Consider the following 44,936-nt stretch of genomic DNA (forward strand, 5'->3'; position numbering starts at 1 on the left):
ATTGTTAGATTCCTCCTCAGTCAATTTGGGATTTTCGATTTGGGATTTTCGATTTTGAGATTGCTCATCAGTTGCGGAAACTTCTGATTCGACCGTGGGATTTTCTAAGGTTAAATCTCCTGAAAATTGCGATCGGATGCGGCGAGTAGCTTCCAGTCCGTCCATTTCCGGCATTTGCACATCCATCAGCACCACATCATAAGGCTGGCGGCGCAAAGCTTCGAGCACTTCGAGACCGTTTCCCGCCACATCCGCACGATACCCCATCCGCTGCAAAATTTGCAAAGCCACCTTCTGATTCACCAAATGATCGTCAGCCAACAGAATCCGCAGGGGTAACTTCTCGGCCAGGAGAGGTATGCTTTGCAAGAAAGGCCCGCTGGTGCGCTGCCCTCTAAATTCTGTTGTCTTTTCCCCAAAAATATTGATTAAAACATTGTAAAGCTGAGATTGTTTGATCGGTTTATTCAAAAAAGCAGCAAACTCCGCCTCAATAGCTGCGGAGTTAATTTCTTGCCTGCCGATCGAAGTTAGCATGACTAACGGCAACTTTTGGCAATCAGGATATCGGCGAATTTCGGCAGCTAAAGCCAACCCGTCCATTTCCGGCATTTGCATATCCAAAACTGCCAAGTCAAACACCTCTTTAGCAGCGAGCCAATCTAAAGCCAAACGAGCCGAAGCTGAAGCCCTAGGCACCATTCCCCAAGATTGAGCTTGGAGAGTCAAAATTTGGCGGTTGGTAGCATTGTCATCGACAATTAAGACTCGCTTGCCAGCTAATTCAGGTTGAGAATTGCTCAAGTTAGCTGGCAAGGAACTGTTGCAGCCAGAAACGATCGTGCTGAAATAAAAAGTAGAGCCAACGGATTTGGCATTTTGGCCGCTCGGCTTGTTGCTGAGTACAGATTTGCTAGAGCTATATTTTTCGGCAATTTCGCAAGATTCTCCCCATCCCAAATCAAAAACTGCCGATTTAAAATCTGCGGGAGGATTACCCGCCAGATTACCCATACTTTCCACCCACATCCTGCCGCCCATCATTTCGGCCAAACGCTTGCTAATTGCCAAACCCAATCCGGTACCGCCGTACTGCCGGCTCGTTGAAGAATCTACCTGGCTGAAAGATTTAAATAGCCGATCCATGCGATCGAGCGGAATGCCGATACCGGTATCTTTAACCGCAAATTGTATTTCGTATATTTGGTTAATTGCTAGCGGTTCGGCATTAATTGCTGGCGGTTCTTTAGCGTTGGCTGTCGGCACTGAAATCTTTTTGGCAGTCACCGAAACCACCACTTCTCCAGCTTCGGTAAATTTAACAGCATTGCTGAGCAAGTTGATTAAAATTTGCCTCAAGCGGGTGCTGTCGCCGATCGCCGTTGCTGGTACTGCACGATCGATCAAGTAACCCACTTCCAGTTTTTTTTGTGCCGCCTTGGCAGCTACCAAGTCTAGAGATTCCTCAATGCAAGTGCGGATGTCAAAGGGATGTTCCTCCAAGTCCAATTTGCCCGACTCAATTTTCGAGAAATCTAGAATATCGTTGATCAGCGTCAGCAAGGCATCGCCGCTGCTGCGGATAGTTTCTACAAAATCGCGCTGTTCCCGAGTTAAGCGGGTATCCAGGAGCAAACCGGTCATGCCGATGACTCCATTCATCGGAGTGCGAATTTCGTGGCTCATGGTGGCTAAAAATTCGCTTTTGGCTCTAGTAGCCGCCAGTGCTTGATCGCGAGCTTTTGCCAAATCTATGTCTGTTTGCTGGCGTTCGAGTTCGCTTCCCACCCACTGAGCCATCAGTTTCACCAACTCTCTGTCTACAACTCGGAACGGTTCTGTCACAGGAGTCGGAGAAAAGAAGCACAGAGTGCCGTAAACTTGACCTGACACAGTGACGGGAATGCCCATGTAAGCTTCGATTTTGAAGGCTGGATCGTCCGTGTTGAAGGACAAACCCGAAAATCTCACCGACTCAAAGTAGATCGGTTCTTTTGCCATCGCCGTAGCCACGCAGAAGGTTTTTTCCAGCTCATAGATTTGTTCTTTGACGATCGACCCGTCGGGACACTCAACAGCCATTATTTGATAGTTGTCGCCTTGAATGCAGGACAAAATTCCTGTGGACAGGCCTAAATGCCGGCATCCCATTGCCAGCAGTTCTTGGAGGCGCAAATCAAAGGTAGAGAGGTGGTTGAGCGGGTCTGTACGGGGAGCCGAAGTCACTTGGTACAAAGCTTTAATTGCAGCTTCGCTTTCTCGCAGTTCTTGTTCTGTTTGCTTGCGCACGCTGATGTCGCGGGAAATGCCGATAATTTCTTGCACGGCGCCGGTTTGGGGATCGCGGATTGTGCGGCTGGTGGTTTCAAACCAAATGTATTGGCCATCTTTGTGGCGGATGCGGTAGCTGACGGTGTAAGTAACTGGGAGTGCCAGGACTTTCGAGTGAGCTTTGGCGATGGTTTCTAAATCGTCGGGGTGAAAATAATCGTTGGGGACGGCGCCGACGAGTTCCGAAGGTTCGTATCCCAGCAAAGCGCGGCTGGCGGGCGAGACGTAAATAAATATGCCTTCGGGGTCGTGTCTGGTGATCATGTCGGTTGAGTTTTCAGCCATCAACCGATAGCGGTCCTCGCTTTCATCACGTTCCACTTGAGAATTGCTCAATGCTTCTAGCATTCGGTTGATGGTGTCGGCTAAGCTTGCGAGTTCATCTCCTCCGGCCATATGAACCCGCAAGTCTCGGTCACCGTTGGCTGCGATGTTGCTGACGCTGGTGCTCAAGGAAGCCAATCTTGCCAAGACTAATTTTTCTAGCAACAGCAGGGCGATCGCGCTAAATATTAAACCTACTCCCAGTGTTGATAAGGTAAACAGCTGCAAGGTAGCCTGACCTTGGCGGTAGATGATGCGCTCTGTCTCTACTCGCACCACCAGCGCTTGCTTGCCGTGGATGTCGCGAATCATGGCGTATCCTGCGACTAAGGTGTCGCTGAGCGGCTCCACTAAAATTTCTACTGATTTGAGGTTGGAAATTTTGAGTTTGATATTTTCCCAATCCTGTTTAGAGCGAGCCATCGCCTTGGCGCGGTGCCCGGAGTAGTTCCCGGCTCCCACTTTAAAATCTAAACTCGGCAATGTAAAATCTACTGACAGGTGAGTCCGTTCTGAAAGTAAAGCGATTTCGCTGCTGTCGAGGTAGCGTCCCAGGATCAGCGTCCCGCGCGGCGGGCCTTCGGCGTTGCTGTTGAATATCGGCCTTGAAGCAATCAGCAGCGTGGCTTCTGGCAAGGTGAGGACGGCTGTTTTGGCCGCGGGGCGAGATCCTCCTAATGTCGAGGAGTCTAGCAGCTCGTCGGTCAAGTGCTGTTTTAAGCTTTCCGGAATCGGGATTTCGGTTTGGGATGTCAGGTCGAAACCTTTGCTGAATATCGTGTTACCGCTGGAGTCCAGCAGCACTAATAAGTTTAGTCTCAAGTAAACAAATGTCGAATCGACGAAATTTGACTTGACAAAGTTTTCGTCCCGTGTATTGACAAAAGAATAAGTATCGTCCCACTCGGCGTAATCTTGGGCGCTGATGTTTAAACTCAACAAGTCCTCATCTAATGCGTCCAAAGCCCGCCCAACATCCTGGCGGACGTACTGTGCCTCCAGGTTGTGAAAATCGTGCAGCAAAATGGTTGATGCAGTGGCATAGAGAACCATAATCAGGCTGATCAGCGCTGCACCGATGATTAATAGTGTTTTTTTTCGGAGTTGCATAGCGTCGCCCTCCTCACGGTGCTACTAGGCAACTAGCCCGGAGAGGTTTGAGACGTAGGTTGTTTAGCATTGGCGATCGCAGGGTCTGCGTGTTTTGACTGTTCTGGGCTGACGAAAGCAAAACCCTTGGTATTTCCAAGGTATTCGGTATTTTGCCCCCTACAGTCAGTGTAGTATTTTCACGGCTTGAGTTTCCTATTATCCACAACCTATGACCTACAAGTTATGACAGGACGATCGACCTTTTCAAAAGAAACGGGCGATCGAACTCAAAACCGTTCGCGTTTAATACTGACGCTGCCAGGGCGGCGGGCGGTTGGGGGAACAGGTGTGCTGAGTTGAGAACCCTAACTATTACTATACCTAAAAAATATTTAGGAGACAGCGGACTGGCGCGTCGAGTTTGGCCCGCCAAAAGGTTCTCATTCCCAGAGCTTTTTTGATTTTTGTCGTTCTATAGCAATCCTTGCAATAGTTGTGGAATGAGTCGAACAGCAAATTTAGCGTCGAAGCTTGAACCAGGTTGATAACTGACGAAAAAATTGCTAATTCAGAGCCAATTAATATCCGCCGACTTGGACTTTACATCCGGAAATAAAATATAAAATCAAAAAATGATGCTTTTCACTTTTCTATTTTGAAGGAATCAAAACTGCTAACTAAGATGTATAAATTCACAGTTGGCACCATCCTCAATAAATCCGTAGGAGCGGGTTTACCCATAACCTTAAACAGTACCAACAAATTAAATAAACCCGTTCCCACTTCCGAGACAATCATTTACTAACATTAGTGCCCGATCTCAGTATAAACTCAGATCGGGCACTATTTGCAATCCGATCGCAACTTGAGTCTTTTTTATCGGATGACGGCTAAAGCACCGGCGCCTGCTGCTGCTGCTGCCGAAGTAAGAGCGGTGAAAAACAGCCACCACGAGGCAACTTCTGCTGCTTTGCGGGTTTCTTCGGCTTGTTTTTCGGCTTGCACTTTGATGCTTTCGAGGCGAAGCTGCGCCTCTTGCTGCAAGCGTTCTGCTCTTTGCAAGACGCTGTTGCGGCTTCTTTCAATTTGGTCGATCAAGCGGTTGGCATCTGCTTCGGAAATGTCCTCCCGGGAACTGATGAGTGCTACTAAAGTATCGCGGTTGAAATGACCCAGCCGATCGCGCAAAGCGTCAAATCCGGCTTGCGGGTCGTCAAATAACTTCCGCACGTCCCGCGTAATGCCTTCGTAGTTTAGTTCTGGGCGATCGAGCGAATTGAGGTAATCCCGAACTTTTCCGAGAATCCCGTCAATTACCGACTGAATACGCTCCTGTATTTTCTGAATTTGCAGTGCGAACTCGTCGCGCACCGACAAAATCCCATCGACAATGCGATTGGCTTCTGCTTCAGAAATATCCGGGCGCTGAGACAGCAGAGAAACAACTGTAGCTCGATCGATGTGTGACAGGCGCTCGCCCAAACTGTAAGCGCCGACTTTCGGGTCGTGTAGCAGCAGTTGCAAGTCGCGCTTGATCGCTTCGGGATTTAATTCATCCTTGCCCGTATTGCGCAAATAATCTTCTAAAACAGCCTGAAAATCCTGCACTTGGGTTTGCACCCGCTTTGCCAAACGGCGCGGCGCTTTCACAATCGAGCCAAGAGTATCCTGCACTTGGTCGATAATTTGATTGACTTGTTCCTCGGTCAAATCTTGTCTCTGAGAAAGCAGTTTTACCAAAGTATCGCGATCGACTTGAGACAGGCGGCCGCGCAGCGCTAAAGCTCCTTCTTTGGGATTTTCCAGCAGTTTTGTCAAATCCCGCTTAATCCCTTCTGGATTGAGTTCTGATTTGCCAGTATTGCGCAGGTAATCTGCAAGGGCGGTGGTGCTTTGGTCGTACTGATCCTTAGCTTTTTGGGCCAACTTTTGCGGCGCCTGCAGCGCGCTGTGCCAAGTTTCTTCGGCGCTGTCGATCAGCTGATTTACTTGGTCTTCGCTGAGGTCTTTCCGCTGAGATAGCAATTTTACCAAAGTATCGCGATCGAACTTAGAAGCTCTAGATCTCAGCGCCCACATTCCCGCTTCCGGGTTGTCCAGCAGCGTTTTCAAATCGCGCTTGATGCCTTCGGGATTGAGTTCTTCTTTGCCCGTAGAGTTCAAGTATTCTTGTACTCTTTGCCACTGGTTGTCTACTCGGACTTGCGCTGCTTCTTGCAGACCTTTAGCATCTGCTAAAACTACATCTCGCGTCCTTTCCAACTCTTGAACAATATGTTCTACTTCCTGAAATCCGAAATTGTCGCGGCCTCTGAGAATTTCCACGAAACGGTCGTGGGTGTAAGGAGCAAGCCGATCGCGCAACTGTTCGTAACTAGCGTCGGAATCCTCTAATATTTTTTTGAAATCGCTCCCGATACCTGCAGCTGTCAGTTCCTCTTTCGCCGTCAGCTTCAAATAAGTTTCCACCCGCCACTGCAAATCGCGAGCTTTTTCTTGCTCCTCGGCAAAGCTCACGGTTTGTAAAACTCGCTGTCTAATTGCTTCTAATTCCTGGGAAATTTCTTTAATTTTGTCTTGGGTAAAAACGCCTCTACTGGCCAGGATTTCCGCAAAATTCGCCTGTCTTAGTTTTTCTAATTCGCGGCGCACAGTTCCCGGATCTGCCGTAGGATCGTAGAGCACGTCACGAAATTCGCGCTCGATCGCTTGCGGGTTCATCTGCCACGAATAAGTATTGAGCAAGTAGTTTTCTACGTCAGCCCGAATTGGGCTGTAAGTTTGTGGTTCGCCTTTTACTTGAGCAGTAATTTTATCAGTTTGCAGGCTAACTTTGTCTTTAGCTGCTTTGAGCTGACCGACTACTTTCTCCACATCCAAGTCGGAAATATCCGTGCGACCCAATACTATTCCCATTAAAGCATTGACTGCCATTGTCGTTGCTTGGGACATCATGGTCGGGCTTTGTCCGGAATTTTGACCGCCCAGATTGCCGAGGACTTTTTCTACCCTACTTGTTAGTGTATCTGAGACCAAATCTCCTGGTTTGGCAGATTTGAGATAGTCTACTAATTGGGCGATCCCGTCTGATTGCTGCCCTTGTTTTCCTACTTGTTTCCAAGCATCTTGGAGTTGGTCTACAATGCGGTTTACGTCGCGTTTTGATAAGTCAGATCGCGAACTTACTAAATCTACCAGAGTTTGCCGATCGAGATTCGGCAAATTTTCGCCAGCAATTGCTTTGAGTTGGGGATCGTTGAGCAATTTTTCAAATTCGCTGCGCATCCCTTTGATGTCTAATTCCGGCGGTTTGAGGCTTTGGATGTAATCTTCGACGTTTTCGCGCAAGCTTGTGGGGTCGATCGCGCTACCGAGTTCGTGGCTAACTGCTGCTGCTGCTGCTTTGGCTGTGGCGACGACTTGATTGCTGGCTGCTTTGGCGCCGATGGCCGAGGCTGCGGTGCCGAGAATCGCTTGAAAGCCTGATGTCGCGGTGTTAACGACGGAACCGATCAGGGAACCGACGGTGGTGGAGCTCACCCAGACGAGCATTGAGAAATAGGTTGCCCACACCACTAAACCGAGGATCGCACCTAAACCGGGACTGGTAATGAAGCTGAGCTTAACTGCCAGCAAGCAAGCAAAGAATATGGCGATGGTGACGGTGATTAGCGTCCAAGTACCTACCTTTCGGCCGATGTGGCGGACTGGCGAGCTGCCGCTATCCGACTGGTGGTCGCCGTCGTCATGGGATTGTCCCATGTAGGAAAGGCCTGCAGCTACTGATAAATTTGTTAGCAAGAGTTGGAAAGCGCAGGCGAGCACGACTCCAGCTATCAAGGTGATAAAAAAGTGTGACCCGAAGCCTGACCCGGAATAGAGGGGTGCTGCGCCTTCTACTGTGTTTGTAGTAGTCCCCTGTCCTCCCACTTGGGCCAGCCAGAACCCCATGTTATACAGTTGTGGATTTATTGGCAAATTTTGATACATAGTATATTCCTCGTTAAGGGGTGGGTGCGCGCGATCTTTGGCGCGAGTTAACCAATGTATAGTTTTAGACTCATGCCCCCAATGGCAAGCATCCCCTTATTGACGAGCTAAAGCATCCCCCTACAGTTGGAAGTGTAGAAATATGTCTGCGGCAGGCTGTCACTTTAGGGATATTTGTGCTATGTAACTTGGCAGTTGTTAAGTTATTAGTTCTTAGTTATGAGTAAAATGCACTGCGGCGCACCCGAGATTGATAGTAGTAAGGGTAAGTCGGATTAAAATAATCGCAGAGGAAAATCTTTGGTAGAGGGATATAAACAGTCTGTACAGAAGCGCGACAAATTGTTTAAAATTCATCTACCAATGCCATAGCACATTAGCCTTCAAGGAATTCGATCGTGGAACGAGAAAGTCATGCAATTATTATTGGCGGCAGTTTAGCAGGACTGTTGGCCTCTAGAGTATTAGCAAAACACTTCGATCGAGTAAGTATTGTTGAAGGGGATTTTTTGCCAGAAAAACCCGCACCTCGCCCCGGTATTCCTCAATCCCGTCACCTTCACGTCCTTTTAAATCGGGGAAAAATCATCCTAGAAGAGTTTTTTCCCGGCTTGGAAAACGAACTGGTAGCTGCTGGTGCTCCTAGTGTAGATTCGAGGTCGATCAGGTGGTTGACTCCGGCGGGTTGGGCCCCGCACTTTAGCCCGGATCTAAATGATTTAATTATGTTCAGTCGGGATTTTCTTGATTGGCACATTCGCCGTCGCTTGGCTGAAAATACGAACGTGCATTTCCTCGAAGGAGGGAAAGTAACCGGATTGCTGACGAATGCCTCGCGCGCGGAGGTTGCTGGCGTGTCGGTGCGTTTTCGCGATCGCCACAACCCGGCTAACATCCATGAAGAGAATTTGTATGCAGATTTAGTAGTCGATGCTGGTGGCAAAGTTTCCAAAACACCTCAATGGTTGAAAAGTTTGGGCTATGAACCTCCGCCAGAAACCACTATCAATGCTTTTGTCGGCTATGCCAGCCGCATCTATGAAGGCAGCGGTAAATTGTCAGACACTGCGCCAGTATTTGTGTCAACAGCACCGCCATTTCGCACCCGCGGCGGTGGAATTTTTCCGATCGAAGGCAATCGCTGGCTGGCAATTATCCTCGGGGGCGATCGCGATTATCCCCCCGAAGACGAAGCAGGTTTTCTAGAATTTGCCCGCACTTTGCCAACCCCGACAATTTATGATGCAATTAAAGACGCAGAAGCAATAACACCTGTTTATAGTTATCGAGGTACAGAAAACCGTTTGCGCCACTACGAACGCCTCGCTCGTTACCCTGAAAACTTAATAATTATCGGTCATGCAGTTTGCGCTTTTAACCCGATATACGCACAGGGTATGACGGTTGCTGCACTAGATGCTCAGATGCTAGATAAATGTTTGCAAAAGCAAAGAGAGCGGTATCCAGAAGGCGATTTAACAGGCTTGGCGCGACAATTTCAACAAAAATTAGCAAAATTACACACTACTCCTTGGACGTTTGCCATCAGTCAGGATTCCCGCTATCCGGGAAGTGAAGGTGCAAAACTAAACCTCCCTACGCGACTGACAATTGATTACATGGATCTGGTGTTAAAAGTGATGGTATCAGATGCTAAAGTTTGTCAAGCATTTTTGCAAGTTATGCACATGAATGAGTCGCCGGCTGTACTTTTTCATCCCAGTATTGCGGTTAAGGCGATCGGGCAATTAGTCACCGTCCCGCATTCGGCAAAAGGCAGAACGCAGAATTAATAGAAAGAGTTTACACGGAATCAGCTTATTTTTTCCAATTCTATAGTCCTGGACGCATGGGGGCAAAGAAACCGGGTTTTTTTACGAAAAGACGCGTCGCAGCCCGCACACGAGCGTAAAAAACCCGGTTTCGAGGAGTCGGAGTGCGTCCAGGAGGGCTGATATTATGTCCGCTAGAACCTGCACCATCAAATTGGTTTGTAGTGAGGAATGAAGTCCTCACTACTTGCCTTGTAACGGTTATTTTAGCGGACACGATCTCAGACAATTCGGAAATCGCTAACAGCAATTAAGCTGGCATTGACTCCAGTTAACGAAGCAATTACTTCTCCACTTCCTTTCAACTTAATCAGCGCGCTGTTATTGTCCTGACTTATGTCTAACTGGTCAAAACTCAGACCCCCCGACAATCCTATGAAATCCTGACCTTTGGCAAAATCAGAAATCGTATCAAATCCGGTGACGACTCCTAAGACAAAAGTGTCGCTGCCCAAACCTCCGATGAGGCTGTCGTTCCCTAACTCTCCCGACAAGAAATCATCGCCAACGCAGCCGAGTAAGGTATCATTATCTTCACCGCCGTAAATTGTATCGTTTCCTTCGCAGCCGTCGATTAAGTCCTTATTCTCGTTGCCGCTTAGGAAGTCATCTCCTGCACCGCCGCACAAAGTATCGTCTCCGAGTTCTCCGAAGAGAGTATCATTGCCTTGGCTGCCTAGAATTAAATCCTCAGCTTTTCCGCCGGATAGGATATCGTTTCCTTTGCCACCGTCGATAAAATCATTACCTCGATTGCCCAAGATTAAGTCATTATCTTCTTGGCCGGCAATTGAATCGTTGCCATCATTCCCAAAGATCAGGTCTTCACCAAAACCACCAAGAAGGATGTCGTTTCCTTTGCCGCCAAATAACAGGTCGTCTCCCTTGTTGCCGTCAATAAAATCATTGTCTTGATTGCCGTTGAAGATATCTTTAAATTCGCCACCAAATAGGTTGTCGTTGCCAGTTAAAGCATCAAAGATATTGGGACTGTTGCTGCCAAAATAGGCGTCATTTCTGGGAGTGCCAATTAGAAGACCGGGACTACCATTGATAATATTATCAATTTGTTGGTTGGGTTTGTTGAGATTGGGATACTCAATTTGAGCGCAAAGGCAATCTGTATCGGGAATGTTAACAGGTGTCGGCGTGGGTACGGGTTCCGGTGTCGGCGTGGGTACGGGTGGAAATGTCGGCGTGGGTACGGGTGTCGGTGTCGGTCTGGGTACGGGTGGAGGTGTCGGCCTGGGTATGGGTGCAGGTGTCGGCGTGGGTACAGGTGCAGTTGGTGTGGCTGTGACTGTGGCCGTAATTGGGAAATCAAAGGGATTTTCGTCAGTATCATTATTGACAAATTGCAGCGTACCTGTTTTATTTCCTGCTGCTGTCGTATCTACTTGAAGAAGCAAATTAGCACTCGCGCCGGCGGCAACAGTTGCAGGTAAGTTTCCGACACTGCTAAATCCGGTTGGTAAGGTAAGGTTGCTGAGGCTTAAAACTCCTGTACCGAGATTTTTAACGGTAAAGGTTTTGTTGAGAGTCCCGCCAACTATCACGCTACCAAAGTCGATCGCACTTGCAGTACCATCTACTATATCTGTTGTCCCGTCTAGGACTTGAATTTCTGGTAAGGGTGCGGTTGTGACTGTGGCCGTAATTGGGAAATCAAAGGGATTTTCGTCACTATCATTATTGACAAATTGCAGCGTACCTGTTTTATTTCCTGCTGCTGTGGTATCTACTTGAAGAAGCAAATTAGCACTCGCGCCGGCGGCAACAGTTGCAGGTAAGTTTCCGACACTGCTAAATCCGGTTGGTAAGGTAAGGTTGCTGAGGTTTAAAACTCCTGTACCGAGATTTTTAACGGTAAAGGTTTTGTTGAGAGTCCCGCCAATCGTTGCACTGCCAAAGTCGATCGCACTTGCAGTACCATCTACTATATCTGTTGTCCCATCTAAAACTTGAATTTCTGGTATCGGAACGTCGTCATCGGTATTAGTCACCACGACATCGGCTGGATCAACTCCGCTGTAATTAGGGTCCGTACTGGTAGCGGCGGCGGTAACAATGTTATAGGTTTTATCCCCATCTACTAGATTGTCATCAACTCCCGTTGCGGTGACTGTTTGTGCAACATTCCAATTAGCGGAGGTGAAAGTGACTGAAGTTGGGGAAACTGTTCCTTCGGCCGTGTTATCGCTGGTTAAACCTACAGTCACATCAGCCGTGGGTTGACTGTCGAGTTGAACTGTAAATGTGGCTTTACCACCAGCCTCAGTAGTAGTTAATCCTGTGGTCGGTGCGATCGTAATACCAGCAGTACCCTGGTCAGTAATCGTCACACTTTGGTTAGTGGTAGTGCCTAATCCTATCCCCGTTGACGGGTTGCTAATTGTTAAAGTAGCTATTTCCGCACCTTCGACAATATTATCATCATTAACTGTGAGGGTTACTTGCCCCGTATTACTTCCATCTGGGATAGTTATTTGAGTGGGAACAGTACCAGTAAAATCCGCCGCACTAGCAGTACCAGTTAATGCTAAATCAATAGTTTGATTGCCGACGACATTACCTTCTGCAGTAGCGGTAAAGGTAATAGCTGTTTTCCCGGCTTCGCTGGCAGTAGTTGTGCTGGCAGTGAGGTTAACTTTCGGTGCTGGAATGGTAATATTAAAAGTAGCTTTGTCCGAAAGGTCAACACCACCATTCAACGTGCCGCCGTTATCTTGCAGTTGTACTTCAACCGTGGCAGTTCCCGGTTGGCCGTTGGGGGTATAGGTGAGCGTGCCATCATTTGCTACAGTTGGTCCTGTGGTAAATAAGCCGCTACCGCTGGTAATATTAACTTTGTAATTGTTAACAGCTTGAGTTGCTTCATTGGCGGGGCCTAAATTAATTGTGTTTGCCCAACTTGTAACGGTTTGAGCCGTATTTGTCCAAGAAGTTAGGGTTTGGTTGCCTAAGTTAGTGAAACTGGGTTTGTCATTGACTGGATTAACGGTAATGGTAAAGTTTGTTACTGCGGAAGTATCAACTCCATTGTCAAGAATGCCGCCACTGTCTTTAACAACAACATCAAAGGTGGATGTACCATTCGCCTCAGGGGCGGGAGTATAGGTGAGGTTGCCACTGGCATCTATGGCGGGTAATGTCGCAAATAAGCTGGGGGTGCCGATGTTGCTGACGGTGTAGGTAGCGGTTTGGGCGGATTCGTCGGCTGCGCCGGGGTTGAAGGTGGCCCAACTCGTTACTGTTTGCGCCCCGCTGTCTTCGTTGACGGAGGTTGGGTTGGTGGCGGTGAAACTGGGAATATCGTTGACGGGGGTAACGGTGATGGCTACGGTGTCGGTGGCCGTGCTGAAGGCAGTTATGCCGCCGTTGTTAGTGGTGTCAGCGGTGCTGCCGTTGACGCCAGATAAGCTATCCCAGGCGCGGAAGGTGATGGCGTCAGTAAGGGTGCCATTGTAGTTGGCGGTTGGTTGGAAGTAGAGGCGGGTATCGGGATTGGCGGCGAGTAGGCGAGCGTTGGTATTGGATACGGCAACCAAGGCGTTCCAGTTTGTGCCGCCGTTAGTGCTGTAGAACCAAGTGCCGTTGGTGGTGTCGGCGGCGGTGATGGCGATGCCTGCCACTGCGCCAGTGTCGGGGTCGGTGATGTTTGTACCTATAGCAGCCAGGTTGGAAATGAGTGTGCCGACAGCGCCAGTAGGTGCAAGCGCATCTTCTAGGAGGGGGAGGGTGAGGGCGCTATCGGCAAGAACGGGTGCGGTATTGGCGATGATGGTGCCGTAAACATCGTTATTGTCTTGGCTGTTGCCGACACCGTTGGCAGGGGTGGTGGCAGCGGGGGTGCTTGCTTGGTTGGGAGCGTTGTTGGTGGTGAAGGTGGATCCAAATGTGGTGACAGTGGGTGGGGTACCTGGCATACCCTGGGGATTGCCATTAGTGTTAATGGTGGAAGAAGTCATGGCAAAAATTGCCCCACCTTTGCCTTGACCGGGGTTTGTGCTTGCGCCTGTGCCGCCTTCCGCTTCGTTGCCAGTAAAAGTGGCGTTGTTGAGGGTTAAAGTGCCTTGGCGGATAAAGACAGCACCCCCCAAGCCCGCACCACCGCCGCCCAAGCCGATGCCGCCGCCGTCGTCGCCGTTGCCACCGCCAAAGCCGCCCAAGCCGTCGGCGCCGCCGCCGCCGCCGCCAAAGCCACCGTCGCCGCCGCTCAAGCCGCCGCCGCCGCCGCCGCCAAAGCCGCCGCTGCCGGCGGTGCCGCCGCCGCCGCCGCCGCCGCCAAATTCACCGTCCTTGCCGGTGCCATAGCTACCGCCGAAGCCGCCGCCCAAGCCACCAAAGATACCCCCCTTACCACCGACGCCGGTGTCACTGTTACTGCCGGTGCCACCACCACCGCCATTTTTACCAATTACACCATTCCCCCCGATGGCAGAGTTGTTTGTGAACTTCACATTACTCAGCGTCACCGTCCCGTCAGAAATGAACAGTCCGCCCCCCATACCGGCAGCCCCGCCACCGCCACCGTAGCCATTTCCGCCTTGCGCCCGTCCCCCCGTAATGGTGAGGTTAGATAAAGTGACACTTCCCGACTCGATAAAGAAGGGGCGAACATCCCCGCTATCATTTATATTGTTATCATTGACATCCCCAATGACAAAAAACCCACCGCCATTAATTACAATATTGCTTTTAATGGGGATGGCGGGATCTGCGGTAAACCGGACATTATTTGCCACGGTAATAATGTCATCGCCGGCTGCGGTATTTGCTTGATCGATTGCCCAGCTTAGGGTGTTAGGTTCCAGCCCTGTGCCGTCATCGGTGGGGACGGTGACATTAAAAGTTGCCAAGCTAAACTCATAGTTTTGCATTGCCTGAGCATTAAAGGGATTTGTGGCTTCTATGCTGCCGGTTTGTATTTCTAAATCCCAATCGGCCCCTAATTTTGTACTCCCGGTTTTGTCGTTACTTGCGGTAATATCCGCCCCTGTGATTTCGCTGAGTTTTTGAATAAAATAGCTCCCCCCTGCCCCCATTTTGAAGGGGGGTTCTGAGTCTTCTTTCCCCCCTTTTGAAGGGATGAGGGCGGGCTCTCCCCCTACATTACAGCCATACCATAAAATGTCGGCATTTTTACTCAAATTTGCTTGCCATTGCTGCAATAAAGTTGAGTAGCTTTCTAAGTTTTCGCTGTTAAGGTAAGTTGCACCAAGTTTTAAACTGCCCTGACTGCCGTGTGAAAGAATATGAACAGCGCTAAGATTAGAAGTGCCGGCCAGTATTTCTGTAATTTGCTCAACGCCATCGCGGGTTCCATCCAGCACCACAACTTGCGTGTCTGCGGGAATGTCCGCTACGAGTTGCTGGTAATTCTGTACAGTCGGATCGACGATAATAATTTGCTTGGCTGCGATATTCATAGATTCAGTCCTGGTTTTAGTGGGAAATTAAGTGAAAAAAAAGATGATTTTTTCTCTCGGAAATCTGCTAACTCCTGAAGAGTTAAACTGGGTAACTTCTCAAGTTCTAAACGGTGAGTTTGTTGATGGCAAAATTACTGCGGGTGTGGGGGCATCCGGAGGTGAAGGATAACCTGCAATTAAAAGCCGATTTTCCTCTGGTGCCGGAACTCAATAAGGTTGTAATACAAGCTCTCTGAGGCGCTCAACCTTTTAAAATGGCGGTGCGACCAAAGATTATAAGCCCTGCTATTTTTAGTAAATATGAACCGGGGATGAAGTATGGAACACATATTGATACTTCCCTGATGGGTGGTGAAAATTATATGATGCAGACGGATATTTCCATGACGATGTTTTTGAGTCCAGCATCCAGTTACACTGGGGGAGAGTTGGTGATAAAAAGCCCGCATGGTGAGCCATCGGTAAAATTGGATGCTGGAGCCTTGGCTGTCTATCCTTCTACATCTTTGCATGGCGTTGAACTGGTGACGCAAGGTGTTAGGTTTGCGGCAGTTAGTTGAGTGCAAAGCCTGAGCCGCGATGCTCATCAGCGGGAGATTTTGCTTGATTTGGAGACGGCGGGGCAAAGCATTTTTGAAAAACATGGAAAACACCCTGAATTTGATTTTATTTGTAATAATTTTACCACTCTCTTACGCCTGTGGGCTGACGTTTAAAGTTGTTTATGCCCTTTTTATTGCTTCTTAATTTCTGTTTGATGACAATGACACTGGCTTGACTATAACTCGATTATACCCAAAAAGATAAGCTATCAAATAGCTCAAACAAATCGGGCAGTAAAATCGTTTTTATAGGTTTAAAATCGACTATATCGCTCACTTGATGTAACCCTTGTGTTTTCTGCTTTTTATCAAATTCTGGCTCTTTATTATATTGAACATTATCAAAATCATGATTGAAAGGCTCTTCGCCAATAAATTGATAAATTAGCGATATCGTTTTACCAGGCATTATGGTTAATAGCTCATAGTCTACTAGTAGAATAGATGCACTTTGTTCGCTGTAAAAAGCTTTTTTAATGGCGTTATAAGCATAACCCACTAAACGCGAACCTTGACTTAATGTTTCGGTGCGACTGTAAACTGTAGCCCGTTCTGCTGGATTATTAAATAACCTGGAAACATCAAAGGGGTTGCGCCGAATCACTAACTCGATACTGTCCATTATCCAAGGGATATTTCTGACGCAGCAAATCACTTTTGCTTCGGGAAATAGTTCCCGAATTAATGGCAACTTGCTGCACCAAAGGCGATTGGTGTCGAAGATGATTTCTTTGTCAGCTTGCGGGTGGTAATAAGCTGAAAAGATGCTCGCAATCCGAGCCCGTTTTTGTTCTGGGGAAATGAACGCGGAAAACTCATTGTCTTCGCTCATGGCTTCCCACATTCGCTCTACTAAACCCCCCACGAGGCTAGTCATGGCGGCGTGAAACCGGGGGTTTTTTCGCAGGATGGCTGCTAGTAAGGTAGAGCCTGAAAGCAGCAATCCCGAGATAAAGTGGGCTTTCTGGGGCATCCAGTTGGAATATATTTAAGGTTGGTAAGTAGTCTGCATTTGAAGAGAAAAAAGCGATCGCTTTTGCGGTTGCTACTTGCTGTTTCATTGCACACTATTGACTTTCAATAATCTCTGGAGGCAAGACAGTGCCTCCAGCATCTGAGACGGTATCTGCTTTAAGTTGGATGTTGCATAACTTTACGGAATTACCGCCGAGTTTATTGCAAAAGCTATCTTGCGGTAGATGGCAGTCTCTTTCGTTCATTATAGACTGGCGAGTTGGAGAAAAGTGCGATCGAACTCGGCCAAGAATAATGATGACCTCGGTCATTGCTTTGGGCAAAAAAATGTGCTAGGAGAGATTTAGACCAAAATCAGTCCTGGACGCACTCGCAACCCAAGCGTTGGGGAGTTTTCTACGGGGATTCTGGGCTGTAAGAATGTTTTTTGGTCGATCGAATGTGCAATTCTCAATTGCCCGCCAAACAATCTAATTGTTCTTGCATTTGGGCGGTAACTCGATCGAAACAAGCATCAACATAATCGCGATCGCGCGCCGCCTCCGAACCGTACCTCTCAAATACAATCGGTTCGCACACGCGAGTCCGAATTTGCACGGGTAAAGGCAGGTTTGGTAAAGGCCCAATACTCAATCCCCAAGGCAATCCCAAATACACCGGAAATACCACCGGGTCGATGCCCAACAACCACGGCATCCCCCATTCGTGCAATTGCTTTGCTTGTTCGTACAAATCGGCCAAAACTATCAAAGTATCGTGGGCACCGTGGGATATAATTGGTATAATTGGCACTTCTTCTCGCAAGGCTAATTTGATAAATCCCTTGCGTCCTGCAAAGTAGATTCGATCGCGCAAGTGGTGGGGGCGAAAAACATCTTGGGCGCCGCCCGGATAGACGAGAACTGGGGCATTTTTACGCAAAGCTGCGATCGCCATTTTCGGATGCGCTTTGAGGGCACCACACTGAACCGCCATGCTAGCAACATCAGGAGAAACTTGCCAAACCGTCGGGTGCATCAATCCGTAGGCCAAGCGTTCGGTTCCGTACCTGCGGAACCATTCGTAGAGGAACATAAACATATCTGGAGCGGCGAGTCCCCCGTTGTGAGTACCGACAACGAGCATTTTTCCGCTCGCGGGTACGTGGTGCCAGCCGTCGCTTTGTACGCGAAAATAGTAGCGGTACAGCCATTCCCAGATTGGCAACAAAAGCTGAATGAAGTCGGGATTGCGATCGTCTAAAGATAGACCGTCAAAGGGATATTTAGAGGATTTGCCGTCTTTTTTGTTAGTAGTTATTGTCACTGCAAAAATATTTAACGCTTTGGTCATTATATAGCAGAAGTCAGAAAGCTTTAGCTATCTCGGAGAGAAGGAATAAGGGAGCATCTCAGTTTGGCTTTTACTCTCCTTGTGCGTGCCAGCGGGAGGATCGCCATCCCAAAAAAATATTTTTACTATCATTAATATGCTCCGATTCAGAAGGAATATACCGCATTAGTTTCAGCAATTAAAAACGTCGTAACCGTCTAGCGGGGTTGCTATATCAATATAATTAAATCAGAACTGGCGCCAATATTACGTTTCTGATTTGAGCGGGCTGGTTTTGTTCGCAGGTTTTGTGCTGGTTGTCTATTTTGTTGGCTAAACCCGCCCCTTGTATCTTTAAACAGACAGCCTCCCGAACCGCAGCACGCCAAGTAAAGCGTCAGCGAGTAATATCAATTCCGGTAACACCGGAATGATGGGGAGTCGTCCGTTGGGAGTCGTCCGTTGGGGAATGTGGAATTATTGACCTTGACTCGATCGTGCCCATGCAACCGGAAACGATATAAATACCAAGAAACCTTCCAAGTTTCTCACTTAAGAGCCAGAACCAAGGGCACCTGAAGTCAAGGAATTACAAGCCGGCGTTGCGACGACTAGAATCCTTAAGGGAAATGTCTCCCCAGAAACAAAATCCTTTGGAAACAGCTACAGCAACTGTCATTGACCGATCGCGCGGTGGCCCCGGCCACAAAAACACAACCAGGTTTAAAGCCGATGGGTTTCCGTTTTGGAAGATTTTATCAAATTGAGGCCAGCCATCGGGTCAATGCTAGCGATTTGCGCTGTTTGCCGCAATTTTAAGTAAGGTGCGATCGACAGTTGAGTTATGTGAGCCAGCAAGAAGGACTGTATGCGGCTTGCGGCACCCCACTACGACGATGGGGTCGATCGCACCAATCGCCTGTCACTCAGAATCTTGGAGCCTCTCAAGCACCATCTCGCTCTCGAAGCTGCCTTGAGTGAACCTCAAATGCAGCAAAATATTACTCAACTGCAACTACTGGCAGCTAAATAGTTTAACCAACACCTGACAAGATATTGACGGGCAACAAAAGACTTGCATTCCTAGTAAACTGTCAGGCCTTTAAACACTTAACAGTTAACTGTTGACTCGGACACTCGGACACTCCCCCACTCTCCCGGCTCTCCCCATCGGGCCCACTCGTCTTCTCCCCCTCCCCCGCTCTGCCATAACGAGCAATTTATAGGCGTAGCAGCTTAATTGGTCTTGGCTTAACTCTCAGCAAAAATTAAATTATGTAGATAAAACTTGACTTACAGCCATAAAAAATGTTAATTAGAGCTTTTTCCTGGAAGACAAATCGATTTTTTTGCTATATTGACCTGCAATAAAGATAATGGTTTTGATGAGATGAGGAGTTGAACGGATGAAAAACTTGAGTTACTGGAACAAACCTGCTGCATTGCTGGGCGCGATCGCGATCGCAGCCGTCTGTGTGCAAGCGAATGCGATCGGTGTTGCCGCCCCATCCACATCCGCTGGGAGTCAGGATGCTGAAAATAGTTCATTTGAAGATAGCGCCACCTTTCAAATAGCCCAAGCTGGCAACATTTGCCGCAAAGTCACTCCCAAAGAAGGTTTGACCGTTCGCCAGAACCCAGACCCCAAATCCCCTAGAGTTGGCGGTGTAGCAACTAACACTCAGGTAACGCTGTCCCAAAGCGCTACTTCTGTTAAAGCCTCCGACGGCCGCCTCTGGATTCAAATTACCGCTCCGGTAAAAGGGTATGTAGCTAGCGGGTACCCCAACAACGAGGCTAATTTAGGTTCGTGCACGACAGCAAGCACAATTAGTCAAACTTCCCCAAGTCCGCAACCGGCACCTGCAGCGACACCTGCACCTGCAGCGACACCCGCACCGGCACCGAGTCCAAGTCCTGCACCTGCAGCGACACCTGCACCGGCACGGACTCCAAGTCCAGCACCGGCACCGGCACCGACACCAGCACCGGCTCCAGCACCGGCACCGACACCAGCACCGGCTCCAGCACCGGCACCAGCACCGGCACCAGCACCAGCACCAGCACCAGCACCGGCACCAGCACCGGCACCTGCAACGGGCCCCGTAAGTCTGTGCCGCCAAGTAGAACCTCGCGTAGCGCCGAGGGGTCTAGCTATCCGCACTGAGCCTTCAAGGACTGCTGCGGTTAAAGGTGGTGTACCGGCTAACGGTCAAGTAACGCTTGTGCCGAATTTCCAGTTAGTGAGAGATAAGAATGGAGAAGACCGCAATTGGGTTGAGATTTCAGCCCCTGTGGCCGGATTTATCTCGGCTGGAAATTTGATCATGTGCAAGTAAACTTGTGAGTTCGATCGCTCTTTTTGACTAAAAGAGCGATCGACACCGAAAATAGTTTTAAGATTGTCGCGCAGCCAGGAAGGCGGGGCCCAGACTGCTTCCTGGACTTACGGATGAATAACTTATTTCTGTCGGGAAGTAGCGGTAGTGAATCTTTCTGGGCCTCTGTTTTTCGTCGGTTGCGTCAAGTCCTAGCTTCCTTCTTCGCAACGCACGCGGGATGAATGAATTTAAGCAAAAAGCCGATCGACCTTTCTACCTACAGAGGCCGCTTGCCCAATTTTGGTGTCCGCGATTTGGTTGACACTTGGATTGTCGGCCCATCCAGACAATTTCCCACTTATTTTGCCTGAGTCTGAGTTCGATGCGGTACCGCATTCCGGCAACAGAATCGTCAGCTAAACCGACGACGGTTTGGAGAATTACGGCTGTTTCTCGCGTGGGATATTCAACTGAAATTTGGTCGCTTTTTCGGCCTTCAGATTCTCTGTCGCTGCTAAAAAGTTTTGCTGCGATATCTTTGGGGTTGGAGAGGGTAATTTTGCGATCGGCAAGGAACTGTTTAGCGTTAATTGCTTGGTAGTTCGATCGGGCGGCGGGCTGCCCCTTTGCTGCGATGGGAATTTGGATGCAGGCGAAAACAGCTAGGAAAAAGAGCGATCGCTGGAGAGTTGATTTGTTCATTAGGCTTCAGATTGTGCGAGAAACTTTTGTCTTCGAGATGCGAAAGCCGCCAAATCGGCCTCGGTGAATTGAGTTTGCTGCCATGAGGGGCGGGCAAGCAGTCGATCGCACCAAGCTTGAATTTTAGGATAGCCGTCTAGGGACACATCAACCCAAGATAGCAAGGGTACGACGGTGCCGGCAACGCACTCGGCAAAGGTGACACTGTTGCTAGCGAAAAAAGGGCGATCGTCCAGCAAGCCTTCAAAGAATTTCAACACTGTATCGACTTTTTCCTTAGCCTTTGCGATTTCCTGCGGTTGGGAACTTCCCCAGCCCATTTTTTCACTCCTTAGGGGGTAAAGTTGCGGTAGAAGTTCGTTTACCGTGACCAATTCTACCATCCTCACAACTGCCAAATCTTTCGGTTCTTTTGGCAGCATTGCCGGTTCGGGATACTTTGTTTCTAGATAGTCAAGAATTGCTAGAGACTCGACGACAGTGAAGTCATCATCGACCAAAACAGGGATGCGGTGAAAAGGATTGATTGCCCCAAATTCAGGATGCAAGTGATCGCCGTCCAAGTGGATTTCCACTACTTCAAAGTCGAGGTTTTTTTCTATGAGGGCGACCCACACGCGGCGGGAGTTGGGGGAAATGGGAGTGTGATAAAGTTTCATAAATGGTGGGGGTAATTATTGAAAGGTAATATAGCAATCTTCGCATCAGTTTCAATAACTGGTTAACTAGTTACCAGGCTCTGCCTGGGAACCGATGTCACTCTTGCTCTGCCTCGGCCCAGACTATGGAGGCTCTTCCTCCGGATATGTGTTACCAGGCAGAGCCTGGTAACGAGTAAAATCTAAAATCTAAAATCTAAAATCTAAAATCTAAACTTCCTTAGAGGCGTTAACCCACTCTAAGCCCCACTTAAAATCTTTATCCATCTCTGGGTGGTCTCTAAAATATTTCTCATTCTTGCTAACTTCAAAAGTCTTGTCATCAACATTCTTAAACAAGGCAATGGCACATACCATTATACCATCACTAGGATTATCCAATTCCACTTCGATATCTGGCTGATCAATTACCTCTGGCAATTTGATTTTGACAACACCATTAGCCTCAGACCATTTAGCTATGCCCTTATAGATATAAGCGTAAACTAGAATCCGCTTAAATTCAGCAACCTTGTCGCCATTTATCCGTAAAGTCTCACCTTTATCACCCTTACGGTCATCTTCACCCAGATGAATATACGGAGTTATATAGAAATTACCAAACGATTCGCCCAGGGCTTGTATAACGGCCTTTTGTCCATTTTTTAGCTCATACAAGCAACCCAGATCAAGATCAATGGCAGTTTTGCTACCATCTGCTCGAGTTCCTTGACTCCAATTCAATTGAACTATAATTTTACCCAGTCCGCCACTTGGCGTAATTATCGGTATGGGTTTTACAGCCTCTTCCTTTGGTTTATTAAAAACAGGAAAATCTGGCTTTTTATCACTACTTGCTGTAGATGATTCCCCCAAATTATTGTCTACTTCTGACTGTCTAGTTCTCGGTATAGTTATCGAATTTTCATTTGATTTAGTAGGCTGCGGAGTTGACTTATTAGTGGGAGAATCAGCGCTTTTTTCAGACTTAGTTTGCAACACAGTAGACTCTCCGTTTCTCAGAGTAGTGACTGGTGGTGTTTGTGGAGGAGGAAGCTTAACCACAGTTTTCTGCTCGTTCTCAGCTACACTTTTCCGAGCATTCTCAATAATTTTTTTCAAAACCTCAATTTCTATTGGTTGCTCTTCAAGGTCATAGGTGTCACCTTCATGACTTAAGTAATCACGAGCCGCACTCTTATCGAAAGTAGATTCATCAAAACGATTGATTAACTTTTGGATGGTGTTGGTGTCTTTGATCAAAATTCCCACTTCAAACTCTGGGCTACTTTCCTTAGAGGTGAGAAAGTTATGACTTCCCAGCATGGCAAAGTTGTTATCACACACCAAAAACTTTTCATGGGTACCCAATTCCTTCAAATTGAGGCACCCAGGATGTTCCTTTTCGAGTTTACGCAATGTGGGCAATGCCCCATACCAAAATGTATCTATTTGATCTCTAGCCAGATCCTCCAATCTACCCCAACCAATATCAATCCGAACACCTCGCTTTATGAGTTCTTCGCACTTCTCAATCACTACAGCAGTAGCCCAAGAAGTCAGCCAAGGACATACCAGAATCAATCGCTCTTGAACATTTTCCAGCGCATCACTAAGCACTTTTCGACTGTGAGGACGGTTAAACACTAGCCGATCTTCATATTGTTTATCAATGGCTTCATCTACCTGACTTGTGATTGTATTAGGTCTATTTTCTAACAGAGACTTTAAATTGTCCAGCTTTTGCTCTATTCTCTGGTTTTGCTCCAGCAGATTGCCATGACTTTCGCTCAATTTGTCTAATTGTTGCTGCAACTCCCTCAAGCGTTGATTTTGCCAACTCCGTTTGGGCTTCTGTTTCTGAAGATTGTCTTTATTTTCATTAGACATAGACACATAACCTCAAATTTTTTTATACAGCAGTTCCCTAAAGTAGGAGTAGCTAAGCTCCTTCTGAGTATATCAGTCAGCAAAAAAAAATTTAGCTGTCACCTGGTGACAGCTAAATTTTTTATCAAAAAGGCGGACATTATTGCCCGCCATCAAACGATCGACTTAGTAATCGAAGTCGCCGCCGCCCATGCCGCCGCCAGCGCCAGCAGCAGCAGCGCCATCCTTCGGTTCAGGCTTGTCAACGACGATGCACTCAGTTGTCAGCACCATACCAGCAATAGATGCGGCATTTTGCAGAGCAGAACGAGTCACCTTCGCAGGGTCAACGATACCAGCTTCAAACATATCGACAAACTCATTTGTCGCTGCGTTGAAACCGACGTTAAACGGCTTTTCTTTGACGCGCTCAGCAATCACAGCGCCATTCAAACCAGCATTTTCAGCAATCCGCTTCAGAGGAGCAGCCAGAGCCCGTGCCACAATCAAAGCACCGGTCAATTCTTCGCCCTTCAGGCTGCTGTTAGCCCACTCTTCCAATTGAGGAGTCAGGTGAGCCAAAGTTGTACCGCCACCAGGAACAATTCCTTCTTCAACTGCAGCTTTGGTAGCGTTGATCGCATCTTCCAAACGCAGTTTGCGATCCTTCATTTCTGTTTCGGTAGCCGCGCCGACTTTGATGACTGCGACGCCGCCAGCCAATTTGGCCAAACGTTCTTGCAGCTTCTCTTTGTCGTAGGAAGACTCGGTTTCGTCCATTTGACGGCGAATTTGTTCGCAGCGGGACTTGACGGCGGCTTCGTTACCTTCGGCAACAATTGTGGTGCTGTCTTTGGTGATGGTGATGCGGCGGGCTTTGCCGATCATGTCGAGCTTGGTATTTTCCAGTTTCAAACCGGCGTCTTCGGTGATTAGTTGACCGCCGGTCAATACGGCGATATCTTCTAACATGGCTTTGCGCCGATCGCCAAAACCGGGTGCTTTAACAGCAGTCACGTTCAACACACCGCGCAGTTTGTTGACAACGAGGGTAGCTAGAGCTTCTTTCTCAATGTCTTCTGCAATGATCAACAGCGGGCGGCCGGAACGAGCTACTTGTTCGAGCACAGGTACTAAATCTTGTACCAGAGCGATTTTCTTGTCTGTCAGCAAGATGAAGGGTTCTTCTAGAATCGCTTCCATCCGCTCAGTATCGGTGACGAAATAGGGAGAAATGTAGCCTTTGTCGAAGCGCATCCCTTCGGTGATTTCCAATTCGGTGGTCATAGACTTCCCTTCCTCGAGGGAAATCACGCCTTCTTTGCCCACCTTGTCCATTGCGTTGGCAATCATTTGACCGACTTCATCGTCGTTACCAGCAGAGATGGAGCCGACTTGAGCGATGGCTTTGGAATCTTCTACTTGTTTGGCGTGTTCGGCAATTTTTTCTACCAAAAACGTCGTTGCTTTGTCAACACCGCGCTTGAGGGCGATCGCATTTGCACCAGCAGCTACGTTCCGCAGGCCTTCTTTGACCATTGCGTGAGCCAAAACCGTAGCAGTTGTGGTACCGTCGCCTGCTGCGTCGTTGGTTTTGGAAGCTGCTTGACGGATCAGGGCAACCCCTGTATTTTCAATGTGGTCTTCTAGTTCGATTTCTTTGGCGATGGTAACACCGTCATTGACGATTTGAGGAGCTCCGAATTTCTTTTCGAGAACCACGTTGCGGCCTTTGGGACCGAGGGTTACTGCCACTGCTTCGGCCAAAATGTCCATACCGCGTTCGAGGGCGCGACGTGCATTTTCGTTGTAGATGATACGCTTAGCCATAGTTTTTGGGGATTTGAGGGTTTGAGATTTTGGATTGGGGATGATAGATTTTAGTCATTTGTCCCGTGTCATTAGTTGTTTGGCGGCGTTCGCTTTAAACTAATGACTGATGACTAAGGACGGATGACTAATGATTAATTAGTTAACGATCGCCAGAATGTCTTTTTCGGCTAGCAAGACGTATTCGTCGGTGCCGAGTTTGATGTCGGTGCCGGCGTATTTCGAGTAGAGAACTTTGTCGCCGACTTTGACTTCCATTTCAGTGCGAGTGCCGTCGTCGTTGCGCTTGCCGGGGCCCACGGCCGCGACTTCGCCTACTTGGGGCTTTTCCTTAGCTGTGTCGGGCAGAAGGATGCCGCCTGCGGTTTTTTCTTCGCTAGCGCTTACTTTCACGAACACGCGCTCGCCTAACGGTTTAACGGTAGAAACACTCAGTGATACTGCTGCCATAAATAAATCTCCAGATTACAGATTGTCGTCAGTCAGTCGTCAGGGGTCACGATGAAAGCAACAGCGGACTACTTACAACTGACATATTAGCACTCTCGACTCCTGAGTGCTAATTTAGCTTTAGTCAGGGGCGATCGCAACTTACTTGTCAGTACGGGTTCCCGAACCGAGAATGAGTAGGAGCGAAGGAGAGGGGGAGGGAGGGAGAGGGGGAGAGGGAGAGAGGGAGAGGGGAAGAGCGGGAGAGGGGAGAGTGCCATTCGCGGCGAAAAAGCCCGGATTTCGACTTGTTATGCGTTTAAAACTTGCCTCTTGCTTGCCCTCAATTTCTGAATAGTAAAAAACCTACCCTTGAGACGGGAGGGAGTGGGGGCTGTGGTGATGACTTTCGATCGCTAACCAATTACTGTTGACGAATGAATAAAATGCTTGAACATAACGATGAATCGTGCAGCCAAGGCTTGAGCGCTTGCGTCAAAAGCCTGGGCATCGCTCAAATCGAGCGGCATATTTTTATCTGTGCCGACCAAACCGTGCCCAAGTGCTGCTCGCGGCAAACCAGTCTGGAGGCTTGGAATTACTTAAAAAAACGCTTGCAAGAATTGGGGTTGGACAAGCCAAGTCCCGCTCGACCAACCTGTGTCTTTCGCACCAAAGCCAATTGCCTGCGAGTGTGCGCGTCGGGTCCGATTATGGTAGTCTATCCAGACGGAGTGTGGTACCGCGACGTTACTCCCCCCGTCATTGAGAGAATTATTCAGGAACATCTCCTAAACTCAAAGGTAGTTCAAGAATACGCTTTCTTGACTCATCCTTTGCCTGTACCTCAAAAGGCCGAGCCAAACATTTAATTAGAGCGCTGTTAAAGTACAGGGTTATAATTAAAGGTTAAGTTTAAGGTTAAGGGTGAGAATTTTAGATTGTTGGGCGCCCGGGCGATCGCACCTGCTACAGATAAAAAAACTGTAGTTAGGTTGTATTGGTAGTCGGGCTTCGCTTGTCCCTGGTGTTGCTCAAAAGGTACGCCCAAAAAAATCGATCGGAGAAAGTGTGAAATTTTGTGCAAAAGTTTCTCAGTGGCAGACACTAAGCAGTTTGCCAAACTAGACTAGAAACAGTTAAATACGTAAGTAGGGAGTCTGCTTAAATTTCTCTATATCAGAAGTATCATTTTAAACTGGGGCATCAACCTGCAATTAAACCGATCGAGATTAAATATTTAACGAAAGGCTCTCCCAGGGAGTCTCCAATCAATCAAGACCCATAGTTACGACGGGCGATGTTCGTCCATTAGACATCTGCAATAATTCTGGTCGGGCAAGCAGGATGCCTGCCATTGACCAGCTTTTCTGAAGATGTCCCTTATAGGTTTTGGCTCCGTTCCTAGTCGCAAGACATTTACAAACGGGCGTCGATAACTGGTTGGGAAGCGGTAACACCCGCCCCGCTTTCCCCTGAAGGCCATCCTTTCACCAGACGGCAGTCCTCCACCCCCAGCCGGGGTGGTGGCGCAGTGACGGAAAAAACACGAGTGAAAAAAAGGAAGCGAGCGGGATACTTTAGCGGGAATAAACATGACAAAAGACAATAATTCAGGAGATCAAAAACGGCTGATGCTGGTTGACGACGACCCGAACTTGATCCTGCTAGTCAAAGATTACTTGGAGTTTCGGGGTTACAACGTCATTACAGCAGAAAACGGCAGAGACGCTCTAGAAAAACTCGAACAAGAAGTGCCGGATTTGATCATCTGCGATGTGATGATGCCGGAAATGGACGGGTACACTTTAGTCAAATACATCAGAGAAGACCCGCGCACGAACTGGATTCCCGTTCTTTTCTTGTCCGCCAAAGGTCAAAGTTCAGACCGGGTAAAAGGCTTGAGCACTGGGGCTGACGTTTATATAGTCAAGCCTTTTGAACCAGAAGAACTGGTAGCGCAAGTAGAATCTTCTCTGAAAGCAGCATCCCGCTTGATTGGCCACTCAAATCCAGGTATTGAGAGCGGCCCAAAAATTAAGGCGCGCCGCAATGTCGAATTGACTCCCACTGAGTTAAAGGTGGTACAGTTGCTAGCGCAGGGTATGGCAAACCGCCAGATCGCAGACGTGATGAATGTCAGCCAGCGCACTATAGAGAGCCACGTCAGCAATATGCTGGGCAAAACAGGTCTGCACAACCGGACAGAGTTAGCTCGCTGGGCCCTTGAAAGCAAAAAGGCTTGAGCTGACTTACTCTGCGCCTTGAAATCAGGGGAGCAAAAGCGAGTGCTGTGCGCGAAGGTATGCCTGAAGAGGCGGTAAGGCCCGCTCGGCGGTAGTTTGAAGCCCCATAAACCTTGACACGGCAGCCGGTATTGAGTTAAAGGGCGTCTGGTTTGTGAGAGCCAGTCATCGAATGCAAGCAGGGTTAAAAGAGCCCTCTGGCGGTAGGGGCGAAAATATGAAATACTGGGGGGATGGGGTTTTCTGAAGTCTAATCTATTGCCTCGGTTAGCTCCATGTTGCTAAAATGTGATATTTAGATTAACTTCTTTCTACAATTATTAGGTCTAAGTTTCTATGACAAACTTAATGAACCGCCTTTCTATTTTTGTGGACGGGAACAATATGTTCTACGCTCAACAAAAGAACGGTTGGTTTTTTGATCCTCGCAGGGTGCTCGAATATTTCAAAACTTCGCAGCCGAATGTCATCTTGATTAATGCTTTCTGGTATACGGGCCTGAAAGACCCCCAAGATCAAAGGGGATTTCGAGATGCCTTGATAAGTCTGGGTTACACGGTTCGCACTAAGATTCTTAAGGAATATTACGACGATGCTTCGGGCAGATATTCTCAAAAGGCTAATTTAGACATTGAGATTGTGGTTGATATGTTTAATACGGTGGATCAGTACGACCAAGTTGTACTTTTTAGCGGGGATGGGGACTTTGAGCGGGCGATCGAGCTGCTGCGCTCGAAAAATACTCATATTACTGTGGTATCAACCGAAGGAATGATTGCTAGAGAGTTACGAAATGCTACAGATAGGTATATAGACCTAAATGAAATTAGGGAACATATCGAGAAAATGGATTATTAGTCAGTAGTTATTAGTCATTAGTCATTAGTCATTAGTCATTAGTCAGCAGTGAACAGTCAGTAGTTATGGGTTATGGTTTATTAATTATTCGTTATTGGCGCGAAACACGGGACTGGTGACTGGGGACTAATTGCCCAGAACAGCGGACAAGTAAAAATCAGGAAAACACTTTTTTAGATCTATGAAAACTCAACCAAGTCAAGACCGGATTATTATTTTTGATACGACTTTGCGGGACGGAGAACAATCTCCGGGTGCATCTCTGAATGGGGATGAAAAGCTGACGATCGCTCGCCAGTTAGCGAGATTGGGCGTGGATGTGATAGAAGCGGGTTTCCCTTTCACCAGCCCGGGAGATTTCGAGGCCGTCCAAAAAATAGCCCGCTCGGTGGGCACGGCAGATGGGCCGACAATTTGCGGTTTAGCAAGGGCAAGAAAGCCGGATATTAAAACAGCAGCAGAGGCTCTGAAACCAGCAGCAAATGCGCGAATTCATACGTTTCTGGCTACGTCTGATATTCACTTGGAGCATAAGCTGAAAAAGACGCGGGCTGAGGTTCTGGAAATTGTGCCGGAAATGGTGGCTTACGCTAAGTCTTTTGTGGATGATGTGGAGTTTTCGCCGGAAGATGCTTGTCGTTCGGAACCGGAGTTTTTGTATCAGGTCCTGGAAAGGGCGATCGCAGCCGGTGCGACTACTGTTAATATTCCCGATACTGTAGGCTACACGACTCCGAGCGAGTTTGGGGCTTTGATTCGGGGAATTAAGGAAAATGTGCCAAATATCGATCGCGCAATTATTTCGGTTCACGGTCACAATGACTTAGGATTGGCTGTTGCTAACTTTTTGGAAGCTGTGAAAAATGGCGCCAGACAGTTAGAATGCACGATTAACGGGATTGGCGAACGGGCGGGAAATGCAGCTCTGGAAGAGTTGGTAATGGCGCTTTACGTGCGGCGCCAATATTATAATCCGTTCTTGGGCAGGGCTGCGGATTCTGAGGAACCGCTGACAAATATTGACTCGCGCCAAATTTACAAAACATCGCGCTTGGTTTCCAATTTGACGGGGATGTTGGTGCAGCCAAATAAGGCGATTGTCGGCGCAAATGCTTTCGCTCACGAGTCGGGAATTCATCAAGACGGAGTGCTCAAAAATAAGCGGACATACGAGATTATGGACGCTGAGTCGATCGGCTTAACTGAAAATCAAATCGTGCTCGGTAAATTGTCGGGGCGCCACGCTTTCCACACTCGCTTGAAAGAGTTGGGTTTTCAAATGGCAGACGATGAGCTAAATAAGGCTTTTGTCAAGTTCAAAGATTTAGCGGACAAGAAAAAAGAGATTACTGATTGGGATTTAGAGGCGATCGCCAACAACGAAGTCCACCAAGCACCGGAACTTTTCCGGTTAGAATTGGTGCAAGTTTCCTGCGGCGACAAATCTCGCCCGACAGCAACTGTCACTGTGCGGAATCCGGCGGGCGAAGAATTGACCGATGCTGCGATCGGCACCGGGCCTGTGGATGCGGTTTACAGGGCAATTAACCGAGTTGTCAATGTCCCGAACGAGTTGATCGAGTTTTCTGTACAGTCGGTGACAGCGGGAATAGATGCGATCGGCGAAGTAACAATTCGCTTGCGCCACGAAGGCAAAGTATTTTCCGGTCACTCGGCAAATACCGACATTATCGTAGCCTCTGCAGAAGCTTACATCAGCGCTTTAAATCGGCTGTATCAGGCATTGCAGCATAGTGCTGAAAAATCCTCGGAACAGCCAACTCCGATCGGAAATCAAGTTGTTGCAGAAGCACAGCGCTGATAAATTTACTATCAGCCATTTTTCTTGAAACCAACCGCAGACGAACGCACATAACAGCAGATATATCTAAATAAATCTGCGTTAATCCGCGTTCATCTGCGGTTAAAAATTAAAAGCTTTTTTAGCAACAACAAACCGTAAAAAATGCAAGACGAAACTTTTAAAAAAGAGCGGGAATTCCACGATGCTTGGGCATCTACGATCGATATTGACGGCATTCGAGTCAATGATTACTTTGAAGCTTGCACCGCCCCAGAAAATAGATTTATTCTCAAACAGATGGGCGATATTACAGGCAAACGCCTCTTAGATTTAGGCTGCGGCGCGGGAGAAAACAGCGTTTATTTTGCTAAAAAAGGCGCGCATTGTGTGGCGGCGGACTATTCTCCTGGCATGGTAGAAGTTGCTCTGAAATTGGCAGAGAAAAACGGCGTCACAATAGAGGGCTGCACGGTGAATGCAATGGCGCTGGATTTCCCGGACAACAGTTTTGATATTGTTTACGCTTCTAATTTGCTGCACCATTTGCCGGAACCATCCAAGGCGATTCGCGAAATGCACCGCGTGCTGAAACCGGGCGGCAAAGCTTGTTTTTGGGACCCGATGAAGCACAATCCGGTGATTAATATTTACCGCAGGATGGCTACTGAGGTGCGGACGGAGGATGAAACTCCTTTGGATATTAATACTGTGAATTTTGTCAAGTCTTTGTTTTCGGAGACGGCTTACGATACGTTTTGGCTGACATCGTTGTGGATTTTTTTGCGCTTTTATTTGATAGAAAAAGTGCATCCCAATGAGGAGCGTTATTGGAAAAAGATTATCCTTGAACAAGAGAGATTGAAACCGGAATACTCTCGATTAGAAGGGTTGGATGAGATTTTGAAAAAGTTGCCTTTGATGAAACGCTTGGCTTGGAATTTGGCTGTGGTGGCAACGAAGTAATTAAAATAAGTCAAAGCATTTAATTAAGAGGGTAATTATGCCAGAAACTATTACTGCTATCTACGAAAACGGGGTTTTGCGTCCCCTGAGTCCTTTGTCATTGAATGATGGGGAAACTGTGCAAATCACAATTGTAGCGGAAGTTTCGCAGGAAGAACTCAAGGGCGATCGCGAAAAGGCGATTAAGTTGATGGATGTACGGGGATTGGTGCGTTTGCCAAAGAAACAGGGTAAGCTCGATCGAGCCGAATTAATCAAGCGCGCGCAGCAGTGGCGCGAATTAATGCAAAAAATGGAACCCCTACCAGGTAAGCCTCTCTCAGAAATGGTTATCGAGGATCGTGGCCCGTGGTAAATGCTTATTTTCTGGATACTAGCGCTTTAGTCAAACGATACGTGCCTGAAATAGGCAGTGACTGGATTTTATCGATTACCGATCCTGCTACAGATAACCATTTAGCTATTAGCCAAATTACTTGGGTGGAGGTACACAGCGCTTTTGCACGCCGTCTGCGGGATGGAAGTTTGTCTGCGCAGCGCTTTGATTTAATTGCGCAAAAAGTTAGGGAGGATTTTGAAAATGAATACCGAGTCATAGATGTCGATCAAACTTTGATAGAAACAGCCACCGAATTGGTGATGCAACATCCGCTGCGCGCTTATGATTCTGTACAGTTAGCCTCGGCTTTGCGCTTTCAATCTACTACTCTCCTTTCCCAGCCAGAAACTCGACTGATTTTTGTTTCGGCGGACAACAGATTGCTGGATATTGCTCATTCAGAAGGGTTGGCGATTGATAATCCTAATAATTATCCGTAATCAAGCTGTTTGTAGTGAGGAATGCAAGTCTTCATACAAATCAGAGGACTAAAGTCATCACTAGCAACTAATTTTAGTGCGATCGTTATTTATAGGATTTCTTTCAAAGTTTTAACCAATATTTGATTTTGTTCCTCCGTACCTACACTAATCCGCAACTTGTCTTCTAATCGTGGCTGATTGAAGTATCGAATCAATATTCCCCGTACTTTCAGTGTTTGATAAATCCTTTCTGCATCGCCGTTTGGTGGCCTAACTAACAAAAAGTTGGTTTGCGACGGCCAAACGTCAAAGCCTAACTCCTTGAAGCTAACGGCTAGTTTTGCTCGCGAAGCCTTAATCTTTTCGGCGTTGCCTGTTTTGTGGTCTCGATCGGCGATCGCAGCCGCCCCCACTGCATAGGCTAAAGCATCCACATTATAGCTGTCTTTGATTTTATTTAATTCAGCCAGCAGCCCCGGATTTGCTATGCCAAAACCCAGCCTCAATCCTGCCAGGGAATAACCTTTTGAAAGCGTCCTCAAAACTATAACATTACTGTACTTTTTTGTCAAGTTCAAAGCATTTTCTTCGGCGAAATCTACATAAGCTTCGTCGATCGCAAGAATGCCCGATAACTCTTTAGCAAGTTTCTCCAAATCTGCAATAGATATGGCTGTTCCCGATGGACTGTTTGGCGAAGCTACAAATGTCACTGCACCCTGGGCTGCTATTAGCAAATCGACTGGTAACTTGTAGTCGTCGGGATAAGGAACTTCAACAAATTCTGCATCTTGAATTGCTGCCAAAGTGCGGTACAATACATAGGTTGGCGCGGGACAAACAATCTGTTTACCAGATTCGCCCACAGCGCGAACTATCAAGTTTAATAAATCGTCGCTGCCGTTACCTACAACAATCCAATCGTCAGCAACTCCCAAAACTTGACTAGCAGCAATGCGGAAACTTTTGCCAGTTGGATCTGGATAGCGCCGCAAAATTTCTCCGTCTATTTCCTGAAGCACTTTTAAAGCTTTGGGAGAAGGCGGATAGGGATTTTCATTAGAATTTAATTTAATAATTTTTGTGCCTAGCGGTGGCTGTTCCCCCGGCACATAGCCAGACATTTCGTGGATGCTTTTGCGAAAATAATTCATCTATTAATTGAGTTTTGTGGAACGGGCATCTTGCCCGTTCTTGATAATGGTGCAAGATATAAAGTTAAACAAATTATATCAAACAATTAGTGACTATCCGCGTTATACCCAAATCAATTAACTTTTGCATATCCGCTCGATCGTCCACCGTCCAGGCCACAATGTCAACTCCCCGACTCCGGCTTTCTTGAATTAGTGCCGGGTTTTCCAGCAACACGCGATACAGACTGCTAATCAAATTATCCCGATGCGCCACAGCTTGAGCAAATTGAGTTTTGTATGCTTCTAGATTAGCAACAATGTGTCCGATCGCCAAATCGCCAGATAGCCGCCGCACTTGTTCCAGAAATCCATCGTTAAAGGAAGTAATAACGCATTTGTGTTGGATCTCTGCGCCCTTCAAAGTATTGACAAAATCCGCGACATCTGCATCAGACCACTCGCAGTGAGGTTTGACATCAAAATAAAGAAATTTGTCAACATTTTTGAGGATAGCTAATGATTCTTTTAAGGTAGGAATTTTTTCTTGTGAAAATTCATCGCTAAACCATTTTCCCGCATTAAGTGTCTGCAATTGGGACAGAGTTTTTTCCCTAACTTTGCCAGAAACTCCAGTGATTCTATCTAATGTGGCGTCGTGAAAAATCACTGGTACGTTGTCGGCGGATAGCTGGATGTCAAATTCGATCGAATGAGCTCCGCGGGCGATCGCCAGTTCAAAAGCTGCTAAAGTATTCTCGGGGGCGATCGCCGAAAATCCCCGATGTGCGATAATTTCTAAATTCACCGTCTTGTGCCCTCTAAAAAATCTGCCACAGTTTGATTAAAAGTTTCCGGTTCAGTCAAAAAAGACCAGTGATTCCCCCCTACTTTTGCAACGGTAAGATTTTTCAAGTATCTCTTGTATGGCTGCATTTGCCAAGCCATGCGATTTACACCTTTTTCCGGCTGTACAAACAAAGTCGGTATCTCAATATTTTTAGTTAAACCCGCAACTTTCATCACTTCTGCAAATATCTGATTTCGGGCTGCAATCGCAAATTTACTGCCCCAAGTTCCGTCTGATTTTTGTTCGATATGCTGTTGGAATACCATTTGCTGCACGTCACTCCAACCTGCGTATTCTCCCGATTGTTTTGCTGCTGCTTCTGCTTGGGATAAAGTCGCAAACGGGCCCACACATTTGAGACAGTCTAATTTTCGGTAAACAATTGGCAGGGTGAGTTTCATCGCGGCGGGCAATTTGGTGATGAAGATGGGGTCTACTAAAATCATACTGCAAAAGCGAGCCGGATTTTGCCTCGCCCAAATCGGTGCTAGTTTGCCCATCCAAGAATGTCCTAAAATGTGGGCGTCGGGCCAGTTGAGATGTGCCATCAAAGCTTCTAAATCTGCGATCGCACTTTCAAAAGTATAGCCTGTTTTCGGTTTGCTACTTTCTCCGTGACCGCGCATATCTGGCGCTACAATATGATAGCGGCTGGACAAGTAATTGCCCAAGCTAGTCCAGACACACGCACTATCTGCTAAACCGTGCAGCAGCAGCAAACGCGGAACTTTTTCTTTCCCTATTTCTGGCTGCCATTCTCGGTAAGAAAGTTCGATGTCTGGTAAGTGCAAAGTCTTACGAGTTGGCATAATTAGGGTATTTTATAGTTGGATAAATTTGATTTAACTTTTTTATGAACAGGCAAGATGCCTGTTCCACAAAGAGTGAATTTTATTGTACGGTTTTCCTCAATAGGCTTTCCGGCTTTTTTCACAAAGAAGAAATCTTCTTGTGGGGTGGGCTTCTAGCCCGCCCTTCTGACTTAACCTTGGCCCTTCAAGCTAAATAAAAGAAACTGAGTTTTCTGCGCTTCATCAAAATTGTCGTCACTGACCAAAACTAAACTTTTGCTGCCATCTGGCAACTGCGGTCCGAGGGTCATTCCCTCTAAATTGTACAGCGGAATCCCGAGTTCGCTTAAGTCTAGCAACAACTTTTTCTTAACAGGTTCGACCATTGTCGCTGGCCCTTTAAAACTCTGGATTCTCGAAGTATCTGTAGCCGCCCCAAGGGCTACTTGATAAATCCTAGCACTGTATCCCGACAGCCCAAAAGAACGTTCTAAACTCAAAATCTGACCGCCACCGACAGTTACTAATTCTGTTAAACCGTTCAAAACAGTCAGGGGAACTTGGTCTAAATTGTAAAGATTTTCCGACACTAATTGCGGCGTTTTATCGACGATAACATAATGTAAAAAACGCAGTTTCATTGCCTGTTCTGGGTCTAAATCTTGCATTAACGGCGCTTCCGTAGCTGCGAACAAACGAAACGGATCGAGACCGCCCGGACTAAAGGTTTCTGGGTCAATGGTTAAAGATTCAAAACCTAAATTTTCCCGCACTCCTTGCTGCTGTTTTTCATCGCTGGCATCGGGAATGTAGCGTTTGGGAATCGGCAAATTTCCCAGCAATTTCCCGGTTTTGAGGTCAAACTCTCCTACAAAAGGAGGGATGCCAGCATGAGTGACGCCTTCGCTGGCGACAAATACTGAATTGCGGGGAGAAAGGGCAATGCCTTCGGGATTGATGGCACCCCAAGAAAAGGTTTCACCGTCTGCTTTTTTGAGGGAGGTAACGCCTTCAACCGCAACTTTTTTGAGGCGAATATTTGCTGGATCGCTCGATGTGAGGTCGAGTCTGAGACTGTAAAATCTGGCTTCTCCGTTTTCGCTGGGGTCGTCGGAAAGAGCGTAAAAGCGATAAGCTTTGGAAGTGACTGTGCTAATACCTTTGGGGTCGTAGGTAATTCCTGACAAACCGCCGACTGGCGATCCTTCAAAATTGGTTTTTGGCAATTCGTACTCGCCCAAAAATTCTAGGGACATTTCAGGAAAAGAGCGGTCTCTAGCAACTGCGGGAGGGGGGGCGCAAGCTGTGCAAACAGTTAAGAGAATTAGGGCTAGACTGAATAAGCGTAAAATGCGTTGGCGAAGCCCTCGAAGAGGATCGCCCAGCGTCTTTAACTGAAAATAATTGCTCAGTACGGTAACTTGTATTTTGTTGCTCTTGTTGAACAGTTTGCTTTTGTGCCATCTTTGTGACATAATTTATACCGTTTTGTAGATATGCAAAACTTGATGTTTCGAGAAGGAATGCCGAATCGCGGCAACCAAATTTTGAGAATGAGAAGTTCTGCGCCAATTGGGTGCTTGCTTTTCTTGTGGCTGTGTGCTGGTTCTATTGCTAGCGCCCAAACTAATCCACCAGGGCTGGATCAATTTTCTCCTAATCCTCTAGAAATTACCACACCAGATCCCCTAACTCCCGCCAGTGAATCTTTGAGCAGCACTCAGCGGGAGGAACTGACAGCGGCTTTGGAAGAGTTAAACTTAGAAGCAGTGGCTAAACTGCAAGCTGGAGATGGGGCTGGTGCTTTTGAAATTTGGTTCCGAGAATTGCGACTGCGCAGGTATCTCGGCCCGGCGGCGGAAATTGCTGCTTTGAGTCGGGTGGGAAGTGTTGCTTGGAGTAACAGTAAAAACCTGGAACTACAGCTTATTACCAAACGGTTGCAAGCAATTCAAAAACAAGTAAAATCCCAAGTACCAGTTAATACTGAGTTGCTCCCCGCCTTGGCTGCGGCTTTTCAGCAGGTGCGCGCTAAAGGCCCGACTGTAGAAGTTTACCAAGAAATTCTCGAAAATGCGCGCCAAAACCAAGATATATTGGCTCAAGGTCAGATTTTGAAGGCGATCGCGCTAATTCACGTCAATTGGTTGAGTTACGATAAAGCTGCTTCCGTGTATGAGGAATTGGCAACTTTAATTCAGGAAAACCGCGCTTTATTTGCTGCTAATTCTGCTGTGCAAAATTCTGCTGTAGTTGCGGGAAACGGCGCGCCGCCGCAGGCTGTAACTCCTCCAACAGAGGTAGATACTCTGAGACAGTTGGCCTACGTTTACCAGCAGGCGAAACAACCCCTAAAAGCGATCGCCGCCCGTGAAAAACTAGCATCAGTGTATCTTAACTTACAAAATGCGAGCGCTATACCACCGCTCAAATTTGCGATCGCCACCGATTACCAAACCATAGGTCAAATCAATTTAGCAGCTCAATACTATCAGGAAGCATACAATTTAGCCGTCCCCATTCAACAGTATGCCCAAGCTAGTGAAGCTTTGGAGAAATTAGCTTTACTTTATAGATCGCAAAAGCAATGGGAGCCGACTTTGCGGATTTATCAAATGCAGTTGCTGTTAGAAGAGCGGGCTTACAATTTCTACGGATTGATGAACGCTTACGACAATATCGGTCAAGTTTATCAAGAGATGACGGCTTACGATAAAGCTTTGGAAGCCTATCAAAAAGGCTTGGAAGTGGCTAAAAGATTGGGACACAGACAAGAGTATTTTGCTAAGAAAATTCAAAAAGTTAACAAGCAATTGCAAAGGACTTCGTAGTTGTCAGCCGACAGTAATGCCAATTTGCGATGTGAGTAATTTAAATGCAGTAAGGTGCGCAATGCGCACCCTACGAAAATACTTGGGACTGGTAAATCTCTCGCGAAACAGAATAATATACTACATCAGTTTCGTAATAATGAGCATTTTTTTCATATTTCATGCCAACTTTCTGCATCACCCGCTGGGAGGCGATATTTTCTGGGCGGGCGACCGCAACTATTCTTTCCAACTTTAATATTTGAAATCCATAGTTGAGACTAGCAAAAGATGCTTCAGTCGCCAATCCTTGATTCCAATAAGCTTTGTCGAGGGTATAGCCTAGCTCAACTTCCGGTGTCTTGTCCAAAAAAAACAGTCCGCAGCGACCAATCATTTTACGGTCTATTTTATGTACTAAAGCCCACATTCCGAAGTTGTTTTCTTCCCAACACTTGAGCATGGTATGAATGGCTATTTCTGTTGCTTCTCTAGTTCTAACTCCTCCGAGGTATTTCATTATTTCCGGATCGCTGTAGATGCGGTACAGATCGTCTAAGTCTTCAGGCGTAAATTGTCTCAGATACAATCGGGCTGTCTCTATCTCTTGCATGATGAAATTATAACCTCTACCACTAGATTGTAATACCAGTTTTGACAAGTCTTGCTACAAACATTTAGGTTGGATTTCCTTCCTCAACTCAACTAAACTACTTTTGACTGGTAGATTTTTCGCGAGATCGAATAATATACTCGATCGCGATCGCGATAATCAAAGTTATGCTGGTATTTCATCCCCATTTTTTCCATTACCCGCCGCGAGGATCTGTTTTCGGTATCTGCAACAGCAACAATTTTTTCTAGTTTTAATACTTCAAATCCGTACTTGAGGCTAGCCGCTGCAACTTCCGATGCTAAACCTTTCCCCCAATACGCTTTTGCTAACACGTAACCGACTTCTACTTCAGGTGTTTTGCCTAAGAAGCGAAGCCCCCCGTCGCCGCTCAATTCGTTATTTTGTTTATTGACAACAGCCCACAAACCGAAAGCGTTTTTTTCCCAATCAGCGATTATCCCAAATAAATCGGCTGCTGTTTCTTCTCTATTTCTGACGCCTTCGCTAACATATTTCATCACCTCTGAATCGCTGTATATGCGGTACAGATCGTCTAAGTCATTTGGCGTAAATTGTCTCAGATACAATCGGGCTGTCTCTATTTCTTGCATAAGTTCTCAGCAAAAAGTCTAATACACTTTCCTGGGGACGACGGTGAAATGTAGAATCTATCTCTTCAATGCAGTGAACTGCATTTTGAAAAGCCCGCATTTGAGCCAGCAAATAAAAGCAGTGGCAAACTCTATCTCCAAAGGCATAAAGTGGCAAGTAGCGGGTATCCGCAGTTGTAATAAATATGGGCGACTGAGTGCTGTCGGGAGCGAGAATTTGCGGGCTCTGTAGAATATCCCCTAATTTAACTGACTCTATTTGCTACAATTATTAGTTGGATATATTGTACAGCTTTTTGGCTGAAATACCGATCGAACCGATCTCGCCAGCAAGCCCTACAAGCCGCGCAGCGAAAAAAAAGCTCGATATCCTCAGCAAAAGCCCCCGAATTTAGCAGCATAATAGCTTCTGCCATTCTTTAATCTAAAATCTAAAATCTAAAATCGGATGACAATTTCCTCACCAGTAGCAGACACCAAAAACCAACCCGGCCGCGACACAGACTGGCGGTTATTCATGAGGTTGGCATCTTACGCATGGCGCAGCAAACGCTTGTTGATTATTTCGATCGCACTATTAGTACCGCTAGCAGTCTCAGGAGCAATTCAACCGATTCTCATCGGACAGGCAATTTCCGTAATTCGCTCGGAACCTACCTATGAATTTTTGCGGGGATTGCCTTTATCTGCAGCATTGAATATTCTGGCAGTTTTGCTGATGCTAACTATAACAATTAGATTGGCACTGCAATCAGTTCAAGGCTATTTAGTCACGAAAGTAGGGCAAATAATTACTACTGATATTAGAAATGATTTGTTCGTCCACGTCACATCGCTAGCAGTCAGATTTTTTGACCGCACTCCTGTAGGTAAACTGATGACTCGCCTCACCAGCGATGTGGAAGCTTTGGGGGAAGTGTTTTCCAGCGGGGCGATCGGCATTGTCAGCGATTTATTTTCAATTTTAGTAATTGCCATTTTCATGTTTACCCTGCAGTGGCAACTAGCTTTAATGTTAGTGCTGATGATGATACCAATTACCGGAGTCATAGTTTATTTCCAGCATCAATATCGCCAAGCAAATTACACTACCAGAGAAGAACTTTCCGATCTCAACTCACAACTGCAAGAAAACCTGACGGGTATTAGCGTAGTGCAGCTATTCCGCCGCGAAAGATTCAACTCAGAATTGTTTCGCGTCACCAATAAACTCTACATTAAAGCAGTTGATACAACTATTTTTTACGACTCAGCCGTATCTGCGACATTAGAATGGATTGCTTTAGTGGCGATCGCAGCCGTTTTGTGGATGGGCGGTCAAAGGCTTCTGCAAGGTACTCTTAACTTCGGTACTCTCTCTGCATTTATTTTATTTGCTCAGCGTCTCTTCGATCCGCTGCGGCAGTTTGCCGAGAAATTCACTGCAATTCAAGCAGGATTTACGGCCGTCGAACGGATTAGCGATATTCTCAACGAACCGATCGAAATTAAAGATCCAACCACCTGGAAGAAGGAAGAAGGAAGAGGGAAGAAGGAAGAAGGAAGAGGGAAGAAGGAAGAAGGAAGTCGGGCAGGTTATTCACCGTGGTTGATAACTGGACATCCAGAGACAACTGCTTACAACTTGTCTCCGTTCGATCGAGAATTGGCAGATCATCATCAAAATCCAGCAAGTTCAGAATATCGTTTATTGCCTAACAATCCCAAATTAACCCCCCCCAACCCCCCCAAGCTTCGGGGGGGAAAAAAGGCCAAATCGCAGAATTCTGAATCGGGAGAAATCCACTTCGACAACGTGTGGTTTGCTTACAAACAAGACGAATATGTCCTGCAAAACCTCAATTTCACCATCAAATCCGGCGAAAAAGTAGCATTAGTCGGCCCTACGGGTGCGGGCAAAAGTTCGATTATCCGTCTCCTCTGCCGCCTTTACGAGCCCACCCGAGGGCGGATTCTGGTTAATAATGTGGATATTCGGGATTTGCCTCAAGCAGAGTTGCGCCGCCACATAGGCGTGATTATCCAAGATGGCTTTCTATTTGCTGGTGACGTGAAGAGCAATATCAGCCTGGGAGAAAATTACTCGATTGAGGAAATTCAAGCAGCAGCAGAAAAGACAAATGTTGCCCGATTAATTGAGGAATTGCCTCAAGGTTATGATACGCAATTGCGGGAACGGGGAACCAATCTTTCGGGGGGACAAAAGCAATTATTAGCGTTTGCTCGCGCCGCTATTCGCAATCCCAGTATATTAGTGCTCGACGAGGCAACTGCTAGTTTGGATGTGGGGACGGAAGCTTTAATTCAAGAAGCTCTAGAGCGTTTGATGGCGGACAGAACGGCGATAATTATTGCACACCGACTCTCGACTATCCGAAATGTCGATCGCATTTTAGTGCTCAAACGCGGCCAATTAGTAGAGTCTGGCAGCCACGAAGAATTGTTGCAGCAAGAAGGGTTGTATGCCAGTTTGTACAAGCTGCAAATGCTGGGAAGTTAACCGAAGAAGGAAGAAGGAAGAAGGAAGGAAGAGGCTTTTTCTTGACGGAGTGACAACGCCTCTGGAACCTTGATGGTAAAAGCATTGAAGCCGCTGAAGCTCAAAAAAGATAGTGCATTATGGACAGGCTTATTGACTCATAAGATTGTCCGAGATCCCCTGGAACCTGATTCAAGGCATCTCACCACTCTCTTTTATTGACTTACGCACAGCAAGCGTATCTTTTCGCTTGGTCACTCAACTCAAAACCTTTTGGGTGTTTGTTGAGGGAGTAGTGGGCTGCACTTTCAGGTGGGTTTTCGAGCAAACTGTTGCCCGCAAATTCTGTCAAACGATAGATTAACCTTGTGACGGTGTTTTATGCTGCTGATTTGATTTCTTTCGTTTCAGCCATCCTCCCAAGCCTAAGGCTATAGCTGAACCAAAGATTGTGGTTGGTTCAGGCACAGGCTCGGCAACCTCGGCGGTTTCAACTATCAGCCTTGGTTGGATACCAGAAAATTGGCCTCTTTCCAGGGCGAGACTACCAAAGTTCAAGGCGCGAATGCCAAACCCAGCAAAAGTATCGCCATTGCTAACTCGCTGATTAACAAACGGAGTCACGTCAAAGCTAAGAATATCACCGGCAGATGATGATGAAACATCTACAGAACTTAAAAATACTCCCGCTTCAAAATCTGAGGCATCGACTGTTCCGTTTCCTACATAGCCGAAGATACCAAGACTACCAGGGTTAGTAGCGCTCACTCCAAGACCATAGACTAGAAAAGTTAAAATCTCAGCCTGAAAAACAGCACTGCTAATAACTGTATTAGGGGCAAGAGAAAAACTGCCGATATTGAATTCGGCAAACTGTCCTATTTCACCAATCGTTCCCCTCACCACAGTATCAAAATTACCAGGGAAAACCAGGTCTCCCAGTCCGTCAAAGCGACCGGGGCCACCGAAGTAATATTGATCATCTAAATCTATGACTTCAAAAGTGATAGTAGGTGCAAAGGTAAACGAAGCTGCTTTAGCTTCGGGGCTTGCTCCCAGAACAAAACCTAGAGCAGTGCAAACAGAGGCAACTGCGACTTTGTCGTAAAAATTTTTCATGAGAACTAAATTTCCTTTTATAGTAAACAACTTGACAGGAAAGCTCACTCAGTAATCAAATTACTTAAATACTAGCTAGCTTACTTAAAAAACCCTAGTTGTGTATTTAAATTATTAAATCTTAACCAGAAGGTGAGCTGCATAAATGCTGTAGAGAGCAGGTAGCGTGAGCCATTACCAAAACACCACCCCTGTTAAGCTTGCTAGATTGAAAAGTCGTTTAAAAAATCAACCGGATGAATTCATTAACTTTATTTCAGGATATTAACAGCGACATCATCAGCATCTTGAACCGAGTGCTGTGGAGAGAACTGGCTTACGCCTGCATCTGAGGAGTGTGGCAGGGCGAACGGCGGGCGTGAAGCAACCGTCAGCCAAATAACCGAATTAGCCACCATCACCGCAATGCTGTTCCGCGCGTGGCAGTGGTGGCCGCATCAGCTTGTGCTGTTAACCGTGCTGCCTCAATGTGCGTTTTGGGTGTTTGTTAGGGGATTAGTCGGCTGCACTTTCAGGTGGGTTTTCGAGCAAACTGTTGCCAGCAAATTCTGTCAAACGATAGATTAACCTTGTGACGTTGTTTTATTTTGAGGAGTTGATTTCTTTCGTTTCAGCCATCCTCCCACGCATAAGCCTATAGCTGAACCAAAGATTGTGGTTGGTTCAGGCACAGGCTCGGCAACCTCGGCGGTTTCAACTATCAGCCTGGGCTGGCTACCAGGAATATCAGAACCCTTCAGGCTGAGGCCACCCAAGTTCAAGGCGCGAATGCCAAACCCAGCAAAAGGATTGTTGTTGCTAACTCCCTGCTTAACAAAGTCAGTTACGTCCCACTCAACAACAGCGCCGGGAGACAACCCTGAAACATCTACAGAACTTAACAATACTCCCGCCTCCAAATCTGATGGATCGGGTGTTCCGTTTCCTGCAAAACCGAAGAGGCGAAGACTACCAGGGTTAATGTTATTAACCCCAAGACCACTGACTTTAAAACTAGAAATATCAGCCCGAAAAATAGCACTGATAATATTAGGGATCTGAGAAAAACTGCCGATATTGAATTCTGCAAACTGTGCTGCTTCACCCTGTGTTCCCTTCAGAACAATAGGAAGAGGTTCAGGCAAAATTTCGTCTCCCAGCCCGTCAAAGCTATTAACACCGTCGTTAACATCTAGGACTCCAAAAGTCGTAGTAGGTTGCAAGGTCATTGAAACTGCTTTAGCTTCTTGGTTTGCTCCCAGGGCAAAACCTAGAGCGGTGCAAACAGAGGCAACTGCGACTTTGTGGTAGAGATTGTTCATGAAAACTAAATTTCCTTTTATCGTAAACAACTTGACTGGAAAGCTGACTCAGTAATCCAACTACCTAAATACTAACTACCTTACTTAAAAAACGCCAGTTCTTTATAAAGTTCATTAAATCTTCACAATAAAGTTCATTAAATCTTCACAATAAAGTTACCTGGATAAATGCTGTAGAGAGCAGGTAGCGTGACCATTACAAAAACAGAACCGCTGCGAATCCTCGCCTTACACCGAATCATCCATCCACCCGCACTCCAAGCAATCCCAGTGAATCGGGGGTGTTTCGTATTTGGGATAAGTCATTTCTCCGCGGGGACACCGGCCAGTAAACAGTGGGTGGGTATCCAAAAGTTCTAACTGTTGTTCCCAAGTCCACCCCTATCGGGCGTTGCAGGATAAGTTCGCCGCTGTAGTAGCTTGCACATTCGGGTTCCCATTGTTCCTCCGGCGGGGCGTTGGGGTTGAGGGGGTGACAAGCAGGTTGAAAGCAAAGCTGCGTCAAGGTTTTGAGTTGAGTGACCGAGCGAAAATATCTTCGCGGGCGCGAGTCAATAAAAGAGAGTGGCGAGATCGTTTCAATCACGTTCAAGGCGATCTGGGACGATCTTATGAGTAAGATAAGCCTGTCAATAATCCGCTATCTTTTTTAAGGATCAGGGGCTTCAATGCTTTTACCATCAAGGTTCCAGAGGCGTTGTCACCCCGTCAATGATTTTTCCCCTCGGACCCTCGGACACTCGGATACTCTCGCCTATGGGTAGCAGCTTATTATATCAAGTCTGATAGTGAATACCCTGTAAGGAATGAGAATTAAATAACTTCCACAAGGAAAGTGGGATGGGCGTCCCGCCCGTCCTTTTTGGACGGGCGGGA

General features: G+C 47.0%; 35 protein-coding genes. 15 read left to right on the top strand and 20 right to left on the bottom strand.

From position 1 onward, the window contains the following. Together QUB61_RS01440 and QUB61_RS01445 are read right to left on the bottom strand one after the other, a co-directional pair. Positions 1-3,765, bottom strand: a 3,765-nt coding sequence (locus tag QUB61_RS01440; protein ID WP_333189785.1) for a response regulator, incomplete at its 3' end; no start/stop codon positions are given. Between the two features lie 858 nt (positions 3,766-4,623). Next, a complete protein-coding gene (locus tag QUB61_RS01445; protein ID WP_333131286.1) occupies positions 4,624-7,737 on the bottom strand; it encodes an MFS transporter in 3,114 nt (1,037 codons plus the stop codon). Between the two features lie 398 nt (positions 7,738-8,135). Between QUB61_RS01445 and QUB61_RS01450 the strand changes: the two genes are divergently transcribed. Continuing rightward, positions 8,136-9,530 carry a 2-polyprenyl-6-methoxyphenol hydroxylase-like oxidoreductase gene (locus tag QUB61_RS01450; RefSeq protein WP_333131288.1) on the top strand — a complete coding sequence of 465 codons (1,395 nt, stop codon included), beginning with the start codon at positions 8,136-8,138 and terminating at the stop codon, positions 9,528-9,530. A gap of 260 nt (positions 9,531-9,790) precedes the next feature. Here QUB61_RS01450 and QUB61_RS01455 read toward each other — a convergent pair whose 3' ends face one another. After that, the gene (locus QUB61_RS01455) at positions 9,791-14,998 is read right to left on the bottom strand and encodes a DUF4347 domain-containing protein (RefSeq protein ID WP_333131289.1); all 5,208 of its coding nucleotides are present in this window, start codon (positions 14,996-14,998) and stop codon (positions 9,791-9,793) included. A 43-nt stretch (positions 14,999-15,041) separates the two neighbouring features. Here QUB61_RS01455 and QUB61_RS01460 point away from each other — a divergent pair, with 43 nt between their 5' ends. From QUB61_RS01460 to QUB61_RS01470, 3 genes are all read left to right on the top strand, one after another. After that, entirely contained in the window at positions 15,042-15,170 is a 129-nt protein-coding gene (locus QUB61_RS01460) for a hypothetical protein (RefSeq protein WP_333131290.1), read from the top strand. Between the two features lie 85 nt (positions 15,171-15,255). Then, positions 15,256-15,561 (top strand): 2OG-Fe(II) oxygenase, encoded by a 306-nt coding sequence (locus QUB61_RS01465; RefSeq protein WP_333131291.1) that lies wholly within the window; start codon positions 15,256-15,258, stop codon positions 15,559-15,561. After that, positions 15,562-15,717, top strand: a complete 156-nt coding sequence (locus QUB61_RS01470; RefSeq protein ID WP_333131293.1) for a hypothetical protein — start codon at positions 15,562-15,564, stop codon at positions 15,715-15,717. It begins immediately after the preceding gene. Between the two features lie 73 nt (positions 15,718-15,790). Here QUB61_RS01470 and QUB61_RS01475 read toward each other — a convergent pair whose 3' ends face one another. The 3 genes from QUB61_RS01475 to QUB61_RS01485 form a co-directional block, all read right to left on the bottom strand. Next, positions 15,791-16,576 (bottom strand): sulfotransferase, encoded by a 786-nt coding sequence (locus QUB61_RS01475; RefSeq protein ID WP_333131295.1) that lies wholly within the window; start codon positions 16,574-16,576, stop codon positions 15,791-15,793. 94 nt (positions 16,577-16,670) lie between these two features. Beyond that, positions 16,671-16,889: a hypothetical protein gene (locus QUB61_RS01480; RefSeq protein WP_333131297.1), complete on the bottom strand. Its 219-nt coding sequence runs from the start codon at positions 16,887-16,889 to the stop codon at positions 16,671-16,673. Positions 16,890-17,028: 139 nt separating this feature from the next. Next, the gene (locus QUB61_RS01485) at positions 17,029-17,910 is read right to left on the bottom strand and encodes a glycerol acyltransferase (protein ID WP_333131299.1); all 882 of its coding nucleotides are present in this window, start codon (positions 17,908-17,910) and stop codon (positions 17,029-17,031) included. An 847-nt stretch (positions 17,911-18,757) separates the two neighbouring features. Between QUB61_RS01485 and QUB61_RS01490 the strand changes: the two genes are divergently transcribed. Together QUB61_RS01490 and QUB61_RS01495 are read left to right on the top strand one after the other, a co-directional pair. Then, the gene (locus tag QUB61_RS01490; RefSeq protein WP_333131301.1) at positions 18,758-18,922 is read left to right on the top strand and encodes a hypothetical protein; all 165 of its coding nucleotides are present in this window, start codon (positions 18,758-18,760) and stop codon (positions 18,920-18,922) included. Positions 18,923-19,295: 373 nt separating this feature from the next. Beyond that, positions 19,296-20,228 carry an SH3 domain-containing protein gene (locus QUB61_RS01495; protein WP_333131303.1) on the top strand — a complete coding sequence of 311 codons (933 nt, stop codon included), beginning with the start codon at positions 19,296-19,298 and terminating at the stop codon, positions 20,226-20,228. Positions 20,229-20,483: 255 nt separating this feature from the next. Here the strand turns inward: QUB61_RS01495 and QUB61_RS01500 are convergent, their stop codons facing one another. From QUB61_RS01500 to groES, 5 genes are all read right to left on the bottom strand, one after another. Then, positions 20,484-20,912: a hypothetical protein gene (locus QUB61_RS01500; RefSeq protein WP_333131305.1), complete on the bottom strand. Its 429-nt coding sequence runs from the start codon at positions 20,910-20,912 to the stop codon at positions 20,484-20,486. Further along, complete coding sequence (locus QUB61_RS01505) at positions 20,912-21,571, bottom strand: glutathione S-transferase family protein (RefSeq protein ID WP_333131307.1); 660 nt, start codon at positions 21,569-21,571, stop codon at positions 20,912-20,914. Before QUB61_RS01505 ends, QUB61_RS01500 begins: the two co-directional genes overlap by 1 nt. A 210-nt stretch (positions 21,572-21,781) precedes the next feature. Continuing rightward, positions 21,782-23,440, bottom strand: coding sequence for a phospholipase D-like domain-containing protein (locus QUB61_RS01510; RefSeq protein ID WP_333131310.1), 1,659 nt, complete (start codon positions 23,438-23,440; stop codon positions 21,782-21,784). Positions 23,441-23,605: 165 nt separating this feature from the next. Further along, the gene (gene groL / locus QUB61_RS01515; protein WP_332958098.1) at positions 23,606-25,249 is read right to left on the bottom strand and encodes a chaperonin GroEL; all 1,644 of its coding nucleotides are present in this window, start codon (positions 25,247-25,249) and stop codon (positions 23,606-23,608) included. Between the two features lie 138 nt (positions 25,250-25,387). Further along, complete coding sequence (gene groES, locus QUB61_RS01520) at positions 25,388-25,699, bottom strand: co-chaperone GroES (RefSeq protein WP_333100012.1); 312 nt, start codon at positions 25,697-25,699, stop codon at positions 25,388-25,390. 425 nt (positions 25,700-26,124) lie between these two features. Here groES and QUB61_RS01525 point away from each other — a divergent pair, with 425 nt between their 5' ends. From QUB61_RS01525 to QUB61_RS01555, 7 genes are all read left to right on the top strand, one after another. Next, the gene (locus QUB61_RS01525; RefSeq protein WP_333131312.1) at positions 26,125-26,550 is read left to right on the top strand and encodes a ferredoxin; all 426 of its coding nucleotides are present in this window, start codon (positions 26,125-26,127) and stop codon (positions 26,548-26,550) included. A 723-nt stretch (positions 26,551-27,273) separates the two neighbouring features. Beyond that, positions 27,274-27,924 (top strand): response regulator transcription factor, encoded by a 651-nt coding sequence (locus QUB61_RS01530; RefSeq protein WP_332958101.1) that lies wholly within the window; start codon positions 27,274-27,276, stop codon positions 27,922-27,924. A gap of 336 nt (positions 27,925-28,260) precedes the next feature. Beyond that, positions 28,261-28,782: a LabA-like NYN domain-containing protein gene (locus QUB61_RS01535; protein ID WP_006633075.1), complete on the top strand. Its 522-nt coding sequence runs from the start codon at positions 28,261-28,263 to the stop codon at positions 28,780-28,782. Positions 28,783-28,963: 181 nt separating this feature from the next. After that, complete coding sequence (locus tag QUB61_RS01540) at positions 28,964-30,604, top strand: 2-isopropylmalate synthase (protein ID WP_333131315.1); 1,641 nt, start codon at positions 28,964-28,966, stop codon at positions 30,602-30,604. Between the two features lie 144 nt (positions 30,605-30,748). Continuing rightward, entirely contained in the window at positions 30,749-31,549 is an 801-nt protein-coding gene (locus tag QUB61_RS01545; RefSeq protein WP_333131317.1) for a class I SAM-dependent methyltransferase, read from the top strand. A 37-nt stretch (positions 31,550-31,586) separates the two neighbouring features. Further along, entirely contained in the window at positions 31,587-31,904 is a 318-nt protein-coding gene (locus QUB61_RS01550) for an antitoxin family protein (RefSeq protein WP_333131319.1), read from the top strand. Continuing rightward, positions 31,898-32,368 carry a type II toxin-antitoxin system VapC family toxin gene (locus tag QUB61_RS01555; protein WP_333131321.1) on the top strand — a complete coding sequence of 157 codons (471 nt, stop codon included), beginning with the start codon at positions 31,898-31,900 and terminating at the stop codon, positions 32,366-32,368. The genes QUB61_RS01550 and QUB61_RS01555 overlap by 7 nt, the downstream gene beginning before the upstream one ends. Before the next feature lie 89 nt (positions 32,369-32,457). Here QUB61_RS01555 and hisC read toward each other — a convergent pair whose 3' ends face one another. The 4 genes from hisC to QUB61_RS01575 form a co-directional block, all read right to left on the bottom strand. Continuing rightward, positions 32,458-33,504, bottom strand: coding sequence for a histidinol-phosphate transaminase (gene hisC / locus QUB61_RS01560; RefSeq protein WP_333131323.1), 1,047 nt, complete (start codon positions 33,502-33,504; stop codon positions 32,458-32,460). Positions 33,505-33,577: 73 nt separating this feature from the next. Continuing rightward, positions 33,578-34,291, bottom strand: a complete 714-nt coding sequence (locus QUB61_RS01565) for a glycerophosphodiester phosphodiesterase family protein (RefSeq protein WP_333131325.1) — start codon at positions 34,289-34,291, stop codon at positions 33,578-33,580. Beyond that, on the bottom strand, positions 34,288-35,142 hold the full coding sequence (locus tag QUB61_RS01570; RefSeq protein ID WP_333131327.1) for an alpha/beta hydrolase: 855 nt from the start codon (positions 35,140-35,142) through the stop codon (positions 34,288-34,290). The genes QUB61_RS01565 and QUB61_RS01570 overlap by 4 nt, the downstream gene beginning before the upstream one ends. Positions 35,143-35,315: 173 nt before the next feature. Next, on the bottom strand, positions 35,316-36,599 hold the full coding sequence (locus QUB61_RS01575; RefSeq protein WP_333131329.1) for an esterase-like activity of phytase family protein: 1,284 nt from the start codon (positions 36,597-36,599) through the stop codon (positions 35,316-35,318). Between the two features lie 21 nt (positions 36,600-36,620). Here QUB61_RS01575 and QUB61_RS01580 point away from each other — a divergent pair, with 21 nt between their 5' ends. Next, positions 36,621-37,955 (top strand): tetratricopeptide repeat protein, encoded by a 1,335-nt coding sequence (locus QUB61_RS01580; protein ID WP_333131331.1) that lies wholly within the window; start codon positions 36,621-36,623, stop codon positions 37,953-37,955. Between the two features lie 70 nt (positions 37,956-38,025). On the opposite strand, the gene QUB61_RS01585 is transcribed toward QUB61_RS01580, so the two are convergent. The 3 genes from QUB61_RS01585 to QUB61_RS01595 all read right to left on the bottom strand — a co-directional run bounded on the left by QUB61_RS01585 (position 38,026) and on the right by QUB61_RS01595 (position 39,577). Next, positions 38,026-38,547 carry a GNAT family N-acetyltransferase gene (locus QUB61_RS01585; protein WP_333131333.1) on the bottom strand — a complete coding sequence of 174 codons (522 nt, stop codon included), beginning with the start codon at positions 38,545-38,547 and terminating at the stop codon, positions 38,026-38,028. A 92-nt stretch (positions 38,548-38,639) separates the two neighbouring features. Continuing rightward, a complete protein-coding gene (locus QUB61_RS01590; RefSeq protein ID WP_333131335.1) occupies positions 38,640-39,161 on the bottom strand; it encodes a GNAT family N-acetyltransferase in 522 nt (173 codons plus the stop codon). Between the two features lie 245 nt (positions 39,162-39,406). After that, on the bottom strand, positions 39,407-39,577 hold the full coding sequence (locus QUB61_RS01595; RefSeq protein ID WP_333131337.1) for a hypothetical protein: 171 nt from the start codon (positions 39,575-39,577) through the stop codon (positions 39,407-39,409). 32 nt (positions 39,578-39,609) lie between these two features. Between QUB61_RS01595 and QUB61_RS01600 the strand changes: the two genes are divergently transcribed. Further along, positions 39,610-41,661 (top strand): ABC transporter ATP-binding protein, encoded by a 2,052-nt coding sequence (locus tag QUB61_RS01600; protein ID WP_333131339.1) that lies wholly within the window; start codon positions 39,610-39,612, stop codon positions 41,659-41,661. Positions 41,662-42,000: 339 nt separating this feature from the next. On the opposite strand, the gene QUB61_RS01605 is transcribed toward QUB61_RS01600, so the two are convergent. After that, positions 42,001-42,759 carry a PEP-CTERM sorting domain-containing protein gene (locus tag QUB61_RS01605; protein WP_333131341.1) on the bottom strand — a complete coding sequence of 253 codons (759 nt, stop codon included), beginning with the start codon at positions 42,757-42,759 and terminating at the stop codon, positions 42,001-42,003. A 563-nt stretch (positions 42,760-43,322) separates the two neighbouring features. Further along, positions 43,323-44,060, bottom strand: a complete 738-nt coding sequence (locus QUB61_RS01610; RefSeq protein ID WP_333131343.1) for a PEP-CTERM sorting domain-containing protein — start codon at positions 44,058-44,060, stop codon at positions 43,323-43,325. Between the last annotated feature and the right edge of the window lie 876 nt (positions 44,061-44,936).

The organism is Microcoleus sp. C2D2 (assembly GCF_036702495.1).
Classification (GTDB): domain Bacteria; phylum Cyanobacteriota; class Cyanobacteriia; order Cyanobacteriales; family Microcoleaceae; genus Microcoleus.

Bases quoted from the DNA above. Each gene is read 5' to 3' on its own strand.
- QUB61_RS01445 (WP_333131286.1), bottom strand. From the start codon at position 7,737: ATGTATCAAAATTTGCCAATAAATCCACAACTGTATAACATGGGGTTC.
- QUB61_RS01455 (WP_333131289.1), bottom strand. From the start codon at position 14,998: ATGAATATCGCAGCCAAGCAAATTATTATCGTCGATCCGACTGTACAG.
- QUB61_RS01460 (WP_333131290.1), top strand. From the start codon at position 15,042: ATGATTTTTTCTCTCGGAAATCTGCTAACTCCTGAAGAGTTAAACTGG.
- QUB61_RS01465 (WP_333131291.1), top strand. From the start codon at position 15,256: ATGGCGGTGCGACCAAAGATTATAAGCCCTGCTATTTTTAGTAAATAT.
- QUB61_RS01475 (WP_333131295.1), bottom strand. From the start codon at position 16,576: ATGCCCCAGAAAGCCCACTTTATCTCGGGATTGCTGCTTTCAGGCTCT.
- QUB61_RS01480 (WP_333131297.1), bottom strand. From the start codon at position 16,889: ATGACCGAGGTCATCATTATTCTTGGCCGAGTTCGATCGCACTTTTCT.
- QUB61_RS01485 (WP_333131299.1), bottom strand. From the start codon at position 17,910: ATGACCAAAGCGTTAAATATTTTTGCAGTGACAATAACTACTAACAAA.
- QUB61_RS01490 (WP_333131301.1), top strand. From the start codon at position 18,758: ATGCGGCTTGCGGCACCCCACTACGACGATGGGGTCGATCGCACCAAT.
- QUB61_RS01495 (WP_333131303.1), top strand. From the start codon at position 19,296: ATGAAAAACTTGAGTTACTGGAACAAACCTGCTGCATTGCTGGGCGCG.
- QUB61_RS01500 (WP_333131305.1), bottom strand. From the start codon at position 20,912: ATGAACAAATCAACTCTCCAGCGATCGCTCTTTTTCCTAGCTGTTTTC.
- QUB61_RS01505 (WP_333131307.1), bottom strand. From the start codon at position 21,571: ATGAAACTTTATCACACTCCCATTTCCCCCAACTCCCGCCGCGTGTGG.
- QUB61_RS01510 (WP_333131310.1), bottom strand. From the start codon at position 23,440: ATGTCTAATGAAAATAAAGACAATCTTCAGAAACAGAAGCCCAAACGG.
- groL (WP_332958098.1), bottom strand. From the start codon at position 25,249: ATGGCTAAGCGTATCATCTACAACGAAAATGCACGTCGCGCCCTCGAA.
- groES (WP_333100012.1), bottom strand. From the start codon at position 25,699: ATGGCAGCAGTATCACTGAGTGTTTCTACCGTTAAACCGTTAGGCGAG.
- QUB61_RS01525 (WP_333131312.1), top strand. From the start codon at position 26,125: ATGCTTGAACATAACGATGAATCGTGCAGCCAAGGCTTGAGCGCTTGC.
- QUB61_RS01530 (WP_332958101.1), top strand. From the start codon at position 27,274: ATGACAAAAGACAATAATTCAGGAGATCAAAAACGGCTGATGCTGGTT.
- QUB61_RS01535 (WP_006633075.1), top strand. From the start codon at position 28,261: ATGACAAACTTAATGAACCGCCTTTCTATTTTTGTGGACGGGAACAAT.
- QUB61_RS01540 (WP_333131315.1), top strand. From the start codon at position 28,964: ATGAAAACTCAACCAAGTCAAGACCGGATTATTATTTTTGATACGACT.
- QUB61_RS01545 (WP_333131317.1), top strand. From the start codon at position 30,749: ATGCAAGACGAAACTTTTAAAAAAGAGCGGGAATTCCACGATGCTTGG.
- QUB61_RS01550 (WP_333131319.1), top strand. From the start codon at position 31,587: ATGCCAGAAACTATTACTGCTATCTACGAAAACGGGGTTTTGCGTCCC.
- hisC (WP_333131323.1), bottom strand. From the start codon at position 33,504: ATGAATTATTTTCGCAAAAGCATCCACGAAATGTCTGGCTATGTGCCG.
- QUB61_RS01570 (WP_333131327.1), bottom strand. From the start codon at position 35,142: ATGCCAACTCGTAAGACTTTGCACTTACCAGACATCGAACTTTCTTAC.
- QUB61_RS01575 (WP_333131329.1), bottom strand. From the start codon at position 36,599: ATGTCACAAAGATGGCACAAAAGCAAACTGTTCAACAAGAGCAACAAA.
- QUB61_RS01580 (WP_333131331.1), top strand. From the start codon at position 36,621: ATGCAAAACTTGATGTTTCGAGAAGGAATGCCGAATCGCGGCAACCAA.
- QUB61_RS01585 (WP_333131333.1), bottom strand. From the start codon at position 38,547: ATGCAAGAGATAGAGACAGCCCGATTGTATCTGAGACAATTTACGCCT.
- QUB61_RS01590 (WP_333131335.1), bottom strand. From the start codon at position 39,161: ATGCAAGAAATAGAGACAGCCCGATTGTATCTGAGACAATTTACGCCA.
- QUB61_RS01595 (WP_333131337.1), bottom strand. From the start codon at position 39,577: ATGGCAGAAGCTATTATGCTGCTAAATTCGGGGGCTTTTGCTGAGGAT.
- QUB61_RS01600 (WP_333131339.1), top strand. From the start codon at position 39,610: ATGACAATTTCCTCACCAGTAGCAGACACCAAAAACCAACCCGGCCGC.
- QUB61_RS01605 (WP_333131341.1), bottom strand. From the start codon at position 42,759: ATGAAAAATTTTTACGACAAAGTCGCAGTTGCCTCTGTTTGCACTGCT.
- QUB61_RS01610 (WP_333131343.1), bottom strand. From the start codon at position 44,060: ATGAACAATCTCTACCACAAAGTCGCAGTTGCCTCTGTTTGCACCGCT.